General features: G+C 60.0%; 59 protein-coding genes. 44 read left to right on the top strand and 15 right to left on the bottom strand.

Going from position 1 to position 56,398, the window contains the following annotated elements; genetic code table 11:
* Window positions 1-95: 95 nt before the first annotated feature.
* Complete coding sequence (locus PMI31_RS23465; protein ID WP_008021391.1) at window positions 96-686, bottom strand: HD domain-containing protein; 591 nt, start codon at window positions 684-686, stop codon at window positions 96-98.
* Window positions 687-713: 27 nt separating this feature from the next.
* Window positions 714-1,025 (bottom strand): DUF962 domain-containing protein, encoded by a 312-nt coding sequence (locus PMI31_RS23460; protein ID WP_008021390.1) that lies wholly within the window; start codon window positions 1,023-1,025, stop codon window positions 714-716.
* 160 nt (window positions 1,026-1,185) lie between these two features.
* Between PMI31_RS23460 and PMI31_RS23455 the strand changes: the two genes are divergently transcribed.
* On the top strand, window positions 1,186-2,247 hold the full coding sequence (locus tag PMI31_RS23455; protein ID WP_081500347.1) for an AraC family transcriptional regulator: 1,062 nt from the start codon (window positions 1,186-1,188) through the stop codon (window positions 2,245-2,247).
* On the opposite strand, the gene PMI31_RS23450 is transcribed toward PMI31_RS23455, so the two are convergent.
* Window positions 2,204-3,658 (bottom strand): TrkH family potassium uptake protein, encoded by a 1,455-nt coding sequence (locus tag PMI31_RS23450; protein ID WP_008021387.1) that lies wholly within the window; start codon window positions 3,656-3,658, stop codon window positions 2,204-2,206. The genes PMI31_RS23455 and PMI31_RS23450 overlap by 44 nt on opposite strands.
* Window positions 3,659-3,779: 121 nt before the next feature.
* On the opposite strand from PMI31_RS23450, the gene PMI31_RS23445 reads away from it, so the two are divergent.
* A complete protein-coding gene (locus tag PMI31_RS23445; protein ID WP_008021386.1) occupies window positions 3,780-4,346 on the top strand; it encodes a nitroreductase family protein in 567 nt (188 codons plus the stop codon).
* 42 nt (window positions 4,347-4,388) lie between these two features.
* Here the strand turns inward: PMI31_RS23445 and PMI31_RS23440 are convergent, their stop codons facing one another.
* From PMI31_RS23440 to PMI31_RS23415, 6 genes are all read right to left on the bottom strand, one after another.
* On the bottom strand, window positions 4,389-5,732 hold the full coding sequence (locus tag PMI31_RS23440) for a sensor histidine kinase (protein WP_008021385.1): 1,344 nt from the start codon (window positions 5,730-5,732) through the stop codon (window positions 4,389-4,391).
* A 187-nt stretch (window positions 5,733-5,919) separates the two neighbouring features.
* A complete protein-coding gene (locus PMI31_RS23435) occupies window positions 5,920-6,369 on the bottom strand; it encodes a Spy/CpxP family protein refolding chaperone (protein WP_008021384.1) in 450 nt (149 codons plus the stop codon).
* Window positions 6,370-6,588: 219 nt separating this feature from the next.
* Complete coding sequence (locus PMI31_RS23430; RefSeq protein WP_007984138.1) at window positions 6,589-7,266, bottom strand: response regulator transcription factor; 678 nt, start codon at window positions 7,264-7,266, stop codon at window positions 6,589-6,591.
* A 7-nt stretch (window positions 7,267-7,273) separates the two neighbouring features.
* A complete protein-coding gene (locus tag PMI31_RS23425; RefSeq protein ID WP_008021383.1) occupies window positions 7,274-7,687 on the bottom strand; it encodes a hypothetical protein in 414 nt (137 codons plus the stop codon).
* 110 nt (window positions 7,688-7,797) lie between these two features.
* Entirely contained in the window at window positions 7,798-8,097 is a 300-nt protein-coding gene (locus PMI31_RS23420; protein ID WP_008021382.1) for a YciI family protein, read from the bottom strand.
* A 1-nt stretch (window position 8,098) separates the two neighbouring features.
* A complete protein-coding gene (locus PMI31_RS23415; protein WP_008021381.1) occupies window positions 8,099-8,695 on the bottom strand; it encodes a septation protein A in 597 nt (198 codons plus the stop codon).
* Between the two features lie 87 nt (window positions 8,696-8,782).
* Here PMI31_RS23415 and PMI31_RS23410 point away from each other — a divergent pair, with 87 nt between their 5' ends.
* The 7 genes from PMI31_RS23410 (at window position 8,783) to arfB (ending at window position 16,558) form a co-directional block, all read left to right on the top strand.
* Window positions 8,783-9,646 (top strand): PHP domain-containing protein, encoded by an 864-nt coding sequence (locus PMI31_RS23410; RefSeq protein WP_008021380.1) that lies wholly within the window; start codon window positions 8,783-8,785, stop codon window positions 9,644-9,646.
* A 13-nt stretch (window positions 9,647-9,659) separates the two neighbouring features.
* On the top strand, window positions 9,660-10,289 hold the full coding sequence (locus PMI31_RS23405) for an L-threonylcarbamoyladenylate synthase (RefSeq protein WP_033047950.1): 630 nt from the start codon (window positions 9,660-9,662) through the stop codon (window positions 10,287-10,289).
* 60 nt (window positions 10,290-10,349) lie between these two features.
* Window positions 10,350-11,108 (top strand): segregation and condensation protein A, encoded by a 759-nt coding sequence (locus tag PMI31_RS23400; protein WP_172435389.1) that lies wholly within the window; start codon window positions 10,350-10,352, stop codon window positions 11,106-11,108.
* Between the two features lie 11 nt (window positions 11,109-11,119).
* Window positions 11,120-12,109 carry an SMC-Scp complex subunit ScpB gene (scpB, locus tag PMI31_RS23395; protein WP_008021379.1) on the top strand — a complete coding sequence of 330 codons (990 nt, stop codon included), beginning with the start codon at window positions 11,120-11,122 and terminating at the stop codon, window positions 12,107-12,109.
* Window positions 12,110-12,397: 288 nt separating this feature from the next.
* The gene (gene rluB, locus PMI31_RS23390; RefSeq protein WP_008021378.1) at window positions 12,398-13,609 is read left to right on the top strand and encodes a 23S rRNA pseudouridine(2605) synthase RluB; all 1,212 of its coding nucleotides are present in this window, start codon (window positions 12,398-12,400) and stop codon (window positions 13,607-13,609) included.
* An 869-nt stretch (window positions 13,610-14,478) separates the two neighbouring features.
* Window positions 14,479-15,900 carry an amino acid permease gene (locus PMI31_RS23385; RefSeq protein ID WP_008021376.1) on the top strand — a complete coding sequence of 474 codons (1,422 nt, stop codon included), beginning with the start codon at window positions 14,479-14,481 and terminating at the stop codon, window positions 15,898-15,900.
* A 244-nt stretch (window positions 15,901-16,144) separates the two neighbouring features.
* Window positions 16,145-16,558, top strand: a complete 414-nt coding sequence (gene arfB, locus PMI31_RS23380) for an alternative ribosome rescue aminoacyl-tRNA hydrolase ArfB (protein WP_008021374.1) — start codon at window positions 16,145-16,147, stop codon at window positions 16,556-16,558.
* Here arfB and PMI31_RS23375 read toward each other — a convergent pair.
* From PMI31_RS23375 to phhA, 6 genes are all read right to left on the bottom strand, one after another.
* Window positions 16,555-17,754 (bottom strand): MFS transporter, encoded by a 1,200-nt coding sequence (locus PMI31_RS23375; protein ID WP_008021372.1) that lies wholly within the window; start codon window positions 17,752-17,754, stop codon window positions 16,555-16,557. The two genes, arfB and PMI31_RS23375, sit on opposite strands and share 4 nt — an antisense overlap.
* A 99-nt stretch (window positions 17,755-17,853) precedes the next feature.
* Entirely contained in the window at window positions 17,854-18,039 is a 186-nt protein-coding gene (locus tag PMI31_RS23370) for a hypothetical protein (RefSeq protein ID WP_008021371.1), read from the bottom strand.
* A 70-nt stretch (window positions 18,040-18,109) separates the two neighbouring features.
* Window positions 18,110-18,241: a hypothetical protein gene (locus PMI31_RS31655; RefSeq protein WP_008021369.1), complete on the bottom strand. Its 132-nt coding sequence runs from the start codon at window positions 18,239-18,241 to the stop codon at window positions 18,110-18,112.
* Window positions 18,242-18,491: 250 nt separating this feature from the next.
* Window positions 18,492-19,685 carry an amino acid aminotransferase gene (locus PMI31_RS23365; protein WP_008021368.1) on the bottom strand — a complete coding sequence of 398 codons (1,194 nt, stop codon included), beginning with the start codon at window positions 19,683-19,685 and terminating at the stop codon, window positions 18,492-18,494.
* On the bottom strand, window positions 19,685-20,041 hold the full coding sequence (locus PMI31_RS23360) for a 4a-hydroxytetrahydrobiopterin dehydratase (RefSeq protein ID WP_007975310.1): 357 nt from the start codon (window positions 20,039-20,041) through the stop codon (window positions 19,685-19,687). Before PMI31_RS23360 ends, PMI31_RS23365 begins: the two co-directional genes overlap by 1 nt.
* Before the next feature lie 105 nt (window positions 20,042-20,146).
* The gene (gene phhA / locus PMI31_RS23355) at window positions 20,147-20,932 is read right to left on the bottom strand and encodes a phenylalanine 4-monooxygenase (protein WP_008021367.1); all 786 of its coding nucleotides are present in this window, start codon (window positions 20,930-20,932) and stop codon (window positions 20,147-20,149) included.
* A gap of 383 nt (window positions 20,933-21,315) precedes the next feature.
* On the opposite strand from phhA, the gene PMI31_RS23350 reads away from it, so the two are divergent.
* The 35 genes from PMI31_RS23350 to PMI31_RS23180 all read left to right on the top strand — a co-directional run.
* Entirely contained in the window at window positions 21,316-22,875 is a 1,560-nt protein-coding gene (locus PMI31_RS23350; RefSeq protein WP_008021363.1) for a sigma-54-dependent phenylalanine hydroxylase transcriptional regulator PhhR, read from the top strand.
* A 337-nt stretch (window positions 22,876-23,212) separates the two neighbouring features.
* Entirely contained in the window at window positions 23,213-23,953 is a 741-nt protein-coding gene (locus tag PMI31_RS23345; protein WP_008021361.1) for a flagellar basal body rod protein FlgF, read from the top strand.
* Between the two features lie 45 nt (window positions 23,954-23,998).
* On the top strand, window positions 23,999-24,784 hold the full coding sequence (gene flgG / locus PMI31_RS23340; RefSeq protein ID WP_007975316.1) for a flagellar basal-body rod protein FlgG: 786 nt from the start codon (window positions 23,999-24,001) through the stop codon (window positions 24,782-24,784).
* A 52-nt stretch (window positions 24,785-24,836) separates the two neighbouring features.
* Entirely contained in the window at window positions 24,837-25,532 is a 696-nt protein-coding gene (gene flgH / locus PMI31_RS23335; RefSeq protein ID WP_008021359.1) for a flagellar basal body L-ring protein FlgH, read from the top strand.
* An 18-nt stretch (window positions 25,533-25,550) separates the two neighbouring features.
* On the top strand, window positions 25,551-26,660 hold the full coding sequence (locus tag PMI31_RS23330) for a flagellar basal body P-ring protein FlgI (protein WP_008021358.1): 1,110 nt from the start codon (window positions 25,551-25,553) through the stop codon (window positions 26,658-26,660).
* A gap of 11 nt (window positions 26,661-26,671) precedes the next feature.
* Complete coding sequence (flgJ, locus tag PMI31_RS23325; RefSeq protein ID WP_008021356.1) at window positions 26,672-27,958, top strand: flagellar assembly peptidoglycan hydrolase FlgJ; 1,287 nt, start codon at window positions 26,672-26,674, stop codon at window positions 27,956-27,958.
* Between the two features lie 23 nt (window positions 27,959-27,981).
* On the top strand, window positions 27,982-29,994 hold the full coding sequence (gene flgK / locus PMI31_RS23320; protein WP_008021354.1) for a flagellar hook-associated protein FlgK: 2,013 nt from the start codon (window positions 27,982-27,984) through the stop codon (window positions 29,992-29,994).
* A 13-nt stretch (window positions 29,995-30,007) separates the two neighbouring features.
* Window positions 30,008-31,591, top strand: a complete 1,584-nt coding sequence (locus PMI31_RS23315) for a flagellar hook-associated protein 3 (RefSeq protein WP_008021352.1) — start codon at window positions 30,008-30,010, stop codon at window positions 31,589-31,591.
* 310 nt (window positions 31,592-31,901) lie between these two features.
* Window positions 31,902-32,831 (top strand): ketoacyl-ACP synthase III, encoded by a 930-nt coding sequence (locus PMI31_RS23310; protein ID WP_008021351.1) that lies wholly within the window; start codon window positions 31,902-31,904, stop codon window positions 32,829-32,831.
* 250 nt (window positions 32,832-33,081) lie between these two features.
* Window positions 33,082-34,527, top strand: a complete 1,446-nt coding sequence (locus PMI31_RS23305; protein WP_008021350.1) for a flagellin N-terminal helical domain-containing protein — start codon at window positions 33,082-33,084, stop codon at window positions 34,525-34,527.
* A gap of 74 nt (window positions 34,528-34,601) precedes the next feature.
* Entirely contained in the window at window positions 34,602-34,949 is a 348-nt protein-coding gene (locus PMI31_RS23300) for a flagellar protein FlaG (RefSeq protein WP_008021348.1), read from the top strand.
* A gap of 81 nt (window positions 34,950-35,030) precedes the next feature.
* Window positions 35,031-36,419 (top strand): flagellar filament capping protein FliD, encoded by a 1,389-nt coding sequence (gene fliD / locus PMI31_RS23295; protein WP_008021346.1) that lies wholly within the window; start codon window positions 35,031-35,033, stop codon window positions 36,417-36,419.
* Window positions 36,420-36,572: 153 nt separating this feature from the next.
* Window positions 36,573-36,962 carry a flagellar export chaperone FliS gene (gene fliS, locus PMI31_RS23290; RefSeq protein ID WP_008021344.1) on the top strand — a complete coding sequence of 130 codons (390 nt, stop codon included), beginning with the start codon at window positions 36,573-36,575 and terminating at the stop codon, window positions 36,960-36,962.
* A gap of 24 nt (window positions 36,963-36,986) precedes the next feature.
* Window positions 36,987-37,283, top strand: coding sequence for a flagellar protein FliT (fliT, locus tag PMI31_RS23285; protein ID WP_008021342.1), 297 nt, complete (start codon window positions 36,987-36,989; stop codon window positions 37,281-37,283).
* 172 nt (window positions 37,284-37,455) lie between these two features.
* Entirely contained in the window at window positions 37,456-38,931 is a 1,476-nt protein-coding gene (locus tag PMI31_RS23280) for a sigma-54 dependent transcriptional regulator (protein WP_008021341.1), read from the top strand.
* Between the two features lie 128 nt (window positions 38,932-39,059).
* Window positions 39,060-40,253 (top strand): sensor histidine kinase, encoded by a 1,194-nt coding sequence (locus tag PMI31_RS23275; protein WP_162130444.1) that lies wholly within the window; start codon window positions 39,060-39,062, stop codon window positions 40,251-40,253.
* Window positions 40,254-40,258: 5 nt separating this feature from the next.
* Window positions 40,259-41,644, top strand: coding sequence for a sigma-54-dependent transcriptional regulator (locus PMI31_RS23270; RefSeq protein ID WP_008021338.1), 1,386 nt, complete (start codon window positions 40,259-40,261; stop codon window positions 41,642-41,644).
* 248 nt (window positions 41,645-41,892) lie between these two features.
* Complete coding sequence (gene fliE, locus PMI31_RS23265) at window positions 41,893-42,219, top strand: flagellar hook-basal body complex protein FliE (RefSeq protein WP_008021337.1); 327 nt, start codon at window positions 41,893-41,895, stop codon at window positions 42,217-42,219.
* A gap of 16 nt (window positions 42,220-42,235) precedes the next feature.
* The gene (fliF, locus tag PMI31_RS23260; protein ID WP_008021335.1) at window positions 42,236-44,023 is read left to right on the top strand and encodes a flagellar basal-body MS-ring/collar protein FliF; all 1,788 of its coding nucleotides are present in this window, start codon (window positions 42,236-42,238) and stop codon (window positions 44,021-44,023) included.
* Complete coding sequence (fliG, locus tag PMI31_RS23255) at window positions 44,016-45,035, top strand: flagellar motor switch protein FliG (protein ID WP_008021334.1); 1,020 nt, start codon at window positions 44,016-44,018, stop codon at window positions 45,033-45,035. The genes fliF and fliG overlap by 8 nt, the downstream gene beginning before the upstream one ends.
* Before the next feature lie 4 nt (window positions 45,036-45,039).
* Window positions 45,040-45,825: a flagellar assembly protein FliH gene (gene fliH, locus PMI31_RS23250; RefSeq protein ID WP_008021333.1), complete on the top strand. Its 786-nt coding sequence runs from the start codon at window positions 45,040-45,042 to the stop codon at window positions 45,823-45,825.
* Complete coding sequence (gene fliI, locus PMI31_RS23245; RefSeq protein WP_008021332.1) at window positions 45,815-47,173, top strand: flagellar protein export ATPase FliI; 1,359 nt, start codon at window positions 45,815-45,817, stop codon at window positions 47,171-47,173. Before fliH ends, fliI begins: the two co-directional genes overlap by 11 nt.
* A 6-nt stretch (window positions 47,174-47,179) precedes the next feature.
* Window positions 47,180-47,629: a flagellar export protein FliJ gene (gene fliJ, locus PMI31_RS23240; RefSeq protein WP_008021331.1), complete on the top strand. Its 450-nt coding sequence runs from the start codon at window positions 47,180-47,182 to the stop codon at window positions 47,627-47,629.
* A 182-nt stretch (window positions 47,630-47,811) separates the two neighbouring features.
* Window positions 47,812-48,111 (top strand): STAS domain-containing protein, encoded by a 300-nt coding sequence (locus PMI31_RS23235; RefSeq protein ID WP_008021330.1) that lies wholly within the window; start codon window positions 47,812-47,814, stop codon window positions 48,109-48,111.
* Between the two features lie 5 nt (window positions 48,112-48,116).
* On the top strand, window positions 48,117-49,823 hold the full coding sequence (locus PMI31_RS23230; RefSeq protein WP_008021328.1) for an ATP-binding SpoIIE family protein phosphatase: 1,707 nt from the start codon (window positions 48,117-48,119) through the stop codon (window positions 49,821-49,823).
* Between the two features lie 30 nt (window positions 49,824-49,853).
* Window positions 49,854-50,204, top strand: coding sequence for an Hpt domain-containing protein (locus tag PMI31_RS23225; RefSeq protein WP_008021326.1), 351 nt, complete (start codon window positions 49,854-49,856; stop codon window positions 50,202-50,204).
* A gap of 100 nt (window positions 50,205-50,304) precedes the next feature.
* Window positions 50,305-51,666, top strand: coding sequence for a flagellar hook-length control protein FliK (locus PMI31_RS23220; protein WP_008021325.1), 1,362 nt, complete (start codon window positions 50,305-50,307; stop codon window positions 51,664-51,666).
* A 220-nt stretch (window positions 51,667-51,886) separates the two neighbouring features.
* Window positions 51,887-52,387, top strand: coding sequence for a flagellar basal body-associated protein FliL (gene fliL / locus PMI31_RS23215; protein ID WP_008021323.1), 501 nt, complete (start codon window positions 51,887-51,889; stop codon window positions 52,385-52,387).
* A 9-nt stretch (window positions 52,388-52,396) separates the two neighbouring features.
* Complete coding sequence (gene fliM, locus PMI31_RS23210; RefSeq protein WP_008021322.1) at window positions 52,397-53,365, top strand: flagellar motor switch protein FliM; 969 nt, start codon at window positions 52,397-52,399, stop codon at window positions 53,363-53,365.
* 66 nt (window positions 53,366-53,431) lie between these two features.
* On the top strand, window positions 53,432-53,878 hold the full coding sequence (gene fliN / locus PMI31_RS23205; protein WP_008021321.1) for a flagellar motor switch protein FliN: 447 nt from the start codon (window positions 53,432-53,434) through the stop codon (window positions 53,876-53,878).
* Window positions 53,879-54,334 (top strand): flagellar biosynthetic protein FliO, encoded by a 456-nt coding sequence (fliO, locus tag PMI31_RS23200; protein ID WP_008021318.1) that lies wholly within the window; start codon window positions 53,879-53,881, stop codon window positions 54,332-54,334. It begins immediately after the preceding gene.
* The gene (gene fliP / locus PMI31_RS23195) at window positions 54,334-55,092 is read left to right on the top strand and encodes a flagellar type III secretion system pore protein FliP (protein WP_008021317.1); all 759 of its coding nucleotides are present in this window, start codon (window positions 54,334-54,336) and stop codon (window positions 55,090-55,092) included. Before fliO ends, fliP begins: the two co-directional genes overlap by 1 nt.
* Window positions 55,089-55,358: a flagellar biosynthesis protein FliQ gene (fliQ, locus tag PMI31_RS23190; protein ID WP_007948918.1), complete on the top strand. Its 270-nt coding sequence runs from the start codon at window positions 55,089-55,091 to the stop codon at window positions 55,356-55,358. Before fliP ends, fliQ begins: the two co-directional genes overlap by 4 nt.
* A 3-nt stretch (window positions 55,359-55,361) precedes the next feature.
* The gene (gene fliR, locus PMI31_RS23185; RefSeq protein WP_008021314.1) at window positions 55,362-56,144 is read left to right on the top strand and encodes a flagellar biosynthetic protein FliR; all 783 of its coding nucleotides are present in this window, start codon (window positions 55,362-55,364) and stop codon (window positions 56,142-56,144) included.
* Between the two features lie 3 nt (window positions 56,145-56,147).
* On the top strand, window positions 56,148-56,398 hold a 251-nt coding region (locus tag PMI31_RS23180), incomplete at its 3' end, for an EscU/YscU/HrcU family type III secretion system export apparatus switch protein (RefSeq protein WP_008021312.1).

The following is a 56,398-nucleotide window of genomic DNA, read 5'->3' as shown; positions in this document are numbered from 1 at the left end:
CTGTAGGAGCCGGCTTGCCGGCGATGGCACTCTTAAGGACGCTATCGCCGGCAAGCCGGCTCCTACAAGTCCAATTTATCTTTAGCTTGTTCGCATCAGGTCGGTGCGTGCCCTTCCATCGCCGCCTTGTAAATCGAGTTCCTGGGGTGCGCAAACAACCGCTCCATCATCGGCTCGAAAAAGCTCAATGGCAGCGTGTCGTATTCCGGGTCAAACGCCGCCGCATCGTAGCTGGCACAGAACTCGACGGTCGCGTGGTACTGCGGATGGTCCTGGAATTGTTCACGCAGATGCCGATCCATGCCCAGGTGATGGAAAAAGTAGTAGCCCTGGAAAATCCCGTGCTTTTCCACCATCCACAAGTTCTCGGCGCTGACGAACGGCTTGAGGATCGCCGCCGCGATGTCCGGGTGGTTGTAGGAGCCCAGGGTGTCGCCGATGTCATGGAGCAGGGCGCAGACCACGTATTCTTCGTCACGGCCATCGCGCCAGGCGCGGGTGGCGGTTTGCAGGGAGTGGGTGAGGCGATCCACCGGGAACCCGCCAAAATCACCCTCCAGTAACTTCAGGTGCGCCACAATCCTTGTCGGCAATTGTCGCGCGTAGGCACTGAAGTCCGCGGCGATGATCGCCCAGTCCTCCTGCGTGCCGTCCTTCATGTGGGTGAAGCGGGCATTGGCATTCATGGGTGACTCTCTTGTGACTGAGGTTATCTAGAACGGAACGCGTCCCAGAACCATGTCCCGGTACATGACAAAATCGCCGAGCAGGCTATAGACGGGGTGTTGGAACGTTGCCGGGCGGTTCTTCTCGAAGAAGAAATGCCCGACCCAGGCAAAGCTGTAACCTGCCACAGGCAGGGCCCACAACAGCATCCAAACCCCGCGACCAATGGTCAGTGCCAGAATCAAGATAACCAGTGTCGTGCCGATAAAGTGTAGGCGGCGGCAGGAACTGTTGCTGTGCTCGCTGAGGTAGTACGGGTAAAACTCGGCAAAGCTGTTGAAGCGTTTGATGTTTTCCACGACTGCGATCTCTGTGGTTATTGTTCTGGCAGCAAGTTGTTCTGCGGGTAGCTTATTTGAGTCTAGAGTGATCAATGGCATCAGGCAGTGACAATAGGCGCCACTTTAATATCCTTCGGTCAATAGCCGTAGCATGCGGCTCACCATGTAAGAAAACGCCATGAGCGAACGAACGACTTCTGCAAGCTGGGCGATGGGGATTGTCAAAGCGCTGGAGATGGACGGCCTGGATTGCCGGGTTCTGTTCAAACAGCTGGGACTCGACTACGCGGCACTGGATGATCCGGATGCACGCTTTACGCAGGATTCCATGACACGGCTGTGGCAACGCGCGGTCGATCTGTCCGGCAACCCGGCCATCGGCCTGAACATGGGCAAGGTGGTGCGGCCGGCGCAGTTTCATGTGGCGGGTTACGCCTTGATGTCCAGCCAGACCCTGGGCGAAGGCTTTCAGCGACTGGTGCGCTATCAGCGCATCATCGCCGAAAGTGCCGACCTGAGTTTCAAGCTGCTGGAAGAAGGCTACGCGCTGATTCTGACGGTACATGGCGACCATCTGCCGCCGACCCGGCAAAGCGCCGAAGCTTCAATGGCCTGTGCCTTGGCACTGTGCGGCTGGTTGACCGGGCGTACACTGCAGCCACGCAAAGTGTTGTTGCAAGGCGCCGAGCCGGCCGATCTGGAACCCTATAAACAAGCCTTCCATGCACCGCTGGTGTTCAATGCGCCATACGATGCGCTGATATTCGAACGCGCGGACATGGAAGCGCCGCTGCCGACGGCCAACGAAGCCATGGCGTTGCTGCATGACCGATTTGCCGGCGAGTACCTGGCGCGCTTTTCCGAAAGCCGCGTGACCCACAAGGCACGGCAAGTGTTGTGCCGCCTGTTGCCCCAGGGCGAGCCCAAGCGCGACACCGTGGCGCAGGCGCTGCACCTTTCCCAGCGCACCTTGCAACGGCGCTTGCAGGAGGAGGGCACGAGTTTTCAGGCGTTGCTCGACGACACACGGCGCGAACTGGCCGAGCAGTACCTGGCGCAACCGAACATGACCTTGCTGGAAATTGCCTACTTGCTGGGGTTCGCCGATCCGAGCAACTTCTTCCGCGCTTTCCGCCGCTGGTTCGCTGCCACACCCGGCGAGTACCGGATGCGGCTGCTGCAAACATCTGAAGCGGTCAATGACGCCAGAATGCCGGAATACACAGCACAAACACCGTAATGATCTCCAGTCGGCCCAGCAGCATGCCGAACGAGAGAATCCACTTGGCGGCATCCGGCAGGGTGGCGAAGTTGCCCGCCGGGCCAATGGTTTCGCCGAGTCCCGGACCGACACCGGACACGGTACTGGCCGCGCCGGTGAGGGCGGTCATCCAATCCACGCCGAGCAGCGACAGCAACAGCGCAATCACGCAGATGGTGATTGCAAAGAAGAACGAAAAGGTCAGGATCGAACGCACGATTTCTTCGTCGAGGCGGTGACCGTTGTACTTCTGCTTGATCACCGCCCGCGGGTGAATCAGCTGGTTAAGGTTGGCCTTGAGCAGGATATAGGCCACCTGGAAGCGGAAAATCTTGATTCCGCCCGCGGTCGAGCCGGAGCAACCGCCGACAAATCCCAGATAGAAGAACAGCATCAGCGAGAAATTGCCCCACAGGCTGTAGTCCCCCAGTGCGAAACCGGTTGTCGTCACCACCGACGTCACGTTCAGCGCCACATGCCGCAACGCCTCCAGCCAATGCAGCTGGGTAGTCCACCAATACCAGGTGCCGAGCACCAGCCAGGTCACCAGCAGCATGCCGAGCAGGCCTTGAACCTGTTCGTCCTTGATCAGCGCCCGACGGTTTCCACGCAGCGTGGCGACATACAGGGTGAACGGCAGGGCACCGAGAATCATGATGACGATCGCGACCCAATGTACCGCCGGTTGCGTCCACTTGGCCAAAGACTGGTCAGATGTCGAGAAACCGCCGGTGGAAATCGCCGACATCGCATGGTTGATGGCGTCGAACAGGCTCATCCCGGCCCACCAGAATGCCAGGCTGCCGACAATGGTAATGCCGACGTAGGTCGCCACGATCAGCCGCGCCACCATGTGCGAGCGGGGCATGACTTTTTCCGAGCGGTCCGACGATTCGGTCTGGAACAGCCGCATGCCACCGATGCGCAACAGCGGCAGGATCGCCACCGCCATGCCGATAAAGCCGATGCCGCCGAGCCAGTGCAGCAACGAGCGCCACATCAGGATGCCGGGGGACATGGTGTCCAGGCCGCTGAGCACGGTTGCGCCAGTGGCGGTGATGCCGGACATGCTTTCGAAGAATGAGTCGGTGTAGCTGATGTGCTGGGTCAGCAGGAACGGCAGCGCGGCGAAGATGCACACCACCAGCCAACTGCTGACAGTCAGCAGGTACATGTCCCGGGGGCGCAGGTGAATGTGTTCCGGGCGACCGGGAATCACCAGCGCAAGGCCGGCGACAAAGGTGATCATGCTGGCCCAGAGGAACGACGGCAGATCGCCAGTGCGGTCGAAAATGACCAGCGTGGCCATGGGGATGACCATGGAGATCGCCAGCGTGATCAGGAAGATGCCGATGATGAAACCAATGATCCGTAAGGTCGGCAACGCCATGAGGTCCGCTCGGCTGATAGGGGAAAGGGCGCCATTCTACCCGCGAGGCGGGGCATGTAAACCGGCACTGCTGCGGCAGTTACAGCTAGAATAGCCGCACAAATTTTTCAGGAGGTGGCCGATGCAGGCTCTCGACGCTTTGCTCAACCGTGTTTCCGTTCCACGACTGATTGACCCTGCACCCACTGCCGAGCAGCGCGAGGTGCTGTTCGGCGCCGCCATGCGCGCCCCGGATCACGGTCACTTGCAGCCTTGGCGTTTCCTGACGGTCGAAGGCGCGGCGCGCGAGCAAATGGGCGAGTTGCTGGCCGAAGCGGCGAAGCTTTCGGACAGCGAAGTCAGCGAAGCGGCCATCGACAAGGCGCGCAGTGGTCCACTGCGTGCCCCGCTGGTGGTGGTGGTGATCGCGCGGTTGCAGGATCACGTCAAGTATCCTAAGTCCGAGCAGTTGCTGGCGGCGGGCTGTGCGGCCCACGGGATTTTGCTCGCGGCCTATGCCCAGGGCATTGGCGCGGTGTGGCGTACCGGTGACCTGGCCTATTCGGCGCATGTGGCCAAGGGTTTGGGCCTGGCGGAGGGGGAAGAGGTGATTGCCTTCCTGTATTTGGGCACACCGCAGAAAGAACCGCGCGTGGCCGAGAAAGTCGACCTGGCCGAGTTCGTCAGTGCCTGGCCAGGCAATCACTGAGTACACCAATCCTCTGTGGGAGCAAGCCCGCTCCCACAGGTTTCAGGGCTGGACAACAGCCCCCGGCAGCAAGGGCAATTCCAGACTGGCAATGAACCCGCCCTCCGGGTGATTGGCTAGCACCAGGCTTCCCCCATGTCGCTCCGCCGCGCGGCGGGCGATGGCCAGGCCCAGGCCGTGTCCGGCCGCTGTCTGCCCCGGTGCCCGATAGAACGGCTCACCGAGCTGGCTCAAATGTTCGGCACTGACCCCGGGCCCGTGGTCGCGCACGGTCACGACGATCCGCTCACCCTGACGCAGCGCCTGCATTTCGATCGGCAGGCCTCCCACCGGATTGAAGCGCTGGGCGTTGCGCAGCAAATTGTCGACGGCCCGCTCGATCATGGTCGGCCAGCCCTTCAGATTCAGTTGCGACTCGGCTTCGAGGTGGACGAGTTGCTCGGGTGAACTGAGTTGCGCATCCTTTTGCAGGGTATTGAGCAAGGCATTCAGATCCACCTCTTCCGCACTGGCGTTATCGGAGTCGACCCGGGCCAGTACCAGGATTTCGCTGATCAACGCTTCCAGTCGGTCGCACTCACGGGTCAGGCGCGGCCAGAGCTGTTCCCGTTCTTGCGGGGTGGCTCGTTCGGCCAGTGCCAGCGCGATACGCAGGCGGGCGAGGGGCGAACGCAGTTCGTGGGACACATCCCGCAGCAATTGCCGCTGACTGCCAATCAGGCTTTGCAGACGTGCGCCCATGCGGTTGAAGTCGTTGGCCAGCACGCCAAACTCATCGCGACGATTGGACAGTTTGACCAGGCTGGTCTGTTGATAAGCGGTTTGTCCCAGGTCATGCACCGCTCCGCGCAGGCGGCTGAGCGGGCGAGTGATGGAAAAGGTCACCAGCAGGCTGAACAGGGTCAGCACAACCAGGGCGATCCCCAGTGCGCTGAGCGGCCAGAGCAGGCTCTCGCGGTGCCAGGCGTCCAGTTCCGGGTGTGGGATGCGGTAGATGAACAGGTAGGTGTCGCCGGTTTTTTCGCTGGTGAATTCATCGGTCAGACGCCGCCATGGCAGGCGCCGGTCTTCATTGTTCTGTCGCGCCTCAAAGGCTGCCGCACGTTTCGGAAAGGTGCCGCGCACAACCGGGTCGCCGCTTTCGTTAAGCACCTGAACGTCGATGTGATACTGGCGTTTACGTTGCTGGAGAATGTCCTGGGCGGCGTCTTCGCCCTGGCTTTCGTAGGTTTGCGTCCACTCTTCGGCCAGCGTGTTGAGGCCCGGGTGGCGGCTGAGAATCCATGCGTCCTGGTTGAGCATGTGCCCGAGCAGGATGGAAAGCCCTGCAACCAGAGCGATGGCCAGCCAGAAGCTGGCCAGGATACGCCAGAACAATGAACGCACGGAAAATCCTCAAGCGAACGTAACCCTCTATGTAGGAGCGAGCTTGCTCGCGAAAAACGAATGGATGACACGTGCCGCCTGATGCCGCGCGTTATCGTTGACGTCAATCGCGAGCAAGCTCGCTCCTACAGGATTGGTGTGGTGTCAGACCCAACGGTGTTCAGCCGTCGGGTCCAGGGTCAGCGCATTATTGCGCTTTTTGCGGATGTTGCGCTTTCCAGGCTTTGAACTCAGCCCACTCGGCGCGACGTTCAGCCTGTTTTTTCTGGATCTCGTCGAATTTCTTCTGTTGATCCGGTTTCAGCACGGCACGCACGTCAGCTTCGGCTTTCTGGTGCTTGGCCGCCATTTCGTCCTTCATGGCTTTCTGGTCGGCTGGCGAGAGTTTCTCCAGGTACTTCTCGACCAGTTGCTTACGCTCGTGCATCTGCTCGCCCATGATCTTGCGGATCTGCTCGCGCTGTTCGCGGCTCAGGTCCAGTTGACTGTACGGGCCTTTGCCGTGCATGCCGTGCATCTGACCGCCGTGGCGCGATCCGTCAATCGGCCCGTCCATCGGGCCCGTGCCTTCAGGCATGGCCATGGCAACGGTCGGCAGGGCAGCAGCGAACATCAGGGCGATAAGAGTCTTGCGCATGGTGTATCTCCTTGTCTCGTTCCCGGTACGTTCCGGATGAGTACAGATTACGCAGATCAAGGTCAGCGGCGGTCAGCGAAGCGTAAAGCTTGGGTAAAGATGATTTTGCCTGTACCTGACAAAACACCCCTGTAGGAGCTGGCTTGCCAGCGAAGACGTCCGAAAGGACAACATAAAATTCAAGGCCCCCTTCGCCGGCAAGCCGGCTCCTACAGTTGTTCAGAGGCTGTAGTAGTAACCGCGGCTGCGCAGGGCGACGATGCGCGGGCGGCCATCGGGGTGTGGGCCGATCTTCTTGCGCAGGTTGCTGACGTGCATGTCCAGGCTGCGGTCGTACAGGGTCAGCTTGCGACCGAGGGCGATCTGCGCCAGTTCCTGTTTGTCCAGGGGCTCGCCGGGCTGCTTGAGCAGCGCTTCCAGCAGGCGGCTTTCGGAAACGGTGAGGGTGAACTCCTGCTCGTCGATGCTGACCACCCCGCGTACCGGGCTGAAACACAGGTCACCCAGTTCCATCTGGCTGGACACCGCCGCCGGGTGGCTACGACGCAAGACTGCGCGCAGGCGGGCGGTCAGTTCCCGTGGATCGCAGGGCTTGGCCAGGTAATCGTCGGCGCCCAGTTCCAGGCCGAGGATCCGGTCCAGGGGCTCGCCCCGTGCCGAAAGCATCAGCACCGGCAAATCCGGGTGATCGCTGCGCAACTGCTTGAGCAGTTCCAGGCCGCTGCCATCGGGCAACATTACATCCAGCACCACGGCGGCGGGGGCGGTTTCGGCCAGCGCGCGGCGTGCGCTCTGGCCGTCGTGACAGGCACGCACCTGAAATCCTTCCTGGCTCAGCCAACTGCTCAGAAGCTCACACAGCTCCTGGTCATCATCAATCAGTAACAGCTCGCTCATGACTCACTCAATTTAGCCATTGTCGACGTTTTCGACTTGCTCCACTGGCGAAGATACCGCAGAGCAGAGCCAATAGCGCTACCCCGGCACCAATGACAAACCATTGTTGCTGGTCGGTCAGCAGGCGCGGCAGCGGACTGCTGGCCTGGGTTTCCTTGAGTTGCAGCTTCAAACGCTGGTTCTCCTGGCGCAACCGGGCCAGCAGCGGGCTTTCGCGTTCGCCATCGGCAGTTTGCAGTTGTTTGCTCAATTCTTCCCGTTGCCGTTCGCTTTCTTTCAAGCGTTGCTGCAACTCGGTGATCTGGCCGCCGGCGCTCAGGGAAAGCGGCGTCGAATTACCGCCCTCGGCGCTTTCTTCACCCTGGGCGGGTGCCACGACCGACAACGTGACCAACATCAGACACAACGGACCCTTGCGCATCGCGACTCCTGATTCCAATACGAGTATTGGGCAGGTTGTCGGCCGGCAAACGAGAATAATGAGCGATTGAGAACGCGATGAACCGACAAGGTTCATCGCGTGGGGACGTTTTACGGTAGAACTTGCTTGAACGGCTTGACCAGAACGTTGGCGTAGACGCCCGCGGCGATGTACGGATCAGCGTCTGCCCAGGCCTGGGCGGCGCTCAGGGAGTCGAACTCGGCAACGATCAGGCTGCCGGTGAAACCCGCCGCACCCGGATCATTGCTGTCGACGGCCGGGTGTGGGCCGGCCAATACGATGCGACCTTCGCCCTTGAGCGCTTGCAGGCGCTCGAGGTGCGCAGGCCGTGCGGCCAGGCGGGCTTCCAGGGAGTTGGCGACGTCTGTGGCAATGATTGCGTAAAGCATGTCAGTCCTCGGTTTTTGGCGTAGTAGTGTCGGCATCGTGCAGATGGCGGGACAGGTAGATGCCCTGGCCGACCAGGAACAGCAAAGTCATGCCCAGGCTGCCGAAGACCTTGAAGTCGACCCAGTAGCTCTGGAAGGTGAACGCGACAAACAGGTTGGCGCCGCCGCAAAACAGGAAGAAGGCGATCCAGGCGATGTTCAGGCGCGTCCAGACCGGCTCCGGCAAGGTCAGCGCGTGGCCCATGATGCGTTTGATCAGCAGGCTGTCGCCGACGAAGTGGCTGCCAATGAACGCCAGGGCAAACAGCCAGTTGACCACCGGAGCTTTCCACTTCAGGAATGTCTCGCTGTGGAACGCCAGGGTCAGGCTGCCAAAGACCAGGCAGGCGATCAGGGTCAGCCACTGGCTCTTCTCCAGCTTGCGCTGTTTGATGAACAGCGTGCCGTAGACCACCAGGGAACTGACGATCAACATCGCGGTGGCGCTGTAAATACCGCCTACAGTGACCTCATGGCCGGCGATGTCGACGACCCGTGGATCGGTTTTGAAGACGATGAAAAACAGCAGGAGCGGGATGAAATCGATGAATTGTTTCACAGTGGCAGCCAGAAGCAGGATGTGGCGGCATAATAACAAACATACGGGCGCGCGATAGCGCCAGCTGATTTGAGGTTACAAAGCCCTGTGAATGTTGATTTGCACTGCCATAGCACGGCCTCCGATGGCGCCCTGGCGCCTGCGGTTCTGGTGGCGCGCGCGTTCGAGAAGGGCGTGCAAGTCCTGGCCTTGACCGATCACGACACCCTTGAAGGCCTCGACGAGGCCCGGCATGCGGCGACCGCGCTGGGGATGCAACTGGTCAATGGCGTCGAATTGTCCTGCACCTGGGGCGGCGCGACCATTCATGTCCTGGGCTACGGTTTTGACGTGAACGCCGCACCGTTGGTCGAGGCCATCGCCAGATTGCATGATGGCCGTTGGCTGCGCTCCGAGGAAATCAGCCGCAAACTGGCGTTGAAAGGCATGCCGGGGGCGCTGGACGGCGCCCGGGAGATCCAGCAGGAGCTGGGTGACAGCGGTAACGCGCCGGCCCGCCCGCATTTCGCCGACTGGATGGTGCGTGAAGGTTTCGTCAAGGATCGTGCCGAGGCGTTCCGCAAATGGCTGGGCGCCGGCAAGCTGGGCGACGTCAAGCAACACTGGCCGACCCTGGAGGAAACCGTCGAAACCCTGCGCGCGGCCAAGGCCTGGGTCAGTCTGGCGCATCCCTGGCACTACGAATTTACCCGAAGCAAGCGTCGTCGCCTGATTGCCGACTATATTCAAGCAGGGGGCCACGCCATCGAAGTGGTCAATGGCTATCAGCCTGCCGAGCAAGTGGGCAGCCTGGCCATTCTGGCCCGCGAGTTCGGTCTGCTGGTCAGTGCCGGCAGTGATTTTCATGGCCCAGGAGGCTGGTCGGAAATCGGTGAATACCGGCCCGTCCCGGAGGATCTGCCACCGCTATGGTGTCGATTCAAACATGACCCAGTTATTGCCGCCGTCTGAACAGGTAGAGAATGTGAGTCAATTTTTCCAGATTCATCCGGAAAACCCGCAAGCGCGCCTGATCAAACAGGCGGTCGAGATCATCCGCAAGGGCGGGGTGGTGATTTATCCCACGGACTCTTCCTACGCCATTGGTTGCCAGATCGGCGACAAAGTGGCTGTGGAGCGCGTGCGACGTTTGCGCGGGCTGGATGAAAAGCATAACTTCGCGCTGATTTGCTGCGACCTGTCGCAGCTGGGGCTGTTTGCCAAGATCGACACTGGCACGTTCCGCTTGCTCAAGGCCCACTTGCCGGGACCGTACACATTCATTCTCAACGCCACCCGCGAAGTACCGCGACTGCTGCTGCACCCGAAAAAACGCACCATCGGCCTGCGGGTGCCAAGCCATCCGATTGCCCTGGCACTGCTGGAGCAGCTCGGCGAGCCGTTGATGAGCGTGAGTCTGATCATGCCCGGTGAAACCGACCCTATGTATGATCCCCATGAAATGCGCCAGCTGCTCGAACACCAGGTCGATCTGATCATCGACGGTGGTTTCGGCGGGATCAAGGCGTCCACCGTGATCAACCTCGCCGACGGCGAGCCGGAAGTCATTCGCGTTGGTTGCGGCGACCCTGCGCCGTTCATGGTCGAAGCCTAGATGTCCGCAGTAGAACCCGTCGACAGTCAGGCCGGAGCCCAGCAGGAACTACCCTTCGCCATGGTCTACGGCCAGGCGGTCATGGAAATGCCGCTGGACCTGTACATCCCGCCGGATGCCCTCGAGGTCTTCCTCGAGGCGTTCGAAGGCCCGCTCGACCTGCTGCTGTACCTGATCCGCAAACAGAACATCAACATCCTCGACATCCCGGTGGCGGAAATCACTCGCCAGTACATGGGCTACGTCGAGTTGATGCAGTCGGTGCGCCTCGAGCTGGCCGCCGAGTACCTGGTGATGGCCGCGATGCTGGCCGAGATCAAGTCGCGGATGCTGCTGCCGCGGGCCGAAACCGTCGAAGACGAAGAGGAAGACCCGCGCGCCGAACTGATCCGTCGCTTGCAGGAGTACGAGCGTTTCAAGGCTGCTGCCGAGGGCATCGACGGTCTCAGTCGCGTCGGTCGCGATGTCGTCGTGCCCAAGCTTGATGCACCGGAGGCGCGGGCACGCAAGCTGCTGCCGGACGTACGCTTGTCCGAGTTGCTGTTGTCCATGGCCGAGGTGTTGCGCCGTGGCGACATGTTCGAAAGCCATCAGGTCAGCCGCGAGGCACTGTCGACCCGCGAGCGCATGAGCGATGTGCTGGAACGCCTCAAGGGCGGCGGTTTCGTGCCGTTTGTCGAGCTGTTCACCGCTGAAGAAGGGCGCCTGGGCGTGGTGGTGACCTTTATGGCGATCCTTGAATTGGTCAAGGAATCCCTGGTCGAGCTGGTGCAGAATGAGCCATTTGCCGCGATTCACGTGCGAGCCCGAGCCGAATAACGAGTTGAATCATGAACCTGACCGAACCCCGCGAGCTGGCGCCATTGCTTGAAGCCTTTCTGTTGGCCTCGGGAAAGCCGCAATCCCTGGAAAGCCTGTTCGAACTCTTCGAAGAAGGCGAGCGCCCCGAGCCGCCGGTCTTCAAGAAGGCCCTGACGATTCTGGCGAAGTCCTGCGATGGCCGCGCCTTTGAACTGAAGGAAGTGGCCTCGGGGTATCGCCTGCAAATTCGCGAGAAATTTGCCCCGTGGGTCGGGCGTCTGTGGGAAGAGCGCCCGCAGCGCTATTCCCGCGCCATGCTGGAAACCATGGCCCTGATCGCCTATCGCCAGCCGATCACCCGGGGCGAGATCGAAGACGTGCGGGGCGTGGCGGTCAACAGCAACATCGTCAAGACGCTGATGGAGCGCGAGTGGATCCGCATCGTCGGCTACCGTGACGTACCCGGCAAACCGGCCATGTTCGCCACCACCAAGGCATTCCTTGATCACTTCAACCTGAAAAACCTCGACGACCTGCCGCCGCTGGCGGAACTGCGTGAGCTGGAACCGGATCCGGTGCTCGATTTCGACGACGCCCCCGTACCCGCCGGTCTGCAAGAATTGGCCGACGCCAGCGCCGAGCCGGAAGAGCCGAAGGAAGAAACCAGTTTCCACACGCTGTTGCTGGAGCTGGACAGCATGGAGGAGGGGCTCAAGACCGACTTCGACGACTTGCTGCGTGATGGCGCTTCTCCTGAGTTCGATCCGGAACAGTCGGTTATCGAACCAGAAGTCGAAGCGACACAGCCCGAGCCAGAACCGGAAGGCGGGCCAGAGCCCGAAATCGAGCCGGAGCAAGAAGACGATATCCTCGGCGTTGCCGAAGCCCGGGAAAAGCTCCTGGCTGCCGTGGCTGCCCTCGAACAGCCGAAACCCGAGCCGCAGCGGTCGGACGAAGAGGCTGAAGCCCAGGCCCTGGCGGAAGCCATCGAAGCAGAACGCCGCCAATTCGAGGACTGACACCGATCCTGTAGGAGCGAGCTTGCTCGCGATGGTCGTGAACGATGACGCGCACATCCGGATGCCCGTGGCGCCATTGTGTTTTTCGCGAGCAAGCTCGCTCCTACAGGGGGTTGTGATCGCCGAATGATCAAGCTGAGTGTCACCGGCCGGCGGAAAAACAAATAACCTTGCATTGATCAGCTAGTCTCTGATGCGCAAACGCCCTCATGCGCGTATGATTCGCGACCCTTCGGCGATCCCTTCGCCCAAGTACCCAGTTTTCAGACCACACCGGGAGGTGCCCAGATGAGTATCAAAGACCAGCAAGACGACCAGCCAATCGGCCCAGCAGGCGAAAAACTGCAGAAAGTCCTCGCCCGTATCGGCGTCGGCTCGCGCCGTGACGTGGAAGCCTGGATCAGCCACGGCCGGATCAAGGTCAACGGCAAAGACGCCACCCTTGGCCAGCGCGTCGACATGCACGACGCCATCACCATCGATGGCAAGGTGATCAAACGCGAAGAGGCCGCCGAATCGGTCCGCCGCGTGATCATGTACAACAAGCCCGACGGCGAGATCTGCACCCGTGTCGACCCGGAAGGCCGCCCAACCGTGTTCGACAAGCTGCCGCGTCCGAAAGAGGGCCGCTGGATCAACATCGGCCGCCTCGACATCAACACCACCGGTTTGCTGATGTTCACCACCGACGGTGAACTGGCCAACCGCTTGATGCACCCGTCCTACGAGATGGATCGCGAGTACGCCGTGCGTGTACGCGGTGAAGTCGATGACGAGATGATCGAGCGCCTGAAGGCCGGTGTTGTCCTCGAAGACGGTCCGGCGCGTTTCACCGACATCCAGCAGGCACCGGGCGGCGAAGGTTTCAACCACTGGTACCACTGCGTGGTAATGGAAGGTCGTAACCGTGAAGTACGTCGCCTGTGGGAATCCCAGGGCCTGGTGGTCAGCCGTCTGAAGCGCGTGCGTTTCGGTCCGGTGTTCCTCAACTCTGACCTGCCGATGGGCCGCTGGCGCGAAATGAGCCAGTACGAAGTCGACGTCCTCAGCGCGGAAGTCGGCCTGACCCCGGTGGCCATGCCGCAACTGAACGCCAAGAGCAAAGACAAGCTCGACCGGATGCAACGCAAGTCGTCGCGGCCGATGGCCAGGACCGAACGTGTACGCACCCTGCGTCCAGCGCATAGCGGACCTGCAGCCCCGCGTGAAAACCGCGAGCCGCAGATCGAAGGCGAGCGCCCAGGGCGCAAGCCTGCAGCGCGTCAGGACGGCGAACGCGGTCCACGCACGCCACGTCCGGCCAATGGCCGTACTGAGCGTGGCGAAGGTCGAGGTACACCGGTAGCCGATCGTCCGGCTGACACCAAGCGTCCGGCCAAGCCGGCGCCGAAGCGTCCGGGGATCAAACTGGTCGACGGTGACACGCCATCGGGCAAGCGCCGTGGCGCACCGGCCGGTTCCGGCCAGCGTCCGGGCTTTGGTCGGCGTAAGCCGGAGTGAGGCAGCAGTAAGCTTCAAGCTGTAAGCGACAAGTTAAAAACGCCAACCTTCGGGTTGGCGTTTTTTTTGGTCCGGCGTTAGCGATGGGGTGTTTTCAAGGGCCCCATCGCGGGCAAGCCCGCTCCCACAGGAGACCGGGTAGTTCTGGAGAAACACGATCCACTGTGGGAGCGGGCTCGCCCGCGAAGGCGCCAGTCGCAGCACAGAGATGTCCGAAGTGGAAAGCCAGAATTACGCTCTGTAAGGAAAACCTGACGATATCTACGGATTAACCCCATGAAATCGCAGCTTCTCGAATGTCGTAAGAAAATTCTTACGCGCCATTGCCTTACGCCTTTTCCCCGACGCTCTAGACCGCTTGTTTCACCGCTCCATGCAGGGTGTTATGCGCGCCATGCCTGTCGTGCAGGTGCATAACAAAAAGGAGGCGCAATGAACGCCGCAATCCGTTTCCATCTCTCTGCGAGAGGCGGTTTTCCTGCCTTTCCCGTCGATGATCTGCAAGGGTCTGACCCATTTTTTGCAGCCGCCCGAACCTCTCGGGGCGGACACAGGCAATCCCGGCCATAGACGCGCTTGTCCAGCGGGTCTGGCAGCAGGGGGTTACAGGTGTACAATGCGCCGCGTTTTACCTGTGACCTCCTGCGCATCAGCGCAAACCTCAAGGCTATCCGCTTTGTTCACTCCGTCGCGTCACGAGCGTGTCGGGTTCGATTTCGTCACAGATAAAAACAAACAGGTGACGCATGACCGTTGTAAATACGCTGAACTCCTGGTGCTTGCGCTGGGGTTTGATCGGTGCCGCTTAACGGATTTCCTGAGCAGCAACGTCTACTGAACATCATCAAACCTTGCGTGAGACCCTTTTCATGAGTGGACAACACCCGCAATCAGGCGAGCTGAAACGCGGCCTGAAAAATCGCCACATTCAATTGATCGCCCTTGGTGGCGCGATCGGTACCGGCTTGTTCCTCGGCTCGGCCGGGGTACTGAAATCCGCCGGCCCGTCGATGATCCTCGGCTACGCCATCTGCGGCTTCATCGCCTTCATGATCATGCGCCAGCTGGGCGAAATGATCGTCGAAGATCCGGTGGCCGGTTCCTTCAGCCACTTCGCGCACAAGTACTGGGGCGGCTTTGCCGGCTTCCTGTCGGGCTGGAACTGCTGGATTCTGTACATTCTGGTGGGCATGTCCGAGCTGACCGCGGTCGGCAAGTACATCCACTACTGGGCGCCGGACATCCCGACCTGGGCCTCCGCAGCGGCCTTCTTCGTGCTGATCAACGCCATCAACCTGGCCAACGTCAAAGTCTTTGGCGAGGCCGAGTTCTGGTTCGCGATCATCAAGGTCGTGGCAATCGTCGGCATGATTGCCCTGGGCAGCTACCTGCTGGTCAGTGGCAATGGCGGCCCGCAAGCAGCGGTCAGCAACCTGTGGTCCCACGGTGGCTTCTTCCCTAACGGTGTCACAGGTCTGGTGATGGCCATGGCTTTCATCATGTTTTCCTTCGGCGGCCTGGAAATGCTCGGCTTCACCGCAGCCGAAGCCGACAAGCCGAAAACCGTGATCCCGAAAGCCATCAACCAGGTGATCTACCGGATCCTGATTTTCTACATCGGTGCACTGGTGATCTTGCTGTCGTTGACCCCTTGGGACAGCCTGCTGACCACCCTGAACGCCTCCGGTGATTCCTACAGCGGCAGTCCGTTCGTGCAGGTGTTCTCGATGCTGGGCAGCAACACCGCTGCGCACATCCTCAACTTCGTGGTCCTGACCGCGGCGTTGTCGGTGTACAACAGCGGCACCTACTGCAACAGCCGCATGCTGCTGGGCATGGCCGAGCAGGGCGATGCGCCAAAAGGCCTGGCGAAGATCGACAAGCGTGGCGTGCCAGTGCGTTCGATCCTGGCTTCGGCGGCCGTGACCCTGATCGCGGTACTGCTGAACTACCTGGTGCCGCAAAACGCGCTGGAACTGCTCATGTCGCTGGTGGTGGCCACCCTGGTGATCAACTGGGCGATGATCAGCTACTCGCACTTCAAGTTCCGCCAGCACATGAACAAGACCCGCCAGACGCCGCTGTTCAAGGCCCTGTGGTACCCGTACGGCAACTACATCTGCCTGGCGTTCGTGGTGTTCATCCTTGGCGTGATGCTGTTGATTCCGGGAATTCAGACATCGGTGTATGCGATTCCGGTGTGGCTGGTGTTCATGTGGGTCTGCTACGGCATCAAGAACAAGCGCAGTGCGCAACATGCGTTGCAGGCTGCCGGCGCTTCGGTGAAGTAAACGCAGAGCGCAGTAACAACAAACCCGGCCATGTGCCGGGTTTGTTGTTTTCATGGCCCACACAAATCCCTTTGTGGGAGCGGGCTTGCCCGCGATGGGGGCGGCACATTGAGTATTTATGGCGCCTGACACGCCGTCATCGTCGGAACGCCGCCCGGAGCAAGCCCGCTCCCACAGGTTTATCAGCGCATGCTGATTACCTCATTCGCGGTATCCTGCACACTCTGAATACGGACGCTTTTCCATGCTGGTCATTTCCAACAATGTGCATCTGCCGGATGCCGAGATCGAGTTGACGGCCATTCGCGCCCAGGGGGCGGGTGGGCAGAACGTCAACAAGGTCTCCAGCGCCGTGCACCTGCGCTTCGACATTCCGGCGTCGTCCTTGCCCGAGTTCTACAAGGAGCGGCTGTTGGCACTGCGCGACAGCCGCATCACCAGTGACGGTGTGCTGATCATCAAGGCCCAGCAGTACCGGACGCAGGAGCAGAACCGCGCCGATGCGCTGCTGCGGCTGACCGAGTTGATCCTCAGTGCCACCAAGGTCGAGAAGAAGCGCCGTCCGACCAAGCCGACCCTCGGCTCGAAGACCCGTCGTCTCGAATCCAAGAGCAAGCGCGGCAACATCAAGGCCGGGCGCGGCAAGGTCGACTTCTAACGGGCGTCCCGCGCCTCGCGTTGCTTCGGTGCCTGTCGGTACAGGTAAAGGCTCAGCGTCAATCCGCTCAATGCGGCAATGGCGGCGAACAGGAAGATCGAAGCAAAACCGAACCCGGCCGCAATGGCGCCAGCGACCGGTCCGGTGATCCCCAGCGACAGGTCGATGAACAGCGAATAGGCGCCAACGGCTGCGCCACGGCTGGAGGCCGGTACCAGGTTGACCGCCTCCACCCCCAGCGCCGGAAACACCAGCGAAAAGCCGAAGCCGCTCAGCGCCGCACCCGCCAGCGCCCAATGGGCATCCGGTGCCAGCCACAGCAACAGTAATCCCAGGGTTTCCACAGACAGGCAGGCAATGGCGACGCGAAAGCCGCCGAGACGGTTGATCAGGTTGCCGAACAGCAAGCGCGCGCCGATGAAGCTGGCGCCGAACAGGCTCAGACACAGTACGGCGTTATCCCAGTGTCGCGTGGCGTAATACAGGGTGATGAAGGTGGCAATGGTACCGAAACCGATGGAGCCGAGGGCCAGGCCACAGCCGTGAGGGAAGACCCGCCCGAGCACGTGCATGAACGGCAGGCGTTCACCGGCAACGATTGGCGCGGCGGTTTTCGGCCAGGCCAGCAGCAGACCGAGGACGGCCAGCAACACAATACTGACACCCATGCTCCACAAGCCCAGTCGATGGACGATCAGCACGCCCAAGGGCGCGCCGACGGCCAGTGCGCCGTAGCTGGCGATACCGTTCCAGGAGATGACTTTGGCGGTGTTCGCTGCTCCGACCCGGCCGATACCCCAGCCAATCGAGCCCGAGCCCACCAGGCTTTCCGCGCTGCCGAGCACCAGACGGCCGATCAACAGGCTGATCAGGCTCAAGGTCGGCAGGCTCTGGGTCCAGGCCGAGATCAACATGAACACACCGCTCAAGCCGCAACCGGCCAAGCCATACATCACTGCCAGTTTGCTGCCCTTGTTATCGATGATCTTCCCGGCATAGGGGCGGCTGAGCAGGGTGGCCAGGTATTGCACGCTGATCACCAGGCCCGCTATCACCGCGCCGAAGCCCAGGTCGCTGTGGACGTAACCGGGCAATACGGCCAGGGGGATGCCGATGTTCAGGTAGCCGATGAAGGTGAAAAGGACGATGGAAACAACTTGCAGCGTGACCGCCAGGGGGCGCTGGTTTTCAGGCATGGGTAAAGGTCCACGGTAAAGCAGGATAGATAGGCTGCTTATGATAACGGTGTGGACGGTCGCAGGTTATGAAAAAGTAAAACTATTTGCCGGTCGGTGTCATTCAGGTTTGACGGGAGCGACCAGCTGCGTGGTGACCAGGGCGGCCAGCGCATTTTCTTCAGTGCCGAAGCGGGCGAGCAAAGCGGCTTGTTTCTCGGGGGGGAGGCGATTCCAGATCTCGATCATTTTCTCGGCAGTGCCGATCAGGACGCTGGCCTGCGCTTCGCTGAATTCATCGGTCATGGGGGGCTCGTTTCAGGCAGTGTGGAAAGCGCATGTTAGCGCTTTCCACACGGTCTGTACGGCGGGTGTTTCAGTCTTCGCTGTCAGCCTGGCGGCGGTCAGTGGCTTCTTTCGGCTCGGGCTGTCGGGCTCCGGCTTGCTGCGTGGGCGTCTGCTCAGGTACGTGCAGGCTTGGGAAGGGGAGATTGGGAATCTCGTGCATGGTTGCGCTCCTCGCTAAGTCTGTTGATAGATCTGGTAGATCCGCGCTTTAAAAAGCCTTGGCAGGATACAGCACTGAAAATGACAAACAGACTTTTATATCCATTTGTTTCGACGAGTGGGGTTGTCTAGACAGGTTGAAACAACTGTAGGAGCGAGCTTGCTCGCGAAAAACGTCAACGATAACGCGGGGGTGCTTGACACTCCGCGGTGTTCTGGCGTCCATCGCGAGCAAGCTCGCTCCTACAGGGTTATTTGCAGACCTTGGCAATTGCCTCGGCCAGCAGATCCAGGCGCGTGGCATCAATGCCAGCGACGTTGGCCCGGCCGGAGTTGACCATGTACACGCTGTGGTGTTCGCGCAGTTGCTTGACCTGATCCGGCGACAGGCCGGTGTAGGAGAACATCCCGCGTTGTACCCCAATGTGCGCAAAGCGCTCGCGCAAACCATGAGGTTCCAGCGCCTCCACCAGACCGCTGCGCAGTTGGGCGATACGCAGGCGCATGGCTTCCACTTCGTCAGCCCAGAGGTTTTTCAGCTCCGGGTCGCCGAGGATGGTCGCGACCACGGCCGCACCGTGATCCGGAGGCGTCGACCACAGGTTGCGGGCGATGTTGGCCAACTGGCTGCGGATGTCGGTGAGCTTGTCGGCGGTTTTCGCGCAGACAATCAGCGCGCCGGTGCGGTCGCGGTACAGGCCGAAGTTCTTCGAGCAGGAACTGGTGATCAGCAGCTCCGGTAACTCGGCGGCGAACAGCCGGGTCGACCAGGCATCCTGTTCCAGGCCATCGCCGAATCCTTGATACGCGAAGTCGATCAGTGGCAGCAATTCGCGCTTGCGTACTACCTCCAGCACCCGGTGCCAGTCATCATGGGAAAGGTCGAAACCGGTCGGGTTGTGGCAGCAGGCGTGCAGCAAGACCACGTCACCCTTGGGGGCTTCGTTGAGCGCCGCCAGCATGCCTTCGACATCGAGACGGTTGTCACTGCCGACGTAGGGGTAGTGGCTGACCTTGACCTTGGCGGCCGCGAAAATGCTTTCGTGGATCGGCCAGGTCGGGTTGCTCAACCACACGCCGCGGCCTGGCAGGCATTGGGCGATGAAGTCCGCGCTCAGGCGCAGCGCACCGGTGCCGCCGGGGGTCTGGGTGGCGCCGGCACGTTGTGCGCTGATCAGTTTCGAATCGACGCCCAGCACCAGTTCATTGATGGCCTTGCCGAACGCCGGCTCGCCGTGGCCACCGATGTAGGTCTTGGTGGACTGACGCTCCACCAGACGTTGCTCGGCAAGCTTCACCGACTCGAGAATCGGCGTCAGGCCCTGGGCGTCCTTATAGACGCCCACGCCCAAATCGAACTTGCGCGGGTTCGGGTCCTGCGCGTAGGCCTCCATCAGGCCCAGAATCGGGTCGCCAGGCACTCGACCGATGGCGTCGAAATGCATTACTTGCGCCCCTCGGCGTCCTTCGCCACTTCGTCGGTGCGCGCGGCCATGATGAAGTCGTTGCGGTGCAGGCCCTTGATCGAGTGGCTCCACCAGGTCACGGTCACTTTGCCCCACTCGGTCAGCAGGCCTGGGTGATGGCCTTCGGCTTCGGAGATTTCACCGACGGCGTTGGTGAAGGCCAGCGCATGTTTGAAGTTCTTGAACAGGAAGACCTTTTCCAGCTGCATGATGCTGTCGCGTACTTCGATGTTCCAGTCCGGGATCTGCTTGATCAGGATCGGCAGTTCTTCATCGCTGACTTGTGGGGCGTCGGCGCGGCAGGCTTCGCAATGGGCTTGGTTCAAAGTGGACATGGTGTGTTTCCTGTAATCGAGTGTTTTTATATCGGTCGACAGTGCCGTCACGCTAAACCAAAGCGACGGTGACTGACAGACTCACTTGTCAGCAAAAATCGCGGTTCACGCGGCCTTTGGCGGAAATTTCGGCGTGTGCAGACCCATCTGCATCGCTTGCTTGACCATGCCCATGATGTCTTCGTGGGCCAGGTCGAACAGGCGCTTGAGGTTCGGCAGAACGAAATACAGGGGTTGCAGGATGTCGATGCGGTACGGCGTGCGCATGCATTCCAGCGGGTCGAAGGCTTGATGTTCAGGCTCGTTCGACAGGCAGTAAACGGTTTCCTTCGGTGAAGACAGAATGCCGCCGCCGTAGATGCGCTGGCCTTGCGGGGTGTCGAGCAGGCCGAATTCGATCGTCATCCAGTACAGGCGCGCCAGGTACACGCGTTCTTCCTTGGAAGCCTTGAGGCCGAGCTTGCCGTAGGTGTGGGTGAATTCAGCGAACCAGGGGTTGGTCAGCAGCGGGCAGTGACCGAAGATCTCGTGGAAAATGTCCGGCTCCTGCAAGTAGTCAAGCTCTTCGCGGGTGCGAATGAAGGTCGCCACTGGAAACTGCTTGCTGGCCAGCAATTCGAAAAAGGTCTGGAAGGGAATCAGTGCCGGAACCCGGGCAACCTGCCAGCCGGTGGTTTCACCGAGGACCTTGTTGATTTCGCCGAGTTGAGGAATGCGGTCGTGGGGCAGACCGAGTTTTTCGATACCGTCCAGGTACTCCTGGCACGCACGCCCTTCGATCACTTTCAGTTGACGAGTGATCAGCGTGTTCCACACCGCGTGCTCTTCGGCGGGGTAGTCGATAAAACCTTGCGCATCGGGCTCGCGAGCCACGTATTGCGTCTGCTTCATGCTGCTCTCCTGCTAGGGGGATTCGTTCTTGTTATGTGCTGCTATAGACCTAGAAATACCCCATGAATTGCAGCGTTGCAGCAGGTGCCGGGCGTCACGCGCAGGAAAAACCCTCAATAAACGTAAAGTTTTCGTTACGAACGCTCGCCTGTCGCGTACTGGCTGAGATTTTCGGGTTTGAAATGCGCCTTTCCTGTCACATAATCTTGACGACTATCTGAGCGCCACAGCAGAAAATAATCCCTGTAGGAGCGAGCTTGCTCGCGATGGAGTCGAGCGCAACGCGTTTATTCAGGAAGTACGCGTTTTCGTTAACGTCCATCGCGAGCAGGCTCGCTCCTACAGGTTACGCACCTCATTCATCGTTTTATCGGGCCCTTTTCATGCGTATCAAAGTCCACTGCCAGAACCGCATAGGCATCCTTCGCGACATTCTCAATCTGTTGGTGGAGTACGGGATCAACGTGGCCCGCGGTGAGGTGGGCGGTGAGCATGGCAACGCCATCTACCTGCATTGCCCGAACCTGATCAACATTCAGTTCCAGGCGCTGCGTCCGAAATTCGAAGCGATTGCCGGAGTCTTTGGCGTCAAGCGTGTAGGCCTGATGCCCAGTGAGCGACGGCACATGGAGCTCAATGCTCTGCTCGGCGCGCTGGAGTTTCCGGTGCTGTCGATCGACATGGGCGGTTCCATTGTCGCGGCCAACCGGGCAGCGGCGCAGTTGCTCGGAGTGCGGGTCGACGAGGTGCCGGGTATTCCCCTGTCGCGGTACGCCGAAGATTTCGATTTGCCGGAACTGGTGCGCGCCAACAAGTCGCGGATCAACGGGCTGCGGGTCAAGGTCAAGGGTGATGTGTTTCTGGCCGACATCGCGCCGTTGCAATCGGAGCACGACGACAGCGAGGCCATGGCTGGTGCGGTGCTGACCCTGCACCGCGCCGATCGGGTAGGCGAGCGCATCTACAATGTGCGCAAGCAGGAGCTGCGTGGCTTCGACAGCATCTTTCAGAGTTCGAAAGTAATGGCCGCGGTCGTGCGCGAAGCACGGCGTATGGCGCCGCTGGATGCGCCGCTTTTGATAGAAGGGGAAACCGGCACCGGCAAAGAGTTGCTGGCGCGGGCCTGCCATCTGGCCAGTCCTCGTGGGCAGTCGCCGTTGATGGCGCTCAATTGTGCCGGTCTGCCGGAGTCCATGGCCGAGACGGAACTGTTCGGATATGGCCCCGGTGCCTTTGAAGGGGCGCGGGCCGAAGGCAAACTCGGGCTGCTGGAGCTGACGGCGGGCGGTACGCTGTTTCTCGATGGCGTCGGAGAAATGAGCCCGCGCTTGCAGGTGAAATTGCTGCGCTTCTTGCAGGACGGTTGCTTCCGTCGTGTGGGCAGTGATGAAGAGGTCTACCTCGACGTGCGAGTGATCTGCGCGACCCAGGTCGACCTGTCCGAGTTGTGCGCTCGCGGCGAGTTTCGCCAGGACCTCTATCACCGCTTGAACGTGTTGTCGCTGCACATCCCGCCGCTACGCGAATGCCTCGACGGCTTGACGCCGCTGGTGGAGCACTTCCTCGATCAGGCCAGTCGGCAGATCGGCTGCCCGTTGCCAAAGCTGGCGCCGGCGGCCATGGAGCGGCTCAGTCACTACCATTGGCCGGGTAACGTGCGGCAACTGGAGAACGTGCTGTTCCAGGCGGTTTCCCTGTGCGACGGCGGCACGGTCAAGGCCGAGCATATTCGTCTGCCGGATTATGGCGTGCGTCAGCCGCTTGGCGATTTTTCGCTGGAAGGAGGGCTGGACGAAATCGTCGGGCGTTTCGAGAAAGCCGTGCTGGAGCGCCTGTATTCCGAGCATCCGAGCAGTCGGCAACTGGGCAAGCGCCTGGGGGTTTCGCATACCACTATTGCCAACAAGTTGCGTGAGTATGAGGTGGGCAAGACTGAGTCTTAGCTTGGACTTGCTGTGTTTGTGCAGGCCTCATCGCGGGCAAGCCCGCTCCCACAATGTATGGTGGTGTACTCATTATCTATGTTCAGCGTAGATCCCTGTGGGAGCGGGCTTGCCCGCGATGAGGCCTGCACTGTCAGCACCCAGGTCATGCCTTGCCACCAAACGGCATAACACCGCCGGTTTTTCGTCTCCGATACAAATCCCCAATCCCCTCTGAATCCTTCAAGTCCTTTGTTTGCCGGGCCTCGCGTAGCCAAAAACAAGTTGGTCTGCAAATTGCTTATGGCTCAGCAGTACAGCAGTGGACGGCAAACGTCCGGCAGGCAGAGGAAAGAGTGTGGACAAGTACCTTTATGTGGCAATGACCGGCGCCAGCCAGAATGCACTGGCGCAAAAGGCTCATGCCAACAACCTCGCGAACATCTCCACCAACGGCTTCCAGAAAGACCTGGAGCAGGCCCGTTCGATGCCGGTGTTCGGTGACAGCTTTCCGGCGCGTGCGTTTGCCATGTCCGAACGCCCGGCCACCGATTTCTCCCCGGGCTCGCTGGTGGAAACCGGCCGCGACCTCGACGTTGCCGTGCAAGGCAACGGCTGGATTGCCGTGCAGAACCCCGATGGCGCTGAAAGCTACGTGCGCACCGGCAGCCTTAACGTTGACGCCCTGGGTGTGTTGCGCGCCGGCAACGGCATGCCGGTCATGGGCAATGGCGGGCCGATTGCCGTGCCGCCGGAGCAGCAGATCGAAGTCGGTGAAGACGGCACCATCAGCATCCGCGCGATGGGCGAAGGTCCCCGGGTGATGGCTGAAGTCGACCGCATCAAGCTGGTCAACCCGGACCTCAAGAACATGACCAAAGGCCTGGATGGTTCGATCCACACCAAGGACGGCAAGCCGGCGCAGGCTGATGCCGGCGTCAAGCTGGTGTCCGGGTTCCTTGAGTCGAGCAACGTCAATGCCGTGGAAGAGATGACCTCGGTACTGGCCTTGTCCAAGCAGTTCGAGCTGCACATCAAGATGATGAACACCGCCAAAGACGATGACCAGGCCATGGCTCGGGTCTTGCAGATCAGCTAATTACCAGAACGTCGCGCCGTAAAACAGGCGCACGAGGAGAATCGAATGCTTCCGGCTCTATGGGTTGCCAAAACAGGTCTGTCCGCCCAGGACACCAACCTGACCACCATTTCCAACAACCTGGCGAACGTGTCGACCACGGGTTTCAAACGTGACCGCGCCGAGTTCCAGGACTTGCTCTACCAGATCAAGCGTCAACCAGGCGCCCAGTCGACCCAGGACAGCGAACTGCCGTCGGGCCTGCAACTGGGTACCGGTGTGCGCATCGTCGGCACCCAGAAAAACTTCACCGCCGGCAGCCTGCAAACCACCGAGCAGCCACTGGACATGGCCATCGACGGTCGCGGTTTCTTCCAGATCCTGCAACCGGACGGCACCACCTCCTATACCCGTGACGGTACGTTCCACCTGGATTCCAACGGCCAGATCGTCAACGCCAGCGGCTTTGCCCTGGAGCCGGCCATTGTCATTCCGAACGACGCGCAGACCTTCACAGTCGGCCGCGACGGCACCGTTTCCATCACCGTTGCCGGCAACCCGGCTGCCCAGGTGATCGGCAACCTGCAAACCGCCGACTTCATCAACCCGGCCGGCCTGCAGGCAGTGGGCAACAACCTGTTCCTGGAAACCGCTGCCAGTGGCGCGCCGCAAGTCGGCACACCGGGCCTGAACGGTTTCGGCACCACGCTGCAGAACACACTGGAAACGTCCAACGTCAGCACCGTTGAGGAGATGGTCAACATGATCACCACCCAGCGCGCCTACGAGATGAACTCCAAGGTGATTTCCACCGCCGACCAGATGCTCTCGTTCGTAACGCAGAATCTGTAATCAAGTCTATGGGGCGGCCATGAGGCTGCCTGCTACACCGTGAGGTAGGGTCATGAATCGCTATGTATCTGTTCTGGCACTGAGTGGGATCGCCGCGCTCGCAGGTTGCGTGCCTGCGACGCCCAAGCCCAATGACCCTTACTACGCTCCGGTGTTGCCGCGCACGCCGTTGCCGGCGGCGGCAAACAACGGCTCGATCTATCAGGCCGGTTTCGAACAGAACCTCTACAGCGACCGCAAGGCGTTCCGGGTCGGTGACATCATCACCATCACCCTGAACGAAAAGACCCAGGCCAGCAAAAACGCCAACTCGCAAATTGGCAAGAACAGCAAGGCCAGCATCGGCCTGACCTCGCTGTTCGGCTCCACCCCCAACACCAACAATCCGTTTGGCAGTGGTGACCTGAGTCTGGATGCCAGCTATGAAGGTGACCGTGCGACCAAGGGCGACAGCAAGGCGGCGCAAGGCAATACCCTGACCGGCTCGATCACCGTGACCGTCGCCGATGTGTTGCCCAACGGCATCATCGCGGTGCGCGGCGAGAAGTGGATGACCCTCAACACCGGTGACGAGCTGGTACGGATTGCCGGCCTGGTTCGCGCCGATGACATCTCTACCGACAACACCGTGTCGTCGACCCGGGTCGCCGATGCGCGCATCACCTACTCGGGCACCGGTTCGTTTGCCGATGCGAGTCAGCCAGGCTGGTTCGACCGTTTCTTCCTCAGCCCGCTGTTCCCTTTCTAGGTGGCTTTCCAGTTGAGCATGTTGAATTTAAAGCACCTCATTATGGCCGCCGTTTTATTGTCCGCGGCCTTCAACGCTCAAGCCGAGCGCCTGAAGGATATCGCCAGCATTTCCGGCGTGCGTTCCAACCAGTTGATCGGTTACGGCCTGGTGGTCGGGCTTAACGGCACCGGTGACCAGACGACGCAAACCCCGTTCACCCTGCAGACCTTCAACAACATGCTCTCGCAGTTCGGCATCAAGGTGCCGCCGGGTTCGGGCAACGTGCAGTTGAAGAACGTCGCAGCGGTGTCGATCAGTGCCGATCTGCCGGCGTTCGCCAAGCCGGGTCAGCAGGTCGACATCACCGTTTCGTCCATCGGTAACTCCAAGAGTCTGCGCGGCGGCACCTTGCTGCTGACGCCACTCAAAGGTATCGACGGCAACGTCTATGCGGTGGCCCAAGGCAACCTGGTGGTCGGTGGTTTCGATGCGGAAGGTCGCGACGGCTCGAAGATTACCGTCAACGTTCCGTCGGCCGGTCGCATCCCCGGTGGTGCGTCGGTGGAGCGCGCGGTGCCGAGCGGTTTCAACCAGGGCAACAGCCTGACGCTGAACCTCAACCGCTCCGACTTCACCACCGCCAAGCGCATCGTCGACAAGATCAACGACATGCTCGGCCCTGGCGTGGCCCAGGCCATCGACGGCGGCTCGATTCGCGTCACCGCGCCGCTCGATCCGAGCCAGCGGGTCGACTACCTGTCGATCCTGGAGAACCTTGAGATCGATCCGGGCCAGGCGGTGGCGAAAGTCATCATCAACTCCCGTACCGGCACCATCGTGATCGGTCAGAACGTCAAGGTTTCTCCGGCCGCCGTGACCCACGGCAGCCTGACCGTGACCATCACCGAAGACCCGATCGTCAGCCAGCCAGGTCCACTGTCCAATGGCACGACGGCAGTGGTGCCGCGTTCGAAGGTCAATGCCCAGCAGGAAGCCAAGCCGATGTTCAAGTTCGGCCCTGGCACCACCCTCGACGAGATCGTGCGGGCGGTGAATCAGGTCGGCGCGGCACCGGGTGACTTGATGGCCATTCTTGAAGCGCTGAAGCAGGCCGGCGCCCTGCAAGCCGACCTGATCGTGATCTGAGGACGGCCATCGTGGATATGCGCAAGAGCGGTCTGGTCAGCAGCAGCGATTCGGGCTCCTATTCGGACCTGAACCGCCTGAATCAGCTCAAGGTCGGCGACAAGAACAGTGACGGCAACCTGCGCAAGGTGGCGCAGGAGTTCGAGTCGCTGTTCCTCGGGGAAATGCTCAAGTCGATGCGCTCGGCCACTGAGGCGCTGGGTCAGGACAACCCGATGAACACCCCGGCGGCCAAGCAGTACCAGGAAATGTACGACCAGCAACTGGCCGTTTCCATGTCCCGCGAGGGTGGCGGTATCGGCCTGGCGGACGTGCTGATGCGCCAGATGTCGAAGAACAAACCCTTGGCGCCGGGTGAGGCAGCTGCTGCGTCGCTCGCCAAGCAGGAGGCCGCCAAAGCCGCCGTGCAAACGCCGGTAGCGGCCGGTACGGCTGCGCTCAATGGCCCGCTGTCGCGCGTCAATGGTCAGCGTCCATTGTGGGCTTCGCGTTCAGTCCATTCGCCGCAAGAGGCGGGTGAGGGTGCGCACCGCAATGACATGGCGCTGATCAATCAGCGACGCCTGGCATTGCCGCCGAAGCTGGCGGATCGTCTGCTGGCGGGGCTGGTGCCTTCGGCGACGGCCACAGCTGCGACGGTCAACAAAACGCCATTGCCAGAGCGCACATCGACTGCCGGCTCAGGACCGCTGTACAACGGCGACTGGCTGGCGAACGCGCAACAATCCTCCGCCGGCAGCATGCAGATCTACGGTCGCGCCATGGCGCAGATTCCTCTGGCGCCGGCGAAGAAAGCCTTCAGTTCCGCCGACCAGTTCGTCAACACCATGCTGCCGATGGCCAAGGAAGCGGCGGCCCGCATTGGTGTCGATCCACGTTACCTGGTGGCCCAGGCGGCCCTGGAAACCGGCTGGGGCAAGTCGGTCATGCGTGCTCAGGACGGCAGCAGCAGCCACAACCTGTTCGGCATCAAGGCCGGCAACAGCTGGCAGGGCAATTCAGCGCGGGCGATCACCAGCGAATTCAGAAACGGGCAGATGGTCAAGGAGACGGCCGAGTTCCGTTCCTACGACTCCTACAAGGACAGTTTCCATGACCTTGTGACTTTGCTGCAGACCAATAATCGCTATCAAGATGTCGTGAAGTCGGCCGATAACCCAGAACAGTTTGTACGCGAGTTGCAGAAGGCCGGTTACGCAACCGACCCGGACTACGCAAGCAAGATTTCGCAGATAGCCAAGCAGATGACGAGTTACCAGAACTACGCTGCGGCGGGCGTTTCCACCACGCCTTTATAGGCACAAGGTATAAGGTCTGAACCATGAGTTTGCTCAATATCGGGATGTCGGGGCTGTCCGCTAGCCACGCTTCGTTGGTGACTACCGGTAATAACATTTCCAACGTCGATACCGTCGGGTACTCGCGCCAACAAACTGTACAGGGCAGCAAAGGCTCTATTCAGTACGGCAATGTGTTCATCGGCACCGGCACGACGCTGGCCGATGTGCGTCGGGTGTACAGCAGCTACCTCGATGCGCAGTTGCAGACCACCACTTCGCTCAACGGTGACGCGCAGGCTTATCTGGGACAGGCCACTCAGGTGGACAAACTGCTGTCCGACAGTGGCACCGGCATCACCAAAACACTGCAGTCGTTCTTCTCGTCGTTGCAGACGCTCTCCGCCAGCTCCAACGACAACGCTGCACGCCAGGCGCTGTTGACCAATGCCCAGGGCTTGAGCAGCCGCTTCAACGCCATGTCCCAGCAGTTGACGCAGCAGAACACCTACATCAATGATCAGTTGGGTTCGATGGCCGAACAGGTCAACAAGCTGGCGTCGACTGTCGCGGCATACAACAAGAGAATCAGTGAAGTCAGCAGTTCGAGTGGCGCGCCCAACGAACTGCTGGACCAGCGCAATGAAACCATTCGCCAGCTCAACGAACTGGTCGGCACTCAGGTCACCGAAACCGAAGGTCGGCTGGATATCTATCTGGGTAGCGGCCAACCATTGGTTGTCGGCGACACGGTCAATAAATTGCGCGTGGCGGCCGAACCGACCGACCCGACCCGCTCCTCGATCATCATGGACCGTGGCAGTTCGTCGATCGACATCACGAGCGTGATGAGCGGCGGCCAGATGGGTGGATTGTTGCGCTATCGCTCTGAAGTGCTGACGCCGGCGGTCAATGGCCTGGGTCGCATCGCCATGGTTGTGGCGGATCAGGTCAACAAGCAGCTGGGGCAGGGCCTGGACCAGAACGGTAATTTCGGCGCGGCGCTGTTCAACAACATCAACAGCGCGGCGGCCATCAGTCAGCGCAGTATCGCCAATGCGAACAACAGCCCGGCCTCCGGCAACCTGAACGTCACCATCAAGGACACCAGCAAGCTACAGGCCAGTGACTATCAGGTGACCGTCACGGCCACGGGCTACAACGTGCGTCGCTTGTCGGATAACACCGACATGGGCAACTTCGCTTTCGCTACACCTCCTGCTGCTGATCCGGTCATCGATGGCTTCAGCCTGAGCCTGAACGCAGGCTCGGTAACCGCCGGCGACAGCTTCAAGATTACCCCGACGCGCAGTTCCGCCGCGGACATGACCACGGTCATGACCGACGCCAAAACCCTGGCCACGGCTGCTCCGCTGACCTCTTCCAAGGCCTCGGGCAATGACGGCACCGGTGCTGTCAGTCAGCCGAAACTGAACACTGCCCTGGATATCTACGATCCGGTCCAGCGTCTGGAAGTGCAGACGGCGGTCAAGGCCTCGATGCCGGTTCGCATGCTCATGACCAGCGCCACGGCCTATGAAGTGTTCGATGCCAAGGGCAACAGCATCGGTACCGGCAACATCGTGCCGGGCCAGGACAACGACCTGAACATTGCAGTGCCTTACACCGATGCCGGCGGCAATGCCAAAACCTTCAGTGTGGGGATGACCGTCAGCGGTAGCCCGGCTTCGGGCGACAGTTTCAACATTTCCATGACCGCGGCCGGCAGCACCGACAACCGCAACGCTTCGGCCTTGCTCGGTCTGCAAACCAAGGCAACGGTGGGTGCCACTGCCACTAGCCCGGGTGTGAGTTTTACCGAGGCTTATGGTGGCCTGGTGTCGAGCGTCGGCTCCCAGACCAAGCAGGCTCAACTGGACGGCACGGCCACTGACACCATCCTGACCGGGGCACGAAACGCCCGTGACTCGCTGTCGGGGGTCGATCTCGATGAAGAGGCCGGTAACCTGACCAAGTTTCAGCAGTACTACACGGCGTCTTCGCAGATCATCAAGACTGCGCAGGAAATTTTCAGCACTCTGATCAACGCCCTTTAAGGAGCCGTAGAACATGCGCATTTCTACAGCACAGTATTACGCGACGACGGCTGCCAACTACTCTCGCAACCTCAATAACGTGATGAAGACCGCCGAGCAGGCCAGCAGCGGCGTCAAGCTTGAGACAGCGGCGGATGATCCGGTCGGTGCGGCCCGCCTTCTGCAACTTGAGCAGCAAAAAGCCATGTTGGGTCAGTACACCACCAACATCAACGCCTTGAACACGGCTCAAGCGCAAGAAGAAAGCGTGCTGGACAGCATCAACAACGTGCTGCAAAAGGTCAGCGAGTTGGCGGTACGTGCCGGTGGCGGTTCGTTGAACGACGATGACCGCAAATCCATTGGCGCGGAAGTTGCCCAGGCTGAAGAGCAGTTGCTCAGCTTGATGAATAGCAAGGACGCCAACGGTAAGTACATCTTCTCCGGTGCCAGCAACAGCACCCAGCCTTTCGTGAAAAACAGCGATGGTACCTACAGCTATCAGGGCGACCAGACTCAGCTGGAGTTGAAGATCGGCGAATCGATGTCGTTGGGGCTTAACGATACCGGTTGGGATGTTTTTCAACAGGCGATCAATGCTTCTCGTAGCTCGACCACCATGACAGCGCCAACGGTAGACGACGGGCGTGTGGCCGTGTCTCAAGGCTTGGTGAGTTCCGGCCCGGCCTTTGATGCGAGTTTCCGCAATGGCCAGCCTTACACCTTGTCCTTCACCAGCAGCACTCAGTATGTGATCACGGACGCCTTGGGCAATGACGTGACTGCGGAGGCTTCTGGAGCGGGGAAATTCGATCCTAATAACAAGGACGGCTCCGACATCAGTTTCCGTGGTGTGACCTTTGCTCTGGATATCACGTTCCAGGCGAGTGATACCCCTGCCAATGCGGATGCGGTCATTGCCGGACATAGTTTTCAGTTGGCCGCAAAGCCCGATAGTTTCACCAGTACCCGGGCGGCGAGCAACACTTCACCAGCGGTCATTAGCCAGACCTCGGTGACCAACGCTGCCGATTACAAGAGTTTTTTCCCGGAAGGTGGCGCAGTCCTGAAGTTCACTGGCCCCGGCACCTTTGAGCTTTACGCTCGTCCGTTGACCAGTACCAGCACGCCGGTCACCACCGGAACCGTGACGGCCGGTGTGGCGACGGCGGCCGGTGTTAGCTTTACGCTCGGCGGCACACCGCCTACTCCGGCAGCGGGCGATCAGTTCGATATCTCGGTCAATACCCACCAGACCCAGAACGTACTCGACACGATCAGCCAGTTGCGTCAGGCGCTTGAAACGCCGACTGCGGGTAACCCGGCAGCGCAGCGCAATTTGGGTAACGTGATCGCTTCTTCCATTGCCAACCTGAGCAATGCCAAAAACCAGGTTGACCTGGCACGTGGTGCCATCGGCGCCCGGGGCAATGTAATGGATATGCAGCGTGATTCGATTCAGAGCACAGACCTGATCAATACCTCTACGCAGTCCTCTATCAGAGAGGCCGATCCGGCTGAAGTGCTGACACGCCTGACCCTGCAACAGACCATGCTGCAGGCCGCACAACTGGCCTTCGCCAAGGTTTCCCAGTTGAGCCTGTTCAACAAGCTTTGAGTCGGTCTTGACCGCTCGCGGCCAGTTCCCTTCTTGGGGAGCTGGCTTTTTTTTGCCTTTTTTTTGTATTAAACAAGGCGGGGCAGGGCGCGATCCCGACCACAAAATCAAATAAAGCGCCTCTCTCTGAGTGACCCGTCAGTCAAAACGCGCATCTTCACTGTATCCTGTCTGCGGGCGGTGAAGGTGGCGGGTTGTTCAAGGTATCTGCTTGAATCCCGACGTTGCTCTTCTGGGGCCAGGCCCCGACTGTAGACGCCCTCGATTCAGCGAGCGGCGATGTTCAGCTGTTTATTATTGGGAAGCCATAATGATTGGCATAAAAAATATAGCGAGTTACGTGCCGGCAGCCGGGATTGATAACTACGCCCAGGGTGCAAAGTTCGACAAGGACGAAACCTTTATTCTTGGCAAAATCGGTTCTGCGTTTTTGCCGCGCATGGATGCCGATCAGGAAACTTCCGATTTGTGTGTCGAAGCTGCCAATGCGCTGTTCGCTGCCAGTCCAGAACTCAAGCGTGAATCCATTGACTGCCTGATCGTCGTCACCCAGAACGGTGATGAAGAAGGGTTGCCGCACACTGCCGCAATCGTGCAGGACAAGCTAGGCCTGCCGACTCATGTCGCTGCTTTCGATATTTCCCTGGGCTGTTCCGGTTACGTCTACGGCATCTATGCGATCAAAGGCTTCATGGAAGCGGCAGGGCTGAAAAATGGCCTGCTGATCACTGCCGATCCTTATTCGAAGATCGTCGACCCGGAAGACCGCAACACCACCATGCTGTTCGGCGATGCCGCGACCGCGACCTGGATGGGCGAAAACCCGATCTGGCAACTGGGCAAGTCGAAGTTCGGCACTGACGGTTCCGGCGCACCGCACCTGAAGGTCACCGACGGTGTGTTCTTCATGAACGGTCGCCAGGTCTTCAACTTTGCCTTGCTCAAAGTCCCGGCGCATTTGCATGAACTGCTGGATGAATCGCATCTGCAGGCCAGCGACATTGACGCCTTCTGCATTCACCAGGGCAGCGCAGCCATCGTCGATGCCGTGGCACGTCGCTTCGAAGAAGGCGAGCCAGAGAAGTTCGTCAAGGACATGCTGGAAACCGGTAACACAGTGTCGTCGAGCATCCCGCTGCTGCTGGAGAAGCATGTGTTCGATTCGAAGTGGACGCGCGTGGCCATCAGCGGCTTTGGCGTAGGCCTTTCGTGGGGCTCGGCTATTCTTTATCGCGGCTGATTCGCACGTTTGTAATAGCAAAAAAAACGCCCGGAAATTCAGATTTCCGGGCGTTTTGCATTTTTCTGGCGCCGATTTTCTGGCTCTAAACCCTTGAAAATAAAGGGCTGGCACCCTGCCACTAAAAAATTCGAAAAAAACCCTCAAGCAAACCGGTACCACGACGATAACTATTACGTAGGTTCTCTAGGCCATACCAGGCGGTTGCCAGGGCCGGAAGCCGCAGTATCCATCCAACGAGGATTTCGTCATGGCTTTATCCGTAAACACCAACATTGCATCTGTTTCTACCCAGGGCAACCTGAACAAGGCTGGCAGCGCCCTGCAAACTTCCATGCAGCGCCTGTCCTCCGGCCTGCGTATCAACAGCGCCAAAGACGACGCTGCCGGCCTGCAAATTGCCAACCGCCTGACCAGCCAGATCAACGGCCTGGGCCAAGCAGTCAAGAACGTGAACGACGGTATCTCCATCGCTCAAACTGCTGAAGGTGCAATGCAGGCTTCGACCGACATCCTGCAAAAAATGCGTACCCTGGCTCTGTCCTCGGCTACCGGCTCCCTGAGCGCGGACGACCGTAAGTCGAACAACGACGAATACCAGGCTCTGACTTCGGAACTGACCCGTATTTCGCAAACCACTACTTTCGGTGGCCAGAAACTGCTGGACGGTTCGTTCGGTACCAAGGCTATCCAGGTAGGCGCTAACGCCAACGAAACCATCAACGTTAGCCTGGAAAACGTTGCTGCTAACCAGATTGGTTCGCAACAGCTCAAATCCGGCAAAATTGTTCCTGATGCAAATGGTCTGACCGGCGGTACTCTGTCTCTTGTTGGTAACGGCCAGTCGAAAACCTTTGCATACGCTGCCGGCGCACAGGCCAAAGACATTGCAAGTGGTTTGAATGGCCTCATTGGTGGTTTGACAGCTACTGCCAGCACTGAAGTTAAATTTAGCGTTACTGCTGCAGCAGCTACAGCCCCCGCTGACTTTACCCTGGCAGTAGGCGGCGGCTCCGCCGTTAGCTTTGTGGGTGTAACCGATACCGCCAGCCTGGCCGATCAGCTGAAATCCAACTCCGCCAAACTGGGCATCAGTGTCAACTACGACCAAGGTAACAATACGCTGGAAGTGAAGTCCGATACCGGTGAAAACCTGGTATTCGGCGCAGCTAACGCGGCAACGCAAGCGGCAATCAAAGTTGATGTGAAGGACGGTTCGGGCAACTATTCGGGTGCTCCAGTTGGTTTGATCGCTGCAGGTACTACTGTTACTGGTCAAATCAATCTCAACTCCGCTAAAGGCTTCTCCGTTTCTGGCGCGATAGCTGATGCTGGTGAGTTGTTTGGTGCTGGTGCAGGTACTTCGTTCTCGGCCACAAAAACCACCATTTCCAACACTGACGTTACCGATGCAACCAACGCACAAAACGCTTTGGCTGTTATCGATAAGGCTATCGGCACCATCGACGGTGTTCGTTCGGGTCTGGGTGCCACCCAAAACCGTCTGACCACCACTGCCGACAACCTGCAGAACATTCAGAAGAACTCCACTGCTGCTCGCAGCACCATCCAGGACGTGGACTTCGCAGCTGAAACTGCAGAGCTGACCAAGCAACAAACTCTGCAATCGGCTTCGACTGCCATCCTGTCGCAAGCTAACCAACTGCCTTCCGCTGTACTGAAACTGCTTCAGTAATTTCAGCGTTTGGTAATTGACGGAGGGGCGCGTTTACGTGCCCTTTTGTCTTTTCCGTGATGAGGAGATTGGACATGGATATGAGTGTCAAGTTAAACCAGTCTTACCCAGCGGTTGCGTCGCAGAGCACGCCTGCGCCGGTTGATCCGGTGAGACAGGCAAGCGTTGAAGCGGTGGCCAAATCGGCTACTGAGCCCAAGCGTGAAGAGCTGGAGCAGGCTGTCACCGATATTCGCGGGTTTGTACAAGCAAGCCAGCGCAAACTGGACTTTTCCATTGACGATTCCACCGGCCGGGTTGTGGTCAAGGTCATCGCCACCGAGAGCGGTGATGTGATCCGTCAGATCCCTTCGGAAACTGCATTGAAACTGGCGCAAAGCCTGAGCCAAGTCAGCAGCTTGTTGTTTGACGACAAAGTCTGAGCTGGCATGAATTTTGTTGCTGTCTGCGTTTGAGGCTCACATCGCCAAGAAGGCGGCGGCCACTGGATAAGGAGTAAGACGATGGCGGGTTCAACGGTTAGTGGTATCGGTTCGAACATCGATACTCAGGCGATTGTGAAGTCTCTGGTTGACGCCGAGCGAGTGCCGAAGCAAACGCAGATCAACACTCAGTCGTTGAAAGCAACCACCACGTTGTCGTCGATCGGCAAGATCCAGGCGGCGCTGGATGCTTTTCGTGGCGCCCTGACTTCGATGAGTACCGATAGTAGCTTCACCGGCCTGACTGGCTCGTCCTCGAATGAAAAGGTCGCAACCATGACTGCGGGCAACGGGGCTTCCAATGGCAGCTTCTCGCTGGTTGTCACTCAGTTAGCCAGTGCTTCCAAACTGCAGACCAAGACCTTTGCCGGTGGCGCGTCTTCGGTAGTCAATAGCGGCTCTTCCCCTACCACCCTGACAATTTCTCAGTCGGGCAAGAATTATGATCTGAGCGTACCTGCCGGGGCAACGTTGCAACAGGTGCGTGATTCGATCAATTCCCAATTTTCCACATCGGGTTTGAGTGCCAACATCCTGACTGACTCCACGGGCTCGCGTTTAGTGTTGACCTCCACAACCATGGGCGTTGGTTCTGATCTGACGCTCTCGGGCAATTCCGGTATCGATGTCGGTGCGACCGTTGTCGAAGCACCGAAGAACGCGAAATACACCATCGACGGATCCATCGCCTTGGAGTCCAAGTCGAATACGATCAGTGAAGCGGTCAGTGGCGTGAGTATCAAGCTGCTGTCAGTCTCACCCAAGGACGCCACCACCGGCGATTACACGCCAACCACCATTGCCGTCAGTACCAATAGCCCTGTGATCAAGTCCGGGGTCAAGGGCTTTATCGACACCTACAATGCTCTCGTGAAAGCGATCAGTGCGGAGACCAAGGTCACCATCGGCGCGGATGGCACACCCACCGCGGGCGCTTTGACCGGCGATGCTTCGATGCGAACTCTCATGAGTTCGATACGAAACGAATTGAACTCGATGTCCGGCAGTGGCACGTTTAAATCATTGGCGCAGTTTGGTGTTTCCACTGACTCGACTACTGGTCTGCTGACCATGGATGACAAAAAATGGGACAAAGCGGTAGCCACCAATGCGGCTGACATCAACAGTATCTTTAGTGGTGACAACGGATTGCTCAAGCGTATGACCAAAGTCACCGACGACTATGCCAAGTCGAGCACCGGTACGCTGGCGGAGCGTTCAAAAACCCTGAGCGACACCCTGACCGATCTGGCGAAGCAACAGGCAACGCTGGATGAGCGTATGACGTTGCTAACTACCAGTCTTACGTCCAAGTACACCGCCATGGACTCCCTGGTAGCTAAGCTGCGGGCGCAAAGCGACAGCATCATGACCACGCTCAATGCGCTGAATAATCCGAAAGATAGCTGATTCGGATCAAGCATAAAGAACCCAGGCAGGCTGTTTCGGCAGTGCCTGGGTTTTTTCATTGGTTGCAGGTCTACGTTAAAGTTCTGTGTCGCGCAGTCGACATAAAGATCAAAGCAGCCCTTTTTCAGTTGTAGTCTGTCACGAGGTAGAAACATGAACCCCATGAGAGCCCTTCGCCAATATCAGAAGGTCAATTCCCATGCTCAGATCTCTGAAGCCAGCCCCCATCGCCTCGTCCAAATGCTGATGGAGGGGGGGCTCGATCGCATGGCTCAAGCCAAGGGTGCCCTGGAGCGTGGCGATATCGCACTCAAGGGTTTGATGCTTGGCAAAGCCTCGGACATCATCATTGGGTTGCGTGACGGCCTGAATCCGGAGAAAACCGAGGATCCCGCAGCTATCCAGCAACTCGACAGCTTGTATGCCTACATGACGAGCCGTTTGATGGAGGCCAATCAAAGTAACGACATCGCGATCATCGACGAAGTATCGGGTCTGCTCGAAACCCTGAAAAGCGGCTGGGATGCCATTACCAATCAATAGGCCCCAAAGCCTGAGGATGACGTCATGAGTCAAGCACTGCGGCGAATTGAAGAAACCCGCGAAGCCCTGATCGATGCCCTGGCAGCGCGTAACTGGGATGCGATTGGCGAGCTGGATTCGACCTGTCGTGAATGCGTCGACGAGGTGCTCAGTGAAGCGCCGATCGACGAAGAGGCGGTGCGCAGCAATCTTGAAGGGTTGTTGGCGGTCTACAAAGAGCTGCTGACCGCGACCATGGGGGAGCGCCAGGCGATAGTCGATGAAATGTCGCAGATCACCCAAGCACAAAAGGCGTCAAAGGTTTACCATCTGTTTGGTTAATTGACGCCAGTTAATCCGAACATAGTGCGCCATAAATTTGACTGTGCACGGTTTTTTGACTTAACTAGTGGCTGGTTCCAGATTTCAGTCGTCTTCAGGCATATCCTGCCTGCAAGCGTTTAGCTTGCCCCAGTATTTTGGGCATTGAGTTGACTAGGGAAGTTGCTATTGCATGTGGCGTGAAACCAAAATTCTGCTGATTGATGACGATAGCGTCCGCCGCCGCGACCTGGCGGTGATCTTGAATTTTCTCGGTGAAGAAAATTTACCCTGCGGTAGCCATGACTGGCAGCAGGCTGTCGGCTCTTTGTCGTCTAGTCGTGAAGTAATCTGTGTCCTCATCGGGACGGTCAATGCTCCTGGTGCACTTCTGGGCTTGCTTAAGACACTCTCGACCTGGGATGAGTTCCTTCCGGTTTTGCTGATGGGCGAAAATTCTTCCATTGACCTGCCGGAAGACCAGCGTCGTCGAGTGCTTTCGACCCTCGAAATGCCGCCCAGCTACAGCAAGTTGCTCGATTCGCTGCATCGTGCCCAGGTCTATCGCGAGATGTACGACGAGGCCCGCGAGCGCGGTCGGCATCGCGAACCCAATCTTTTCCGCAGTCTTGTCGGCACCAGCCGGGCGATTCAACACGTTCGTCAGATGATGCAGCAAGTCGCCGATACCGATGCCAGCGTGCTGATCCTCGGTGAGTCCGGCACCGGCAAGGAAGTGGTTGCACGCAACCTGCATTACCATTCCAAGCGCCGCGAAGCGCCGTTCGTGCCGGTCAACTGCGGGGCGATCCCGGCCGAGTTGCTGGAAAGCGAATTGTTCGGTCATGAGAAGGGCGCCTTCACCGGGGCGATCACCAGCCGCGCCGGTCGATTCGAACTGGCCAATGGCGGCACCCTGTTCCTCGATGAAATCGGCGACATGCCGCTGCCGATGCAGGTCAAGCTGCTGCGCGTGTTGCAGGAGCGCACCTTCGAGCGCGTGGGCAGCAACAAGACCCAGAGCGTCGACGTGCGCATCATTGCGGCGACCCACAAGAATCTCGAAAGCATGATCGAGATCGGCACCTTCCGCGAAGACTTGTACTACCGCCTGAATGTGTTCCCGATCGAGATGGCGCCGCTGCGCGAGCGCGTCGAAGACATTCCGTTGCTGATGAACGAGCTGATCTCGCGCATGGAGCACGAGAAGCGCGGTTCGATCCGTTTCAACTCGGCAGCGATCATGTCGCTGTGCCGGCATGGGTGGCCGGGCAACGTCCGCGAGCTGGCCAACCTGGTGGAGCGCATGGCGATCATGCATCCATACGGCGTGATCGGCGTGGCCGAGTTGCCGAAGAAATTCCGCTACGTCGACGATGAAGACGAGCAGATGGTCGACAGCCTGCGCAGCGATCTGGAAGAGCGCGTGGCCATCAACGGTCATACGCCGGACTTCACCGCCAACGCCATGTTGCCTCCCGAGGGTCTGGACCTGAAGGACTACCTCGGTGGTCTGGAGCAAGGGTTGATTCAGCAGGCGCTGGATGATGCCAATGGCATTGTGGCGCGCGCGGCCGAGCGGCTGCGTATTCGTCGTACCACGCTGGTGGAAAAGATGCGCAAGTACGGCATGAGCCGTCGTGATGGAGACGAGCAGGCGGAGGATTGACGCCTGTTTTTCAACCCATTCATTTACAAGAAGTTTTTTTTAGGCACGGGTATTGCTACGTCCCTCGCAACGTTCCGTTTCACTGACGGTCAGCCAAGCGAGAAAGCACAATGCCCCAAGCCGCCCAGATGTCTCCTGTCCCTGATGCTTCGCGGCAACCGTCGTCCGTAGAGCAGGCGAGTCGGCTGGGCCTTGAGCAGGCATTCGCGCTGTTCAATCAGATGTCCAGCCAGTTGACCGATTCCTACAGCATGCTTGAAGCCCGGGTAACCGAGCTCAAGGGTGAATTGGCGGTGGTCAGTGCTCAGCGCATGCAGGAGCTGGCGGAAAAAGAACGCCTGGCCAACCGCCTGCAAAACCTCCTTGATCTGTTACCCGGCGGTGTCATCGTCATTGACGCCCAGGGCATCGTGCGCGAAGCCAATCCGACGGCGTGCGAGTTGCTGGGGTTGCCGCTGGAAGGTGAATTGTGGCGCCACGTCATTGCTCGCTGTTTTGCGCCGCGTGAAGATGATGGTCATGAAGTCTCCCTCAAGGATGGGCGGCGCCTGTCGATCGCCACGCGCTCGCTGGACGCCGAGCCCGGCCAGTTAGTGTTGCTCAATGACCTGACCGAAACCCGTCATCTGCAGGATCAACTGGCCCGTCATGAGCGTCTGTCGTCGCTGGGGCGCATGGTCGCTTCGCTGGCTCATCAGATACGTACACCGTTGTCCGCCGCGCTGCTGTACGCCAGCCATCTGACCGAGCAGGAGCTGCCGGTCGCTACCCAGCAGCGCTTCGCCGGGCGCCTCAAGGAGCGCCTGCACGAGCTGGAGCACCAGGTGCGCGACATGCTGGTGTTCGCCCGGGGCGAGTTGCCGCTGACCGATCGCGTGACCCCAGCTCAACTGATGCAGTCGTTGCAGGCGGCCGCGCTGACCCACGTGCAGGATCTGCCGATCCGCTGGCAGTGCGACAGTCACTCGGGGGAGTTGCTGTGCAATCGCGACACGTTGGTCGGAGCGATCCTCAACCTGATCGAGAACGCCATTCAGGCCAGCGCCGGTCAATTGCGCCTCAAGATTCACCTCTACTCCCGCGGCAACAACCTGCGCCTGTGCGTCAGTGACAGTGGCTCTGGTATCGATGCCGCCGTTCTGGCGCGATTGGGCGAACCCTTTTTTACCACCAAGGCCACCGGCACAGGTCTTGGTCTGACCGTGGTCAAGGCGGTGGCGCGTGCTCATCAGGGAGAATTGCAGTTACGTTCGCGGCTCGGTCGCGGCACTTGCGCGCAGGTGATCCTGCCGTTGTTCAGCAACGCTCAGGGAGCGGAGTGACGCACATGGGTATCAAGGTTTTACTGGTCGAGGACGACCGCGCATTGCGCGAGGCGCTGGCTGATACGCTGTTGCTCGCGGGGCACGATTACAAGGCGGTGGGTTCGGCCGAAGATGCGCTGGCTGCTGTCGGCGGCGAGGCCTTCAGCCTGGTGGTCAGCGACGTCAATATGCCGGGCATGGACGGCCACCAGTTGCTTGCCATGCTGCGAGTGCGGCAGCCGCAGTTGCCGGTGTTGCTGATGACGGCTCATGGCGCGGTCGAGCGAGCGGTCGACGCGATGCGCCAGGGGGCGGCGGACTATCTGGTCAAGCCATTCGAGCCCAAGGCGTTGCTCGAGTTGGTGGGGCGTCATGCCCTGGGCAGTCTCGGCCTGACCGAAGGCGAAGGGCCGGTAGCATTCGAGCCGGCGAGCGCGCAGCTGCTCGAGTTGGCGGCGCGGGTCGCACGCAGCGATTCCACAGTGCTGATCTCGGGTGAGTCGGGTACGGGCAAGGAAGTGCTGGCGCGTTACATTCATCAGCATTCTCATCGCGCCCATCAGCCGTTCATTGCGATCAACTGCGCAGCGATCCCGGACAACATGCTCGAAGCGACCTTGTTCGGGCACGAGAAGGGCGCCTTCACCGGCGCCATTGCCGCGCAAGCCGGCAAGTTCGAGCAGGCCGACGGCGGCACCATTCTGCTTGATGAAATTTCCGAAATGCCCCTGGGGCTCCAGGCCAAATTGCTGCGCGTGCTGCAAGAGCGCGAGGTCGAAAGGGTTGGGGCGCGCAAACCGATCACACTGGACATTCGTGTGGTTGCCACCACCAACCGTGACCTGGCGGGTGAAGTGGCGGCGGGGCGCTTTCGCGAGGATCTTTATTATCGCCTGTCGGTGTTTCCTCTTGCCTGGCGTCCGTTGCGCGAGCGCACTGCCGACATCCTGCCGCTGGCTGAGCGTCTGCTGGCCAGGCACGTCAATAAAATGAAGCATTCGCCTGCCAGATTGTCGCCCGAGGCTCAGGCGTGCCTGATCGGTTATCCGTGGCCAGGTAATGTGCGTGAACTGGACAACGCGATTCAGCGTGCGCTGATTTTGCAGCAGGGTGGTTTGATTCAGCCGCAGGATTTCTGCCTGGCCGGGCCTGTGGCTTGTGCGCCATTGCCTGCGTTGGCGCAGGCGCCGGTGCGTCCAGTGGAAGTCGAGGCCGAGTCGGCCGGTGCACTGGGCGATGATCTGCGTCGCCGTGAATTCCAGATGATCATCGACACCTTGCGCGCCGAGCGCGGTCGTCGCAAAGAGGCGGCCGAGCGCCTGGGCATCAGCCCGCGAACCTTGCGTTACAAGCTGGCGCAGATGCGCGATGCCGGCATGGATGTGGAAGCTTATTTGTTTGCCACCTGATCCCTGGTTCCAATACCTGGGCCTGTAGGAGCGAGCTTGCTCGCGATGGTCGTTAACGATAACGCGGGGCGTCAGGATAAACGCGGCGTTCTTTGGTTCATCGCGAGCAAGCTCGCTCCTACAGGGGGCTAGCGGCGATGAGAAGGGCTTTTGTGAAGCAAGGCCATGGAGCTGGCACCCTTGTTGCTAACACCTCACTACCCGCCGAGTGAGTGTCAAAAAATTGCGGGTCGTCAAAGAGAGAAACCATGAGTCAAGGTATTGAATTCAATCGGTTGATGCTGGATATGCGCGCCATGCAAATGGATGCCATGTCTGCGCCGAAATCGACGGCTGTCCCTGAAGTGGCGGGTAGCAGTTTTTCCGACATGCTCGGCCAGGCCGTCAATAAAGTGAACGACACCCAACAGGCTTCCACTCAGTTGGCCAGCGCCTTCGAAATCGGCAAAAGCGGCGTCGACCTCACAGACGTGATGATTTCCTCGCAGAAGGCCAGTGTGTCATTCCAGGCATTGACCCAGGTGCGCAACAAGCTGGTTCAGGCCTACCAAGACATCATGCAGATGCCGGTTTAAAGGACGAGATTGAGTCATGGCAGAAGCAGTCGCCGATAACGTTCCGGCCAAGGCCACTCCGATAGACGGCAAGCCGCCGCTGTTCGGATTGTCCTTCCTGGAAAACCTCTCCGAGATGACCATGTTGCGTCAGGTGGGCCTGTTGGTCGGCCTGGCGGCGAGCGTGGCGATTGGCTTTGCCGTGGTGTTGTGGTCCCAGCAGCCGGACTACCGGCCTCTGTACGGCAGCCTTGCCGGCATGGACGCCAAGCAGGTCATGGATACCCTGGCCTCCGCCGATATTCCGTACACCGTCGAACCCAATTCCGGTGCCTTGCTGGTCAAGGCCGATGACCTGTCCCGTGCGCGGCTCAAGCTCGCGGCCGCTGGTGTCACTCCCAGCGACGGCAACATCGGTTTTGAAATCCTCGACAAGGAACAAGGGCTGGGCACCAGCCAGTTCATGGAAGCGACCCGCTATCGTCGTGGTCTCGAAGGTGAACTGGCCCGCACCATTTCCAGCCTGAACAACGTCAAGGGTGCCCGTGTGCACCTGGCGATCCCGAAAAGCTCGGTGTTCGTGCGCGACGAGCGCAAGCCGAGCGCTTCGGTGCTGGTTGAACTCTATTCCGGCCGCTCCCTCGAGCCAGGCCAGGTCGTTGCCATCATCAATCTGGTGGCGACCAGCGTTCCCGAGCTCAGCAAGTCGCAGATCACCGTGGTCGACCAGAAGGGCAACCTGCTCTCCGACCAGGCGGAAAACTCCGAACTGACCATGGCCGGCAAGCAATTCGACTACAGCCGGCGCATGGAAAGCATGCTCACCCAGCGCGTACACAACATCCTGCAGCCGGTGCTGGGCAACGATCGCTATAAAGCCGAAGTGTCCGCGGATGTGGACTTCAGTGCGGTCGAGTCGACTTCCGAGCAATTCAATCCGGATCAACCGGCGTTGCGCAGCGAGCAGTCGGTCAACGAACAACGTACCGCCAGCAATGGTCCGCAAGGTGTGCCGGGTGCCTTGAGCAACCAGCCGCCGTCGCCGGCGTCCGCGCCGCAAACCACCGGTGGTGCGACCGCGTCGGCCGGCATGGTGCAGCCAGGCCAGCCGCTGATCGATGCCAACGGCCAGCAAATCATGGACCCGGCCACCGGTCAGCCGATGCTCGCACCGTACCCGGCAGACAAGCGTCAACAATCGACCAGAAACTTCGAGCTCGACCGTTCCATCAGCCATACCAAGCAGCAGCAGGGCCGATTGAATCGTCTGTCGGTGTCGGTGGTGGTCGACGATCAGGTCAAAATCAACCCGGCCAACGGCGAAACCAGCCGTGCGCCATGGAGCGCCGATGAATTGGCGCGCTTCACGCGCCTGGTTCAGGATGCGGTCGGCTTCGATGCCAGCCGTGGCGACAGTGTCAGTGTGATCAACATGCCGTTCTCCGCCGAGCGCGGTGAAGTGATTGCCGATATTCCGTTCTACTCCCAGCCGTGGTTCTGGGACATCGTCAAGCAAGTGCTGGGTGTGCTGTTCATCCTGGTGCTGGTGTTCGGTGTGCTGCGTCCGGTGCTCAACAACATCACCGGTGGCGGCACAGGCAAGCAGTTGGCTGGTATCGGCAGCGACGTCGAGTTGGGTGGCATGGGCGGTCTGGATGGCGAGTTGGCCAACGACCGCATCAGTCTTGGCGGCCCGCAAAGCATTCTGCTGCCGAGCCCGAGCGAAGGCTATGACGCACAGTTGAACGCAATCAAGAGTCTGGTGGCAGAAGATCCGGGTCGTGTGGCCCAGGTCGTGAAAGAGTGGATTAACGCAGATGAGTGATAACCGAGCCGTTGCCGCCAAACTGTCCAAGGTCGACAAGGCCGCCATCCTGTTGCTGTCCCTGGGCTCCACCGACGCGGCCCAGGTGCTGCGCCACATGGGTCCCAAAGAGGTTCAGCGCGTGGGCGTGGCCATGGCCCAGATGGGTAATGTGCACCGCGAGCAGGTCGAGCAGGTGATGAGCGAGTTCGTCGATATCGTCGGCGACCAGACCAGCCTGGGCGTCGGCTCCGACGACTATGTGCGCAAAATGCTCACCCAGGCCCTGGGCGAAGACAAAGCCAACGGCCTGATCGACCGCATCCTGCTCGGTGGCAACACCAGCGGCCTCGACAGCCTGAAGTGGATGGAGCCGCGTGCCGTCGCCGACGTGATCCGTTACGAGCACCCGCAGATCCAGGCGATCGTGGTGGCGTATCTCGATCCGGACCAGGCCGGTGAAGTGCTCGGCAACTTCGACCACAAGGTACGGCTGGACATCATCCTGCGAGTCTCCTCGCTGAACACCGTACAGCCAGCGGCCCTGAAAGAACTCAACCAGATTCTCGAGAAGCAGTTCTCCGGCAACTCGAATGCCTCACGCACCAACCTGGGTGGCATCAAGCGTGCGGCGGACATCATGAACTTCCTCGACAGCTCGATCGAAGGCCAGCTCATGGATTCGATTCGCGAAGTCGACGAAGACCTGTCCGGTCAGATCGAAGACCTCATGTTCGTCTTCAACAACCTGGCCGATGTCGACGACCGCGGGATCCAGGCGCTGCTGCGCGAAGTGTCCTCCGACGTGCTGGTGCTGGCCCTCAAGGGTTCGGACGAAAACGTCAAAGAGAAAATCTTCAAGAACATGTCCAAGCGTGCGGCCGAACTGTTGCGCGACGACCTGGAAGCCAAGGGCCCGGTGCGCGTCAGCGACGTGGAAACCGCGCAGAAGGAAATCCTCACCATCGCCCGCCGTATGGCCGAAGCCGGAGAGATCGTTCTCGGCGGCAAGGGCGGCGAGGAAATGATCTAACACCATGGTCAAGAATGATGATGCACCCACTGACCTGATCCGGGCCAGGGATGTCAGTGGCTTCGATACCTGGGCGCTGCCCAGTTTCGATCCGCCGGAACCCGAGCCCGAGCCGGAGCCGGAACCCGAGCCGCCGGAAATGGAGGAAGTGCCGCTGGAGGAAGTCCAGCCACTGACCCTCGAAGAACTCGAAAGCATTCGCCAGGAAGCCTACAACGAAGGCTTCGCGGTGGGTGAGAAAGAAGGATTCCACAGCACCACGCTCAAGGTCCGTCAGGAAGCCGAAGTGGCCCTGGCGGCCAAGATTGCGGCGCTGGAGCAACTGATGGCGCACCTGTTCGAGCCCATTGCCGAACAGGACACCCAGATCGAAAAGTCCCTGGTCGACCTCGTGCAGCACATCACCAGGCAGGTGATCCAGCGCGAACTGGCCATCGACTCGACGCAGATCGAACACGTCATGCGCGAAGCGCTGAAGCTGTTGCCGCTGGGCGTGGGCAATGTGCGGCTGTACATCAATCCGCAGGATTTCGAACAGGTCAAAGCCCTGCGCGAACGCCATGAAGAAACCTGGCGCATCGTCGAAGACGAAGCGCTGTTGCCTGGCGGATGTCGGGTCGAGACCGAACACAGTCGCATCGATGCCACGGTGGAAACCCGCGTCGCGCGGGTGATGGACAAGCTGTTCGATCAGCTCCACGAGCAGGCATTGCACCCGGCCGCACCGGACGTCAGCCTGGAACTGCCGATCGAAAGCAAGCCTGCGTCGGACATTGCCGATGCGCCTTGAACGCACCAGTTTTGCCAAGCGCCTTGGCAGTTATGCCGAGGCCACGCAATTGGAGGGCGCACCGATTCTCGAAGGCCGACTGCTGCGCATGGTCGGCCTGACCCTCGAAGCCGAGGGCCTGCGCGCGGCCATGGGCAGTCGCTGCATGGTCATCAACGACGACAGCTATCACCCGGTGCAGGTCGAAGCCGAAGTCATGGGCTTCTCCGGCAGCAAAGTGTTTCTGATGCCCGTCGGTAGCGTCGCCGGTATTGCGCCCGGCGCCCGGGTGGTTCCGCTGTCGGACAGCGGTCGCTTGCCGATGGGCATGAGCATGCTCGGACGCGTACTCGATGGCGCCGGTCGTGCCCTGGACGGCAAGGGCGGGATGAAGGCTGAAGACTGGGTACCCATGGATGGCCCGACCATCAACCCGCTCAAGCGTGAGCCGATCAGCGAACCGCTGGACGTGGGCATCCGTTGTATCAACGGCATGTTGACGGTCGGTCGCGGCCAGCGGCTCGGCCTGTTTGCCGGTACCGGTGTCGGTAAATCGGTGTTGCTGGGGATGATGACGCGCTTTACCGAGGCCGACATTATTGTCGTCGGGCTGATCGGTGAGCGGGGTCGTGAAGTCAAGGAATTCATCGAGCATATCCTTGGTGAAGAAGGGCTCAAGCGTTCAGTGGTCGTGGCGTCCCCGGCGGACGATGCGCCGCTGATGCGATTGCGCGCTGCCATGTATTGCACGCGTATCGCCGAGTATTTCCGCGACAAGGGCAAGAACGTTCTGTTACTGATGGACTCCCTGACCCGATTCGCCCAGGCCCAGCGGGAAATCGCCCTGGCCATTGGCGAGCCGCCGGCGACCAAGGGCTATCCACCGTCGGTATTCGCCAAGTTGCCGAAACTGGTGGAGCGTGCCGGTAACGCGGAGAAGGGCGGTGGTTCGATCACCGCGTTCTACACCGTGCTGTCCGAAGGCGACGACCAGCAGGACCCGATCGCCGACTCGGCGCGAGGCGTGCTCGATGGGCACATCGTGCTGTCCCGGCGACTGGCCGAGGAAGGTCATTACCCGGCCATCGATATCGAGGCGTCCATCAGCCGGGTCATGCCGGCGGTGGTGTCGCCGGAACACATGACCCGTGCGCAGTATTTCAAGCAGTTGTGGTCGCGCTATCAGCAGAGCCGCGATCTGATCAGCGTTGGCGCCTATGTCGCCGGCGGAGATCGGGAGACCGATCTGGCGATTTCCCTGCAACCGCAATTGGTCAAATACCTGCGTCAGGGCCTCAACGACAGCATCAGCCTGGGCGAAAGCGAAGCGTATCTCGCCTCGATCTTCGCGCCCGCGGCAGGCGGTTAAGCGGTCATGGCCCAGAGTCGGGCAGGAAGGCTGGCGCCGGTGGTGGAAATGGCCGAAAAGGCCGAGAAAACCGCGGTCCAGCGCCTGGGGCACTTTCAAGGGCAGGTTCGCCTGGCGGAAAGCAAACTCGCCGACCTTGAAGCCTTCCGTCTCGACTATCAGGAACAATGGATCGTACGCGGTAGCGGCGGCGTTTCGGGCCAATGGTTGCTGGGCTATCAGGGCTTTCTTGCGCAACTGGGCACGGCCATCGACCAGCAGCGGCAAAGCCTGGCCTGGCATCAGAATAACCTGAACAAGGCTCGGGAAACCTGGCAGCAGGCATTTGCCCGGGTCGAAGGTTTGCGCAAGCTGGTTCAGCGCTATGCCGATGAGGCGCGGGCGCTTGAAGAGCGGCGCGAGCAGAAACTGCTGGATGAATTGTCCCAGCGCCTGCCGCGGCAGGATCGCCTGTAGGAGCGTGCTCGCTCGCGATAAACCTGTAAGCGCACGGGGTTGTCAGGTGTAAAGCGATAATATTGACGACCATCGCGAGCAATAACGATCCGACAGTCACCACAACTTCCCGCCTTGCTCCAACCTCTACCAAATGCTAAACCTTGTGCAAGCGGGTTTATCAATGACAAGGAAGCCATGAAATGTCAGTCGTTACAGAAGTCTCTCCGGATGGGCAAAAACTGACGATATCGGTCAAGGGACGATTCGATTTCGCCAAGCACCAGGAATTTCGGGAATCCTACGAAGATAAAGAGCTCTCGGCGGTTGTGGTCGACCTGAAAGACGCCACTTACCTCGACAGCTCGGCCTTGGGCATGCTGCTTCTGCTGCGTGATCACGCCGGTGGCGACGACTCTGATATCCGCGTCGTCAACAGCAGTACCGACGTGCGCAAGATCCTCGCCATCTCCAACTTCGACAAGCTGTTCGACATCAGTTGATTGCCATGCAGCCACTGGAGCCGCTGACGATCCTGATTGCCGAGGACAGCGCCGCCGATCGCCTGCTGTTGTCGAGCATCCTGCGCCGCCAGGGGCACGAAGTGCTGACGGCGGCCAACGGTGCCGAAGCGGTCGAGGTGTTTCGCCAGCAATCACCGCATCTGGTGTTGATGGATGCGCTGATGCCGGTGATGGACGGCTTCGAGGCGGCCCGGCAAATCAAGGTTCTGGCCGGGGAAACCCTGGTGCCGATCATCTTCCTCACTTCCTTGTCCGAAAGCGAAGCGCTGGCCCGTTGTCTGGAGGTCGGCGGTGACGACTTTCTGGCAAAGCCCTACAACCAGGTGATTCTCGCAGCCAAGATCAAGGCGATGGATCGCTTGCGGCGCTTGCAGGACACGGTACTGCAACAGCGTGACCAGATCGCCCGGCACCACGACTATCTGCTCAACGAGCAACGTGTGGCCAAGGCCGTTTTCGACAAGGTGGCGCACTCAGGCTGCCTGAATGCCGCGCCAAACATCCGTTATCTGCAATCGCCCTATGCGCTGTTCAACGGCGACCTGTTGCTGGCCGCGTTCACGCCGGCCGGAGACATGCACGTACTGCTGGGCGACTTCACCGGCCACGGTCTGCCGGCGGCAGTGGGGGCCATGCCCCTGGCCGAAGTGTTTTACGGGATGACGGCCAAGGGCTATGGCCTGGCGGAAACCCTGCGTGAGATGAATGCCAAGCTCAAGCGCATCCTGCCGGTGGACATGTTCTGCTGTGCCACGTTGCTGTGCCTGAGTTTCCAGCGCCGTTCGGTGGAAGTCTGGAACGGTGGGATGCCGGACGGTTACCTGCATTGCATTGCCAGTGGCGAGCGAACGCCTCTTCCGGCGCGGCACCTGCCTTTGGGTGTGCTGAGCCCGGAATCCTTCGATGAACGCACCGATGTGTTTCCCATGGCGCTCGGGGATCGGGTTTTCCTGTTGTCCGATGGGGTGATCGATACCTGCGACGCCAATGATCAGTTGTTTGGCGAGCAGCGATTGCAGCAGGTGTTTGCCGCCAACCATCAGCCAGATGCGCTATTCGAAGAAATCGAGCAGGCGCTTCGCGATTTCGGCGGAGAGAACCGCGACGATGTCAGCATGGTCGAAATCAGCCTGCTTGAGCCGGCGCAGATCACTCCGCCAGCGTTGATCTACTCCGACAGCGGCCAGTCCTGTCCGCTGGACTGGTCGGTGAGTTTCGAATTTCGCGCCGCCACGCTCAAGCGTTTCAATCCGTTGCCCTATCTGTTGCAATTGCTGCTGGAGGTTCATGGCCTTCGGGCTCAGAGCGGTGCGCTCTACAGCGTACTGGCGGAGCTCTACTCCAATGCGCTGGAGCATGGCGTGCTGGGGCTGGATTCGAGCCTCAAACGCGATGCCTCGGGTTTTGCGCGATATTATCAAGAGCGCAATACGCGGCTGGACGAGCTTCAGGAAGGCTATGTGCGACTACATTTGCAGGTGGCGCCAACAGACGACGGCGGTTGCCTGACCATTCACATCGAAGACAGCGGCAAGGGTTTCGATGTCGAACGGATGATGCAAAGACCTCTGGAAGACATCCGCCTGTCGGGACGTGGGGTCAGCCTGATCCGCCAGTTGGGACGTAATGCCCGCTGGACCGACGATGGTCGAAGTGCACGCGTGGAGTTTATCTGGGAGGCTCTGGCATAATCCGCGCATTCTTGATCAAGGAGTGAGCAAGTGGACGACACACATGTGGATCGCAGCGTGCTGAGTGCATTGCAGGAAGTGATGGAAGATGGCTATCCGGACCTGCTGGATATCTTTCTTGCAGACTCCGAAGAGCGCCTGAAAGTCTTGAGAGCAACTGACAGTGCCGCACTGCTCGTTGAAACCGCCCATAGCTTCAAAGGCAGCAGCAGCAATATGGGCGCAGCCAGGCTGACCGAGCTGTGCCATCAACTCGAGCAGCAGGCCAGTAGTTCGCCATGCACCGGCGTTCAGGAACTGGTCCGCGAAATCGACCGCGAGTTCGCCGATATCCGGCCTCTGTACGAAGCTGAACGACAGCGTTGCCCGGCAAAAATCTGAGCATGCGCTGCATTTGCTCTCCTTTGAGTGAAACTGGCTCGGCCTTTGCAGTCAACTCATCCAACTGTACTTACGAGCCCCGTGCAGCGGAGACCGTTTCATGCCCGTTACCCCCAATATTCTGCTTCAGGCCTCCAGGCAGGCCAAGACTCAAGCCGCCTCCGCCAATCCTCCGGCGCTGACCGCTGAGCCCGGGGACAAGGCTGCAAGCTTCGCTCATGTCTACGCCAATCAGGCGCAGGGCAAGCCCAATGCGGTGGCGGATGCGTCGTCCGGGGCGGGGCGTGACAAAACCTGCGAAGTCGCCGGAAAAAAAGACGCTGGCGACGGCAAGTCTGCCGCCGAGGAGCCGGTGGTTGCCGATGGCGGCAAATCCTTGCCTGCCGACAAGCCGGTACAGGCTGACGACAAGGCAGCCGGCGATGATGCGTCGGATACCGACTCGGCGCCGGTCGTCGATGCTGCGCCGGTCGATCCGGCGCTTGATCCCTCATTGCAGCCAGCCATACAGCCAGTGGTGCCTGCGCCGACGCCGACAACGCCTGCCGTAGCCGATGGGGCGCAGCCCGTGGTTGAAGCGCCGGTTGCTGCGGTGATCACGGCTGCAAGTGCTGCGGCGTTGACCAGTACTGACGGCGATTTCGACCCCGAAGCTGATCCCCTCGACGCATTGCCGGCGGTGCGCCTGGCGATGGAGCAGAGCGGTCACGTATCGGCGTCCAGCCAGGCGCAGCCCAAGTCCGCACCGACACAGGCGCAAGCCCAGGCTGACGGTGAGCTGACGCCAGCGCAAAACTTTGCCGCCGGCATGGCGACCATGCGGGATGTTCAGGACGACAAGAGCAGCACCGGTCAGGGGGACGACAAGGCTTTCAGCGGCTTGATCGATGACGGTCTGAAGGACCTCAAGTCCGCCAGCAGCGACACCCGTGTCGATGATTTCGCCAACCGCCTGGCAGCGCTGACCCAGGCGGCCACACCGAAGACCGCCAATGCCTTGCCGGTGAACCAGCCGATCGCCATGCATCAGAGTGGGTGGACCGAAGAGGTGGTGAACCGGGTCATGTACCTGTCCAGCGCCAATCTCAAGGCGGCGGACATCCAGTTGCAGCCCGCCGAGCTGGGACGCCTGGACATTCGGGTGAACATGGTTCCCGACCAGCAGACCCAGGTCACGTTCATGAGTGCGCATCCGGGAGTCCGCGAGGCACTGGATGGCCAGGTCCATCGCTTGCGCGACATGTTTGCGCAGCAGGGCATGGGGCAGGTCGATGTCAATGTTTCGGACCAGTCTCGCGGTTCGCAAAACCAGGGTCAAAACCAGCAAGCACAAAGTGGTCGCAGCCATGCGAGCGGTGGTCGCCTCGATTCGATGGATGACGACATGTCCCAGAGCGTTGCTGAAGTAGCCGCCAACACCACCAGCGTGATCGGCTCCAGCGCGGTCGACTACTACGCCTGATCTACCACTCTCTCCTGTAGGAGCTGGCTTGCCAGCGAAGGCGGTGTGTCAGTCACCGACTGTATTGACTGACACGCGTCTTTCGCTGGCAAGCCAGCTCCTACAGGTGATTGGCGTTGCCGAACATTTGCCGACTCTCCTACCTCCGACATTTCTGGCATAACACTTGCTCTTGCCTTGCCGTGCGACTGTGAAACCCGATTAGTGACGGATTATTGGCATGGCGAAGAGCGACGCAGCAGTAAAAGACCCCGCAACCAAAGGCAAACTCAAGCTGATTATCGTGATCGTGGTGGCCCTGCTGCTGGCGATCGGTGTGTCCGTGGGGGCGACCTGGTACTTCATGCACAGCGCTCAGAGCAAGCCTGCCGCCGTGGCGGAAACGGCTCCCGTCGGCAAACAGCCAGCGATTTTCGAGTCGATGGCGCCGGCCTTCGTGGCCAACTTCAACCAGAACGGTCGCCAGCGCTACATGCAAGTGAGCATCACCATGCTCGCGCGCAACCAGGCGGATCTGGATGCGCTCAAGGTCCACATGCCGGTGATCCGCAATAACCTGGTCATGCTGTTCTCCGGGCAGGACTTTGCGACCCTGGCGTCGCCGGTCGGCCAGGAAATGCTGCGGCAGAAAGCCACCGCCAGCGTGCAGGAAGTGGCGCAGAAAGAGCTCGGCAAAGTGGTGATCGAACAGTTGCTTTTCACTAATTTCGTACTGCAGTAGGAACACGACATGGCCGTGCAGGACCTGCTGTCCCAGGATGAGATCGACGCGCTGCTGCATGGTGTCGACGATGGTCTGGTACAGACCGATAACGCTGCCGAACCCGGCACAGTCAAAAGCTACGACCTGACCAGCCAGGATCGCATCGTCCGTGGACGCATGCCGACCCTGGAAATGATCAACGAGCGTTTTGCCCGCTATACCCGCATCAGCATGTTCAACATGCTGCGTCGCTCGGCAGACGTGGCGGTCGGCGGCGTGCAGGTGATGAAGTTCGGCGAATACGTGCACTCGCTGTACGTGCCGACCAGTCTCAACCTGGTCAAGATCAAACCCCTGCGCGGCACCGCGCTGTTCATCCTCGACGCCAAACTGGTGTTCAAGCTGGTGGACAACTTCTTCGGCGGTGACGGCCGGCACGCCAAGATCGAAGGCCGTGAGTTCACACCAACCGAACTGCGTGTGGTGCGCATGGTGCTGGAGCAGGCGTTCGTCGATTTGAAGGAAGCCTGGCAGGCGATCATGGAAGTCAACTTCGAGTACATCAACTCGGAAGTGAACCCGGCCATGGCCAACATCGTCGGCCCGAGCGAAGCCATTGTGGTGTCGACCTTCCACATCGAACTCGATGGCGGTGGCGGCGACCTGCACGTGACCATGCCGTACTCGATGATCGAGCCGGTGCGCGAAATGCTCGACGCCGGCTTCCAGTCGGACCTCGACGACCAGGACGAGCGTTGGGTCAACGCCCTGCGCCAGGACGTGCTGGACGTCGACGTGCCGATCGGCGCAACGGTGGCTCGTCGTCAGTTGCGCCTGCGCGACATCCTGCACATGCAGCCGGGGGATGTGATCCCGGTCGAGATGCCGGAAGAAATGATCATGCGCGCCAACGGCGTGCCGGCCTTCAAGGTCAAGATGGGCTCGCACAAGGGCAACCTGGCGTTGCAAGTGATCGAGCCGATCGAGCGCCGTTGACCGGCGCTCGTACCCATTCGCGAATTACCGAATTCTGAACTTTTGCTCGCCGAGGACACTGACAATATGAACACCCAAGACGACCAGGCTCTGGCCGATGAATGGGCCGCGGCCCTGGAAGAAACCGGTGATGCCGGGCAGGCCGAGATCGATGCACTGCTGGCCGCCGACGCCAGCGTCTCGAGCTCCAACCGCCTGCCAATGGAAGAGTTCGGCAGCGTGCCGCGCAACAACGATCCGGTGAGCCTGGAAGGGCCGAACCTGGACGTGATCCTCGACATCCCGGTGTCGATCTCCATGGAAGTGGGCAGCACCGACATCAACATCCGCAACTTGCTGCAACTCAACCAGGGGTCGGTAATCGAGCTCGATCGCCTGGCTGGCGAGCCGCTGGACGTGCTGGTCAACGGCACCCTGATCGCCCACGGCGAAGTGGTAGTGGTCAACGAGAAGTTCGGCATCCGCCTGACGGACGTGATCAGCCCAAGTGAACGCATCAAGAAGCTGCGCTGAGTGAAAAAGTTTCTGGGGGCTTTGCTGGGGGCCGCGCTGGCCATGCCGTTCAGCGTGCTGGCGGCCGAAGCGGTTGCAACGGCGACCACGGCTGCTGCGCCAGCGGTGAGCAGTGGTGTGGCTGGCCAACTGACGCAACTGGTGTTCGGCCTGCTGCTGGTGCTGGGGCTGATCTTCCTCCTCGCCTGGTTGCTGCGTCGGGTCCAGCAGGCCGGCCCGGCTGGCAAGGGGCAGGTGATCGAAATTGTCGGCTCCCGCGCACTGGGGCCTCGCGACCGCCTGATGCTGGTGCAGGTCGGCAACGAGCAGATTCTGCTTGGCCTCAGCCCCGGCACCATCACCGCATTGCACGTGCTCAAGGAGCCGGTGCAAGTGCCGAGTACCGAGAAGCCGACGCCGGAATTTGCCCAGCGCCTGTTGGAGATGCTGGGTAAAGATCAGAAGGATAAGAAGTAATGGGTGCGCTACGCATCGTCTTGACGCTGACCCTGATGCTGGTCGCGCCGCTGGCATTCGCCGCCGATCCGCTGTCGATCCCGGCCATCACTCTGGGCACCAATGCGCAGGGTGCACAGGAATACTCGGTCAGCCTGCAAATCCTGCTGATCATGACCGCGCTGAGTTTTATCCCGGCGTTTGTCATGCTGATGACCAGCTTCACCCGGATCATCATTGTCTTCTCGATCCTGCGCCAGGCCCTGGGCCTGCAGCAGACACCGTCGAACCAGATCCTCACCGGCATGGCGCTGTTCCTGACCCTGTTCATCATGGCGCCAGTGTTCGACCGGGTGAATCAGGACGCCTTGCAGCCGTATCTGGCGGAAAAGCTGACCGCCCAGGATGCAGTCGCCAAAGCGCAGGTGCCGATCAAGAATTTCATGCTCGCCCAGACCCGCACCAGCGATCTGGAGCTGTTCATGCGCTTGTCCAAGCGGACTGACATCGCGACGCCGGACCAGGCGCCGCTGACCATCCTGGTGCCGGCCTTCGTGACCTCCGAGCTGAAAACCGCGTTCCAGATCGGTTTCATGATCTTCATTCCGTTCCTGATCATCGACCTGGTCGTGGCCAGTGTGCTGATGGCCATGGGTATGATGATGCTGTCGCCGCTGATCATTTCCCTGCCGTTCAAAATCATGTTGTTCGTGCTGGTGGATGGCTGGGCGCTGATCATCGGCACACTGGCCAGCAGCTTCGGCGGTGTCTCGCCATGACCCCTGAAGTTGCGGTCGATATCTTTCGCGAAGCGCTGTGGCTGACCACCATGATGGTCGCGGTGCTGGTGATCCCGAGCCTGCTGGTGGGCCTGCTGGTGGCGATGTTCCAGGCCGCCACCCAGATCAACGAACAGACTCTGAGCTTCCTGCCGCGCCTGCTGGTGATGCTGGTGACCCTGATCGTGGCCGGCCCGTGGCTGGTGCAGACCTTCATGGAGTACATCTTGCAGTTGTATGGCAGTATTCCTCAGGTCATCGGCTAAACCATGTCACTGCTTGCGCTGACCGATACGCAGATCAGCACCTGGGTGGCGACGTTCATGTTGCCGCTGTTTCGCGTCGGCTCCTTGCTGATGGTCATGCCGGTGTTCGGTACAACGCTGGTGCCCAAACGCGTGCGTTTGTACCTGGCCTTGGCGATCACCGTGGTGATTGCGCCGGGCCTGCCGCCGATGCCGGCGGTCAGTGCGTTGGACTTGAGTGGGCTGCTGCTGATTGCCGAGCAGATCCTCATCGGTGCGGTGCTGGGTTTCTCGTTGCAATTATTCTTCCAGGCCTTCGTGGTCGCCGGGCAGATCGTTTCGATTCAGATGGGCATGGGGTTCGCGTCGATGGTCGACCCTACCAACGGTGTATCGACGGCGGTGATCGGGCAGTTTTTCACCATGCTGGTGACGCTGCTGTTCCTGTCCATGAACGGTCATCTGGTGGTGTTCGAAATCCTCACCGAGAGCTTCACCACGTTGCCGGTGGGTGGCGGCCTGATGGTCAATCACTACTGGGAACTGGCCGGCAAGCTCGGCTGGGTACTCGGTTCGGCGTTGTTGCTGGTACTGCCGGCGATCACCGCGTTGCTGGTGGTCAACATCGCGTTTGGCGTCATGACCCGGGCAGCGCCGCAACTGAACATTTTCTCCATCGGCTTCCCGCTGACCCTGGTGCTTGGGCTGTTCATCGTCTGGGTCGGGCTGGCGGACATTCTCAATCAGTACCAACCGCTGGCCTCCGAGGCCTTGCAGTTATTACGCGAAATGGCACGGGCGCGCTGAGTCATGGCTGAGAGCGAAAGCGGTCAGGACAAAACAGAAGACCCCACGGAGAAACGCAAGCAGGACTCCCGTGAAAAGGGCGAGGTAGCCCGGTCCAAGGAACTCAACACCCTGGCGATCATGCTGGTCGGTGCCTCGGCGTTGTTGATTTTTGGCGGCGCCATGGCGCAGGACATGATGGAGCTGATGCGCATCAACTTCTCGCTGCCGCGGGAAGTGATCCTGGATCAGCGCTCCATGGCCACCTACCTGAT

The sequence above is a fragment of the Pseudomonas sp. GM55 genome, from assembly GCF_000282395.1.
Taxonomy (GTDB): Bacteria; Pseudomonadota; Gammaproteobacteria; order Pseudomonadales; family Pseudomonadaceae; genus Aquipseudomonas; species Aquipseudomonas fluorescens_CC.
The sequence above is the reverse complement of the archived record's forward strand: the minus strand, read 5'-3'. Positions and strand labels throughout refer to the sequence as shown.

Excerpts from the sequence above, each read along its gene's own strand:
- PMI31_RS23465 (WP_008021391.1), bottom strand. The coding sequence starts at position 686 with ATGAATGCCAATGCCCGCTTCACCCACATGAAGGACGGCACGCAGGAG.
- PMI31_RS23455 (WP_081500347.1), top strand. The coding sequence starts at position 1,186 with ATGAGCGAACGAACGACTTCTGCAAGCTGGGCGATGGGGATTGTCAAA.
- PMI31_RS23450 (WP_008021387.1), bottom strand. The coding sequence starts at position 3,658 with ATGGCGTTGCCGACCTTACGGATCATTGGTTTCATCATCGGCATCTTC.
- PMI31_RS23445 (WP_008021386.1), top strand. The coding sequence starts at position 3,780 with ATGCAGGCTCTCGACGCTTTGCTCAACCGTGTTTCCGTTCCACGACTG.
- PMI31_RS23435 (WP_008021384.1), bottom strand. The coding sequence starts at position 6,369 with ATGCGCAAGACTCTTATCGCCCTGATGTTCGCTGCTGCCCTGCCGACC.
- PMI31_RS23430 (WP_007984138.1), bottom strand. The coding sequence starts at position 7,266 with ATGAGCGAGCTGTTACTGATTGATGATGACCAGGAGCTGTGTGAGCTT.
- PMI31_RS23425 (WP_008021383.1), bottom strand. The coding sequence starts at position 7,687 with ATGCGCAAGGGTCCGTTGTGTCTGATGTTGGTCACGTTGTCGGTCGTG.
- PMI31_RS23420 (WP_008021382.1), bottom strand. The coding sequence starts at position 8,097 with ATGCTTTACGCAATCATTGCCACAGACGTCGCCAACTCCCTGGAAGCC.
- PMI31_RS23400 (WP_172435389.1), top strand. The coding sequence starts at position 10,350 with ATGGTCTACGGCCAGGCGGTCATGGAAATGCCGCTGGACCTGTACATC.
- scpB (WP_008021379.1), top strand. The coding sequence starts at position 11,120 with ATGAACCTGACCGAACCCCGCGAGCTGGCGCCATTGCTTGAAGCCTTT.
- rluB (WP_008021378.1), top strand. The coding sequence starts at position 12,398 with ATGAGTATCAAAGACCAGCAAGACGACCAGCCAATCGGCCCAGCAGGC.
- PMI31_RS23385 (WP_008021376.1), top strand. The coding sequence starts at position 14,479 with ATGAGTGGACAACACCCGCAATCAGGCGAGCTGAAACGCGGCCTGAAA.
- arfB (WP_008021374.1), top strand. The coding sequence starts at position 16,145 with ATGCTGGTCATTTCCAACAATGTGCATCTGCCGGATGCCGAGATCGAG.
- PMI31_RS23375 (WP_008021372.1), bottom strand. The coding sequence starts at position 17,754 with ATGCCTGAAAACCAGCGCCCCCTGGCGGTCACGCTGCAAGTTGTTTCC.
- PMI31_RS23370 (WP_008021371.1), bottom strand. The coding sequence starts at position 18,039 with ATGACCGATGAATTCAGCGAAGCGCAGGCCAGCGTCCTGATCGGCACT.
- PMI31_RS31655 (WP_008021369.1), bottom strand. The coding sequence starts at position 18,241 with ATGCACGAGATTCCCAATCTCCCCTTCCCAAGCCTGCACGTACCTGAG.
- PMI31_RS23365 (WP_008021368.1), bottom strand. The coding sequence starts at position 19,685 with ATGCATTTCGACGCCATCGGTCGAGTGCCTGGCGACCCGATTCTGGGC.
- PMI31_RS23360 (WP_007975310.1), bottom strand. The coding sequence starts at position 20,041 with ATGTCCACTTTGAACCAAGCCCATTGCGAAGCCTGCCGCGCCGACGCC.
- phhA (WP_008021367.1), bottom strand. The coding sequence starts at position 20,932 with ATGAAGCAGACGCAATACGTGGCTCGCGAGCCCGATGCGCAAGGTTTT.
- PMI31_RS23350 (WP_008021363.1), top strand. The coding sequence starts at position 21,316 with ATGCGTATCAAAGTCCACTGCCAGAACCGCATAGGCATCCTTCGCGAC.
- flgG (WP_007975316.1), top strand. The coding sequence starts at position 23,999 with ATGCTTCCGGCTCTATGGGTTGCCAAAACAGGTCTGTCCGCCCAGGAC.
- flgH (WP_008021359.1), top strand. The coding sequence starts at position 24,837 with ATGAATCGCTATGTATCTGTTCTGGCACTGAGTGGGATCGCCGCGCTC.
- PMI31_RS23330 (WP_008021358.1), top strand. The coding sequence starts at position 25,551 with ATGTTGAATTTAAAGCACCTCATTATGGCCGCCGTTTTATTGTCCGCG.
- flgK (WP_008021354.1), top strand. The coding sequence starts at position 27,982 with ATGAGTTTGCTCAATATCGGGATGTCGGGGCTGTCCGCTAGCCACGCT.
- PMI31_RS23315 (WP_008021352.1), top strand. The coding sequence starts at position 30,008 with ATGCGCATTTCTACAGCACAGTATTACGCGACGACGGCTGCCAACTAC.
- PMI31_RS23310 (WP_008021351.1), top strand. The coding sequence starts at position 31,902 with ATGATTGGCATAAAAAATATAGCGAGTTACGTGCCGGCAGCCGGGATT.
- PMI31_RS23305 (WP_008021350.1), top strand. The coding sequence starts at position 33,082 with ATGGCTTTATCCGTAAACACCAACATTGCATCTGTTTCTACCCAGGGC.
- PMI31_RS23300 (WP_008021348.1), top strand. The coding sequence starts at position 34,602 with ATGGATATGAGTGTCAAGTTAAACCAGTCTTACCCAGCGGTTGCGTCG.
- fliD (WP_008021346.1), top strand. The coding sequence starts at position 35,031 with ATGGCGGGTTCAACGGTTAGTGGTATCGGTTCGAACATCGATACTCAG.
- fliS (WP_008021344.1), top strand. The coding sequence starts at position 36,573 with ATGAACCCCATGAGAGCCCTTCGCCAATATCAGAAGGTCAATTCCCAT.
- fliT (WP_008021342.1), top strand. The coding sequence starts at position 36,987 with ATGAGTCAAGCACTGCGGCGAATTGAAGAAACCCGCGAAGCCCTGATC.
- PMI31_RS23280 (WP_008021341.1), top strand. The coding sequence starts at position 37,456 with ATGTGGCGTGAAACCAAAATTCTGCTGATTGATGACGATAGCGTCCGC.
- PMI31_RS23275 (WP_162130444.1), top strand. The coding sequence starts at position 39,060 with ATGTCTCCTGTCCCTGATGCTTCGCGGCAACCGTCGTCCGTAGAGCAG.
- PMI31_RS23270 (WP_008021338.1), top strand. The coding sequence starts at position 40,259 with ATGGGTATCAAGGTTTTACTGGTCGAGGACGACCGCGCATTGCGCGAG.
- fliE (WP_008021337.1), top strand. The coding sequence starts at position 41,893 with ATGAGTCAAGGTATTGAATTCAATCGGTTGATGCTGGATATGCGCGCC.
- fliF (WP_008021335.1), top strand. The coding sequence starts at position 42,236 with ATGGCAGAAGCAGTCGCCGATAACGTTCCGGCCAAGGCCACTCCGATA.
- fliG (WP_008021334.1), top strand. The coding sequence starts at position 44,016 with ATGAGTGATAACCGAGCCGTTGCCGCCAAACTGTCCAAGGTCGACAAG.
- fliH (WP_008021333.1), top strand. The coding sequence starts at position 45,040 with ATGGTCAAGAATGATGATGCACCCACTGACCTGATCCGGGCCAGGGAT.
- fliI (WP_008021332.1), top strand. The coding sequence starts at position 45,815 with ATGCGCCTTGAACGCACCAGTTTTGCCAAGCGCCTTGGCAGTTATGCC.
- fliJ (WP_008021331.1), top strand. The coding sequence starts at position 47,180 with ATGGCCCAGAGTCGGGCAGGAAGGCTGGCGCCGGTGGTGGAAATGGCC.
- PMI31_RS23235 (WP_008021330.1), top strand. The coding sequence starts at position 47,812 with ATGTCAGTCGTTACAGAAGTCTCTCCGGATGGGCAAAAACTGACGATA.
- PMI31_RS23230 (WP_008021328.1), top strand. The coding sequence starts at position 48,117 with ATGCAGCCACTGGAGCCGCTGACGATCCTGATTGCCGAGGACAGCGCC.
- PMI31_RS23220 (WP_008021325.1), top strand. The coding sequence starts at position 50,305 with ATGCCCGTTACCCCCAATATTCTGCTTCAGGCCTCCAGGCAGGCCAAG.
- fliL (WP_008021323.1), top strand. The coding sequence starts at position 51,887 with ATGGCGAAGAGCGACGCAGCAGTAAAAGACCCCGCAACCAAAGGCAAA.
- fliM (WP_008021322.1), top strand. The coding sequence starts at position 52,397 with ATGGCCGTGCAGGACCTGCTGTCCCAGGATGAGATCGACGCGCTGCTG.
- fliN (WP_008021321.1), top strand. The coding sequence starts at position 53,432 with ATGAACACCCAAGACGACCAGGCTCTGGCCGATGAATGGGCCGCGGCC.
- fliP (WP_008021317.1), top strand. The coding sequence starts at position 54,334 with ATGGGTGCGCTACGCATCGTCTTGACGCTGACCCTGATGCTGGTCGCG.
- fliQ (WP_007948918.1), top strand. The coding sequence starts at position 55,089 with ATGACCCCTGAAGTTGCGGTCGATATCTTTCGCGAAGCGCTGTGGCTG.
- fliR (WP_008021314.1), top strand. The coding sequence starts at position 55,362 with ATGTCACTGCTTGCGCTGACCGATACGCAGATCAGCACCTGGGTGGCG.